Origin of the sequence: Paeniroseomonas aquatica (assembly GCF_030409335.1) — a bacterium.
Taxonomy (GTDB): domain Bacteria; phylum Pseudomonadota; class Alphaproteobacteria; order Acetobacterales; family Acetobacteraceae; genus Belnapia; species Belnapia aquatica.
This window is the reverse complement of sequence record NZ_JAUFPN010000059.1, coordinates 55,007-106,253: the sequence shown is the minus strand read 5'-3', so window position 1 is coordinate 106,253 and position 51,247 is coordinate 55,007. Positions and strand designations below refer to the sequence as shown.

49 protein-coding genes and 1 pseudogene (1 of these 50 only partly in view) are annotated in these 51,247 nt (G+C 72.0%); 20 read left to right on the top strand and 30 right to left on the bottom strand.

The annotated features are described in order from the left end of the window. Both QWZ14_RS06840 and QWZ14_RS06835 read right to left on the bottom strand, forming a co-directional pair. Window positions 1–221, bottom strand: a pseudogene (locus QWZ14_RS06840) (hypothetical protein); the annotation flags it as partial. A gap of 23 nt (window positions 222–244) precedes the next feature. Next, on the bottom strand, window positions 245–556 hold the full coding sequence (locus QWZ14_RS06835) for a DUF6489 family protein (protein ID WP_290315882.1): 312 nt from the start codon (window positions 554–556) through the stop codon (window positions 245–247). A gap of 186 nt (window positions 557–742) precedes the next feature. On the opposite strand from QWZ14_RS06835, the gene QWZ14_RS06830 reads away from it, so the two are divergent. Next, a complete protein-coding gene (locus QWZ14_RS06830; RefSeq protein ID WP_290315881.1) occupies window positions 743–1,807 on the top strand; it encodes an LLM class flavin-dependent oxidoreductase in 1,065 nt (354 codons plus the stop codon). A 66-nt stretch (window positions 1,808–1,873) separates the two neighbouring features. Here QWZ14_RS06830 and QWZ14_RS06825 read toward each other — a convergent pair whose 3' ends face one another. Further along, entirely contained in the window at window positions 1,874–2,362 is a 489-nt protein-coding gene (locus QWZ14_RS06825) for a hypothetical protein (RefSeq protein ID WP_290315880.1), read from the bottom strand. A 170-nt stretch (window positions 2,363–2,532) separates the two neighbouring features. Then, window positions 2,533–2,742: a con-10 family general stress protein gene (locus QWZ14_RS06820; RefSeq protein WP_290315879.1), complete on the bottom strand. Its 210-nt coding sequence runs from the start codon at window positions 2,740–2,742 to the stop codon at window positions 2,533–2,535. Window positions 2,743–2,950: 208 nt separating this feature from the next. Between QWZ14_RS06820 and QWZ14_RS06815 the strand changes: the two genes are divergently transcribed. After that, window positions 2,951–4,360 carry a CoA transferase gene (locus tag QWZ14_RS06815; protein WP_290315878.1) on the top strand — a complete coding sequence of 470 codons (1,410 nt, stop codon included), beginning with the start codon at window positions 2,951–2,953 and terminating at the stop codon, window positions 4,358–4,360. 1 nt (window position 4,361) lies between these two features. Here the strand turns inward: QWZ14_RS06815 and QWZ14_RS06810 are convergent, their stop codons facing one another. From QWZ14_RS06810 to QWZ14_RS06795, 4 genes are all read right to left on the bottom strand, one after another. Continuing rightward, window positions 4,362–6,554, bottom strand: coding sequence for a xanthine dehydrogenase family protein molybdopterin-binding subunit (locus QWZ14_RS06810; RefSeq protein ID WP_290315877.1), 2,193 nt, complete (start codon window positions 6,552–6,554; stop codon window positions 4,362–4,364). Between the two features lie 13 nt (window positions 6,555–6,567). Next, the gene (locus tag QWZ14_RS06805; protein WP_290315876.1) at window positions 6,568–7,035 is read right to left on the bottom strand and encodes a (2Fe-2S)-binding protein; all 468 of its coding nucleotides are present in this window, start codon (window positions 7,033–7,035) and stop codon (window positions 6,568–6,570) included. Window positions 7,036–7,134: 99 nt separating this feature from the next. Further along, window positions 7,135–8,655: a PhoX family protein gene (locus QWZ14_RS06800; protein WP_290315875.1), complete on the bottom strand. Its 1,521-nt coding sequence runs from the start codon at window positions 8,653–8,655 to the stop codon at window positions 7,135–7,137. A 29-nt stretch (window positions 8,656–8,684) separates the two neighbouring features. Then, the gene (locus QWZ14_RS06795; RefSeq protein WP_290315874.1) at window positions 8,685–10,994 is read right to left on the bottom strand and encodes a molybdopterin-dependent oxidoreductase; all 2,310 of its coding nucleotides are present in this window, start codon (window positions 10,992–10,994) and stop codon (window positions 8,685–8,687) included. 151 nt (window positions 10,995–11,145) lie between these two features. Here QWZ14_RS06795 and QWZ14_RS06790 point away from each other — a divergent pair, with 151 nt between their 5' ends. Then, on the top strand, window positions 11,146–11,838 hold the full coding sequence (locus tag QWZ14_RS06790) for an SDR family NAD(P)-dependent oxidoreductase (protein ID WP_290315873.1): 693 nt from the start codon (window positions 11,146–11,148) through the stop codon (window positions 11,836–11,838). A 28-nt stretch (window positions 11,839–11,866) separates the two neighbouring features. On the opposite strand, the gene QWZ14_RS06785 is transcribed toward QWZ14_RS06790, so the two are convergent. After that, window positions 11,867–12,517 (bottom strand): LysE family translocator, encoded by a 651-nt coding sequence (locus tag QWZ14_RS06785; RefSeq protein ID WP_290315872.1) that lies wholly within the window; start codon window positions 12,515–12,517, stop codon window positions 11,867–11,869. 155 nt (window positions 12,518–12,672) lie between these two features. Here QWZ14_RS06785 and QWZ14_RS06780 point away from each other — a divergent pair, with 155 nt between their 5' ends. Further along, on the top strand, window positions 12,673–14,067 hold the full coding sequence (locus QWZ14_RS06780; RefSeq protein ID WP_290315871.1) for an aspartate aminotransferase family protein: 1,395 nt from the start codon (window positions 12,673–12,675) through the stop codon (window positions 14,065–14,067). A gap of 27 nt (window positions 14,068–14,094) precedes the next feature. Beyond that, window positions 14,095–15,354: an O-antigen ligase family protein gene (locus QWZ14_RS06775; protein ID WP_290315870.1), complete on the top strand. Its 1,260-nt coding sequence runs from the start codon at window positions 14,095–14,097 to the stop codon at window positions 15,352–15,354. On the opposite strand, the gene QWZ14_RS06770 is transcribed toward QWZ14_RS06775, so the two are convergent. Next, window positions 15,330–16,028 carry a response regulator gene (locus QWZ14_RS06770; RefSeq protein WP_290315869.1) on the bottom strand — a complete coding sequence of 233 codons (699 nt, stop codon included), beginning with the start codon at window positions 16,026–16,028 and terminating at the stop codon, window positions 15,330–15,332. The two genes, QWZ14_RS06775 and QWZ14_RS06770, sit on opposite strands and share 25 nt — an antisense overlap. Continuing rightward, on the bottom strand, window positions 16,025–18,652 hold the full coding sequence (locus QWZ14_RS06765; protein WP_290315868.1) for a sensor histidine kinase: 2,628 nt from the start codon (window positions 18,650–18,652) through the stop codon (window positions 16,025–16,027). Before QWZ14_RS06765 ends, QWZ14_RS06770 begins: the two co-directional genes overlap by 4 nt. 161 nt (window positions 18,653–18,813) lie before the next feature. Between QWZ14_RS06765 and QWZ14_RS06760 the strand changes: the two genes are divergently transcribed. Next, window positions 18,814–19,716 carry an ABC transporter permease gene (locus tag QWZ14_RS06760; RefSeq protein WP_290315867.1) on the top strand — a complete coding sequence of 301 codons (903 nt, stop codon included), beginning with the start codon at window positions 18,814–18,816 and terminating at the stop codon, window positions 19,714–19,716. Window positions 19,717–19,902: 186 nt separating this feature from the next. Here QWZ14_RS06760 and QWZ14_RS06755 read toward each other — a convergent pair whose 3' ends face one another. After that, window positions 19,903–20,301 (bottom strand): host attachment protein, encoded by a 399-nt coding sequence (locus QWZ14_RS06755; RefSeq protein WP_290315866.1) that lies wholly within the window; start codon window positions 20,299–20,301, stop codon window positions 19,903–19,905. Between the two features lie 186 nt (window positions 20,302–20,487). Beyond that, entirely contained in the window at window positions 20,488–21,651 is a 1,164-nt protein-coding gene (locus QWZ14_RS06750; RefSeq protein WP_290315865.1) for a serine hydrolase domain-containing protein, read from the bottom strand. A gap of 417 nt (window positions 21,652–22,068) precedes the next feature. Here QWZ14_RS06750 and QWZ14_RS06745 point away from each other — a divergent pair, with 417 nt between their 5' ends. After that, on the top strand, window positions 22,069–22,614 hold the full coding sequence (locus tag QWZ14_RS06745; protein WP_290315864.1) for a hypothetical protein: 546 nt from the start codon (window positions 22,069–22,071) through the stop codon (window positions 22,612–22,614). A 143-nt stretch (window positions 22,615–22,757) separates the two neighbouring features. On the opposite strand, the gene QWZ14_RS06740 is transcribed toward QWZ14_RS06745, so the two are convergent. Continuing rightward, window positions 22,758–23,687 (bottom strand): 3-hydroxyacyl-CoA dehydrogenase, encoded by a 930-nt coding sequence (locus QWZ14_RS06740; protein ID WP_290315863.1) that lies wholly within the window; start codon window positions 23,685–23,687, stop codon window positions 22,758–22,760. A gap of 77 nt (window positions 23,688–23,764) precedes the next feature. On the opposite strand from QWZ14_RS06740, the gene QWZ14_RS06735 reads away from it, so the two are divergent. The 5 genes from QWZ14_RS06735 to QWZ14_RS06715 all read left to right on the top strand — a co-directional run bounded on the left by QWZ14_RS06735 (window position 23,765) and on the right by QWZ14_RS06715 (window position 27,989). Next, the gene (locus QWZ14_RS06735; protein ID WP_290315862.1) at window positions 23,765–23,956 is read left to right on the top strand and encodes a hypothetical protein; all 192 of its coding nucleotides are present in this window, start codon (window positions 23,765–23,767) and stop codon (window positions 23,954–23,956) included. After that, entirely contained in the window at window positions 23,956–24,744 is a 789-nt protein-coding gene (locus QWZ14_RS06730; RefSeq protein ID WP_290315861.1) for a hypothetical protein, read from the top strand. Before QWZ14_RS06735 ends, QWZ14_RS06730 begins: the two co-directional genes overlap by 1 nt. After that, complete coding sequence (locus QWZ14_RS06725) at window positions 24,741–25,844, top strand: toxic anion resistance protein (RefSeq protein ID WP_290315860.1); 1,104 nt, start codon at window positions 24,741–24,743, stop codon at window positions 25,842–25,844. The genes QWZ14_RS06730 and QWZ14_RS06725 overlap by 4 nt, the downstream gene beginning before the upstream one ends. Before the next feature lie 78 nt (window positions 25,845–25,922). Then, on the top strand, window positions 25,923–26,885 hold the full coding sequence (locus QWZ14_RS06720; protein ID WP_290315859.1) for a Bug family tripartite tricarboxylate transporter substrate binding protein: 963 nt from the start codon (window positions 25,923–25,925) through the stop codon (window positions 26,883–26,885). A gap of 138 nt (window positions 26,886–27,023) precedes the next feature. Continuing rightward, window positions 27,024–27,989 (top strand): tripartite tricarboxylate transporter substrate-binding protein, encoded by a 966-nt coding sequence (locus tag QWZ14_RS06715; RefSeq protein WP_290315858.1) that lies wholly within the window; start codon window positions 27,024–27,026, stop codon window positions 27,987–27,989. 27 nt (window positions 27,990–28,016) lie between these two features. Here QWZ14_RS06715 and QWZ14_RS06710 read toward each other — a convergent pair whose 3' ends face one another. Continuing rightward, window positions 28,017–28,463 carry a hypothetical protein gene (locus QWZ14_RS06710; RefSeq protein ID WP_290315857.1) on the bottom strand — a complete coding sequence of 149 codons (447 nt, stop codon included), beginning with the start codon at window positions 28,461–28,463 and terminating at the stop codon, window positions 28,017–28,019. A gap of 222 nt (window positions 28,464–28,685) precedes the next feature. Here QWZ14_RS06710 and QWZ14_RS06705 point away from each other — a divergent pair, with 222 nt between their 5' ends. From QWZ14_RS06705 to QWZ14_RS06695, 3 genes are read left to right on the top strand one after another with little or no spacing between them, the layout of a single operon-like run. After that, window positions 28,686–29,747, top strand: coding sequence for an alcohol dehydrogenase (locus QWZ14_RS06705; protein ID WP_290315856.1), 1,062 nt, complete (start codon window positions 28,686–28,688; stop codon window positions 29,745–29,747). Continuing rightward, the gene (locus QWZ14_RS06700; protein ID WP_290315855.1) at window positions 29,744–31,171 is read left to right on the top strand and encodes a cytochrome P450; all 1,428 of its coding nucleotides are present in this window, start codon (window positions 29,744–29,746) and stop codon (window positions 31,169–31,171) included. Before QWZ14_RS06705 ends, QWZ14_RS06700 begins: the two co-directional genes overlap by 4 nt. Beyond that, complete coding sequence (locus tag QWZ14_RS06695) at window positions 31,168–31,971, top strand: glucose 1-dehydrogenase (protein ID WP_290315854.1); 804 nt, start codon at window positions 31,168–31,170, stop codon at window positions 31,969–31,971. The genes QWZ14_RS06700 and QWZ14_RS06695 overlap by 4 nt, the downstream gene beginning before the upstream one ends. 6 nt (window positions 31,972–31,977) lie before the next feature. On the opposite strand, the gene QWZ14_RS06690 is transcribed toward QWZ14_RS06695, so the two are convergent. After that, entirely contained in the window at window positions 31,978–32,619 is a 642-nt protein-coding gene (locus QWZ14_RS06690; RefSeq protein WP_290315853.1) for a nitroreductase family protein, read from the bottom strand. 14 nt (window positions 32,620–32,633) lie between these two features. Continuing rightward, window positions 32,634–33,146, bottom strand: coding sequence for a cupin domain-containing protein (locus QWZ14_RS06685; protein ID WP_290315852.1), 513 nt, complete (start codon window positions 33,144–33,146; stop codon window positions 32,634–32,636). 101 nt (window positions 33,147–33,247) lie between these two features. Between QWZ14_RS06685 and QWZ14_RS06680 the strand changes: the two genes are divergently transcribed. Next, a complete protein-coding gene (locus QWZ14_RS06680; protein ID WP_290315851.1) occupies window positions 33,248–33,847 on the top strand; it encodes a cysteine dioxygenase family protein in 600 nt (199 codons plus the stop codon). Window positions 33,848–33,960: 113 nt separating this feature from the next. On the opposite strand, the gene QWZ14_RS06675 is transcribed toward QWZ14_RS06680, so the two are convergent. Beyond that, window positions 33,961–34,695: a CHRD domain-containing protein gene (locus tag QWZ14_RS06675; RefSeq protein WP_290315850.1), complete on the bottom strand. Its 735-nt coding sequence runs from the start codon at window positions 34,693–34,695 to the stop codon at window positions 33,961–33,963. A gap of 195 nt (window positions 34,696–34,890) precedes the next feature. On the opposite strand from QWZ14_RS06675, the gene QWZ14_RS06670 reads away from it, so the two are divergent. Then, window positions 34,891–35,157 carry a DUF3297 family protein gene (locus QWZ14_RS06670; protein WP_290315849.1) on the top strand — a complete coding sequence of 89 codons (267 nt, stop codon included), beginning with the start codon at window positions 34,891–34,893 and terminating at the stop codon, window positions 35,155–35,157. A 43-nt stretch (window positions 35,158–35,200) separates the two neighbouring features. Here the strand turns inward: QWZ14_RS06670 and QWZ14_RS06665 are convergent, their stop codons facing one another. From QWZ14_RS06665 to QWZ14_RS06610, 12 genes are all read right to left on the bottom strand, one after another. Next, window positions 35,201–36,205 carry a branched-chain amino acid ABC transporter permease gene (locus tag QWZ14_RS06665; protein WP_456307224.1) on the bottom strand — a complete coding sequence of 335 codons (1,005 nt, stop codon included), beginning with the start codon at window positions 36,203–36,205 and terminating at the stop codon, window positions 35,201–35,203. 3 nt (window positions 36,206–36,208) lie between these two features. Continuing rightward, entirely contained in the window at window positions 36,209–37,093 is an 885-nt protein-coding gene (locus tag QWZ14_RS06660) for a branched-chain amino acid ABC transporter permease (protein ID WP_290315848.1), read from the bottom strand. A 35-nt stretch (window positions 37,094–37,128) separates the two neighbouring features. After that, a complete protein-coding gene (locus tag QWZ14_RS06655) occupies window positions 37,129–38,358 on the bottom strand; it encodes an ABC transporter substrate-binding protein (RefSeq protein ID WP_290315847.1) in 1,230 nt (409 codons plus the stop codon). Between the two features lie 21 nt (window positions 38,359–38,379). Next, window positions 38,380–39,609, bottom strand: a complete 1,230-nt coding sequence (locus QWZ14_RS06650; RefSeq protein ID WP_290315846.1) for an ABC transporter substrate-binding protein — start codon at window positions 39,607–39,609, stop codon at window positions 38,380–38,382. Between the two features lie 22 nt (window positions 39,610–39,631). After that, on the bottom strand, window positions 39,632–40,861 hold the full coding sequence (locus tag QWZ14_RS06645) for an ABC transporter substrate-binding protein (RefSeq protein WP_290315845.1): 1,230 nt from the start codon (window positions 40,859–40,861) through the stop codon (window positions 39,632–39,634). A gap of 61 nt (window positions 40,862–40,922) precedes the next feature. After that, window positions 40,923–42,146: an ABC transporter substrate-binding protein gene (locus QWZ14_RS06640; protein WP_290315844.1), complete on the bottom strand. Its 1,224-nt coding sequence runs from the start codon at window positions 42,144–42,146 to the stop codon at window positions 40,923–40,925. A 13-nt stretch (window positions 42,147–42,159) separates the two neighbouring features. Further along, on the bottom strand, window positions 42,160–42,900 hold the full coding sequence (locus QWZ14_RS06635) for an ABC transporter ATP-binding protein (protein ID WP_290315843.1): 741 nt from the start codon (window positions 42,898–42,900) through the stop codon (window positions 42,160–42,162). Then, on the bottom strand, window positions 42,893–43,669 hold the full coding sequence (locus tag QWZ14_RS06630) for an ABC transporter ATP-binding protein (protein ID WP_290315842.1): 777 nt from the start codon (window positions 43,667–43,669) through the stop codon (window positions 42,893–42,895). Before QWZ14_RS06630 ends, QWZ14_RS06635 begins: the two co-directional genes overlap by 8 nt. A 172-nt stretch (window positions 43,670–43,841) precedes the next feature. Next, window positions 43,842–44,426 carry an amino acid synthesis family protein gene (locus tag QWZ14_RS06625; RefSeq protein WP_290315841.1) on the bottom strand — a complete coding sequence of 195 codons (585 nt, stop codon included), beginning with the start codon at window positions 44,424–44,426 and terminating at the stop codon, window positions 43,842–43,844. Between the two features lie 142 nt (window positions 44,427–44,568). Beyond that, entirely contained in the window at window positions 44,569–45,759 is a 1,191-nt protein-coding gene (locus tag QWZ14_RS06620) for a radical SAM protein (protein WP_290315840.1), read from the bottom strand. Between the two features lie 115 nt (window positions 45,760–45,874). Beyond that, a complete protein-coding gene (locus tag QWZ14_RS06615; protein ID WP_290315839.1) occupies window positions 45,875–46,855 on the bottom strand; it encodes a lysylphosphatidylglycerol synthase domain-containing protein in 981 nt (326 codons plus the stop codon). After that, window positions 46,852–48,051 carry an amidohydrolase family protein gene (locus tag QWZ14_RS06610; RefSeq protein ID WP_290315838.1) on the bottom strand — a complete coding sequence of 400 codons (1,200 nt, stop codon included), beginning with the start codon at window positions 48,049–48,051 and terminating at the stop codon, window positions 46,852–46,854. The genes QWZ14_RS06615 and QWZ14_RS06610 overlap by 4 nt, the downstream gene beginning before the upstream one ends. A gap of 83 nt (window positions 48,052–48,134) precedes the next feature. Between QWZ14_RS06610 and QWZ14_RS06605 the strand changes: the two genes are divergently transcribed. The 3 genes from QWZ14_RS06605 to QWZ14_RS06595 all read left to right on the top strand — a co-directional run. Next, window positions 48,135–48,563 carry a MarR family winged helix-turn-helix transcriptional regulator gene (locus QWZ14_RS06605; RefSeq protein WP_290315837.1) on the top strand — a complete coding sequence of 143 codons (429 nt, stop codon included), beginning with the start codon at window positions 48,135–48,137 and terminating at the stop codon, window positions 48,561–48,563. Between the two features lie 66 nt (window positions 48,564–48,629). Beyond that, window positions 48,630–49,502 carry an FAD binding domain-containing protein gene (locus QWZ14_RS06600; protein ID WP_290315836.1) on the top strand — a complete coding sequence of 291 codons (873 nt, stop codon included), beginning with the start codon at window positions 48,630–48,632 and terminating at the stop codon, window positions 49,500–49,502. Continuing rightward, on the top strand, window positions 49,499–51,247 hold the 5' portion of the coding sequence (locus QWZ14_RS06595; protein WP_290315835.1) for a molybdopterin-dependent oxidoreductase. The gene runs 936 nt beyond the window's last position; the window shows 1,749 of its 2,685 coding nt (coding positions 1–1,749); the start codon lies at window positions 49,499–49,501; its stop codon lies off the right edge, out of view. Before QWZ14_RS06600 ends, QWZ14_RS06595 begins: the two co-directional genes overlap by 4 nt.

The window sequence follows — 51,247 nt, the reverse complement described above, 5'->3', positions numbered from 1 at the left end:
GCGCCGTCGCGGTACTCGACCTCGAAGGAGGGCGGCGGCAGCGGCTCCGGCGGCTTCGGCCGGGTCATCACCGCCAGCACCACCAGGGCGACGAAGCCGAGGTGCAGCAGCACCGAGCCGACCAGCCCCGGGCGCAGCCGGCGCCAGGGGCGCTGGCGGCGCGGCACGCGGCGCTGGCCGGGCCGCAGCAAGGGCTCGGCCCGCAGGGTCGGCGGCGGCACGGCGGCGGGGGTCCGGTCGGGGGTCAGCCCTGGCCCGATCCCCTGGAGCCCGGCCCCTTGGGCCCCTGGCCCGGCGGGGTGCCCGGCCCCGGCGTAGCCAGCGGGTTGAACATGCGGAACAGCCCGCCCATCGCGTCGCGCAGCTGGTCCGGGGTCTGCGGCGCCAGCGGCATCCAGGCCTTGAGCAACGCCTCGGGCGCCAGCGCGTCGACGCCGGCCAGCATCTGCTGCTGGATCCGGGCCATCACCGCATCCTGCATCGGCCGCAGATCGGGCAATCCGAGGAACTGGCGGGCCTCCTCCGGCGTGCAATCGATCTCGACGTTGATCTTCATGGAATTCGGGACTCCGCGGGGCTCGCCGCCGATATGGACCCGGGACGGTCCGCCCGCCAGCGTGGTTACGCATTGTTGGCATAGCGTTCTGCGGAGCCGGGCCCGGCCGGCCGCGGTTGCGGCGCGGCGCAAACCGGCTAGGCTGGCCGCGCCGCAGCCGGCCTGAGCCTCGTCACGGAGCCCGCCATGCTGAAATTCAGCAACTTCCTCTTCACCGAGAGCCGCGAGCCGGCGATGGACGCGCGGGTGATCCGCGAATGCCTGGAGGAGGCGAAGCTGTGCGACGACCTCGGCGTCGAGGTGCTCTGGCTGGCCGAGCACCACTTCGACGGCAATTGCGCCTATGTCGACCCGACCACCTTCGCCGCCGCCATCCTGGCCGCGACCAGGCGGATCAAGGTCGGCTTCGCCGTCGCCCAGGTCTCGCTGCACCACCCGGTGCGGCTGGCCGAGCAGATCGCCCTGCTCGACAATATCGGCGAGGGCCGGCTGATCGTCGGCCTCGGCCGCGGCACCGCCTACAACGTCTACGAATACCAGGGCTACGGCATCGACTGGCGGGAGGCGCACGACCGCTACGCCGAGGCCGAGGCGATCATGCTCAAGGCCTGGACCAGCAAGTCCGGCTTCACCCACGCGGGACAATTCTGGGACATCAAGGCGCCCCGGCTGCGCCCGGAATGCTTCACCCAGCCGCATCCGGCGGTGCTGCGCGCCGCGTCTTCGGAGGAAGGCGCCATGCACCTGGCCGAGCGCGGCCTGCCCTTCATGATGAACGTCCAGTCGCTGGAGGCGACCCGCCAGCGCCTCGCCGCCTATCGCGCCAGGCTCGCCGCGGCCGGCCACGACGAGGCGACCATCGCCCGCTGCCTGGACGAGAGCTGGGTCTGGCGCAACGTGGTGGTGGCCGAGACCGATGCCGAGGCCGCCCGCATCGGCATCCCCGCCTTCGAGGCGATGCAGGAGCAGCGCCGGGTGATGCGCGAGCGGGTCTATGCCGAGCAGGGCATCCGCATGGTGCAGGAGACAGTGCCGCCGGCCCGGGTGCAGGTCGAATCCGCGCTGATCCATGGCTCGCCCGCGACCGTCGCGGCGAAGATGGCCGAGATCGACCGCACCGGCGTCGGCGGCGTCATCTGCTCCTTCCGCCTCGGGCCCATGCCGGCGGCGGTCGCCAATGAATCGATCCGCCTGTTCATGACCCGGGTGGCGCCCGAGTTCCAGCCGCGCCAGGCGGTGGCGGCGGAGTAGCCCCGCCGCCCGGACCCGGCGGCTTCGGGTCCGGCCGCAGCCCGGTCCGCTCAGCCGAGGCCCCGTTCAAGCGACGCCGGCGAAGACGGAGCCCGCCAGGATGTGGGTGGTCAGGGCGCCGCGGCCGAGGGGCAGCAGCAGGCGCTCGAACAGCAGCGGGGCGCCCTCGCCGACGTCGAAATGGCCGAACTCGTGGCTCGGCGTGCCGGTGGCGAGGCACCGGCCATAGGCCCAGGCGGCGCCGCCGATCGGATCCTCGCCGGCGGCGGGGGCGACCGCGCCGACGAATTCGCCGAGCAGCGGCCGGCCTGCCCGGCGCACCAGGGCGGCGCCGACGCGGACCAGCTGGAAACCCGTCTCGCCGGGGCCGCGGATGACGGCGGCGAGGCTGAAGTCATCCGGCTCGGGCAGCGCCGCCTCGATCTGCTCGGGCGTCGGCAGGTGCCAGGCGGTGCGGGCTGCCAGCCAGGCCGCATGCGCGGCCTGCAGCGGCGGCGACCGCAGCCGGCCGGCGAGACCCACCGCCCGATGGCGGTCCGAGGGCGCGAGGATCAACGGGGCCGCCGCCGGCGGCCATGACCGGGTGCCGATCCCAAGCTGCTCATGTTCAGTTGATTGATGTCCGGGGCTTGTCAATCAGTACTTATAGATCAACGGCCCGGCCGGAACCAGGGTCCCTGGGAGGCGGCCGGACCGAAGCCGGCCCCTGCCGCCCCCGGGCGCCTCTAGTCCGGGTTCTTGTTGGCGTGGCTGTGCAGGCCGCCCTTGCGGCCGGCCATCGCCGCCTTCTCCCGGTTGTTGGCGAAATTGCCGGGGTTGTTCGCCTTGCCCTGGTTCATGCCGCCGATATGCCCGGCCTCCCGCGCCTTGGCGCGGTCATTGGCGAAATTGCCGGGGTTGCCCTTGCCGCCGCCAGAGGTCTGCTGATTGGCCATGGTTATCCCTGCCTATGCTGTCAGGAGCCGAACGCCCCAAAGCACGAACGCCGGCGGCGGCGGCTGTTTCCCTGTGAATCCCTTTTACGTTGAGAAACTTTCTGATCCACCGCTCCAGGTTGCAAAGTGCGCCGCGGCAAACACTTGCCGCTGGCGGGCGGCGGCCTAGGCTGCCCGGCAGCGCCGCCGCCCGCCGCAGGAGACCGCCATGGCCGATCCCACCCCCGACCGGATCATCCGCGACCTCTGGTCCCTGGCCGGGCTGGCACCCGGCCGGCTCGGCGCGCTGGAGCTGACCGGCGCCGAACCCGCCCTGCCCTCCTCCTTCCGGATCGGCGCCGCCGCCCAAGCCAGCATCGCCGCGACCACCGCGGCGGTCGCCGCCCTGCATGCGGTGCGTGGCGGCCCGGCCCAGGCGGCGCGGGTGGACATGCGGCATGCCAGCGTCGAGTTCCACTCGGAGCACTACCGCGCGCTCGCCGGCCGCGACCGCGGCGAGACCTGGGACAGCATCGCCGGCACCTACCGCTGCGGCGACGGCCGCTGGGTGCGGCTGCACACCAACTTCCCGCACCACCGCAGCGGCATGCTGACCCTGCTCGGCTGCGACGGCACCCGGGGAGCGGTGGCCGCGGCGCTGGCGGCGCGCGAGGCCTTCGCCTTCGAGGATGCCGCCGCCGCGGCGGGGCTCTGTGCCTCGGCCATGCGGAGCTTCGCCGAATGGGACGCGCACCCCCAGGGCCAGGCGGTGAATACCCTGCCGGCGCTGCGGATCGAGCGCATCGGCGATGCCCCGCCGACGCCGCTTCCCCCACTGGGCGCGCGGCCGCTCGAGGGACTGCGGGTGCTCGACCTCACCCGGGTCATCGCCGGCCCGGTCTGCGGCCGCACCCTGGCGGCGCATGGCGCCGAGGTGCTGCACATCAATGCCGCCCACCTGCCTTCCTTCGACGAGCTCGTGGTCGATACCGGCCGGGGCAAGCGCAGCGCCACGCTCGACCTGCGCAGCCTCGCCGGGCGCGACGGGCTGCGGGGGCTGGCGGCGCAGGCGGATGTCTTCCTCCAGGGCTACCGCCCCGGCGCCATCGCCGGCCACGGCTTCTCCCCGGAGGAGTTGGCGGCGCTGCGCCCCGGCATCGTCTGCACCTCGCTCTCGGCCTATGGCGAGGTCGGGCCCTGGGGCGGCCGGCGCGGCTTCGATTCCCTGGTGCAGACAGCCAGCGGCTTCAACCATGCCGAGGCGGTCGCCGCCGGCGCCGATCCGGCCCATGCCGATCCCAGGGTGCTGCCCTGCCAGGCGCTCGACCATGCCTCCGGCTACCTGCTCGCCTTCGGCACGCTCGCGGCGCTGCTGCGCCGGGCGGAGGAAGGCGGCTCCTGGCTGGTCCGCGTCTCGCTCGCCGGCACCGGCCGCTGGCTGCGCGGGCTCGGCCGGCTGCCGGACGGCTTCGCCGCCTCGGTGCCGACGATGGCCGATCTGGGTCCGCTGCTGGAGACCACCGACAGCGGCTTCGGCCGGCTGACCGCGCTGCGGCATTCCGGCCAGCTGGCCGAAACGCCGCCGCGCTGGGCGCTGCCGTCGGTCCCCCTCGGCACCCACCAGGCCGCGTGGTGCTGACCTAGGTCCCCTGCAGCGCCGCCAGGAATTTCGCCGGGGTGAAGGGCACGCTCCGCAGCCGCACCCCGGTCGCGTCGAAGATGGCATTGGTGACGGCGCTGGGGACGATCGCCGCGGTCGGCTCCCCCGCCCCCCAGGGCCGCTCGGCCGGGCGGTCGACCAGTTCCACCACGATCTCGGGCACCTCGGGGAAGGTGATGCTCGGGTAGCTCGCCCAGTCGAGCGAGGTCACGGCGGAGCGGTCGAAGGTCAGCTCCTCCTTCAGCACCCGGCTGACCGTGGCGACGATGTTGCCCTCGATCTGCGCGGTGACCGCATCCGGGTTGATGATCTGGCCGCAGTCATGGGTGACGAAGAACCTGATCACCCGGATGGCGCCGCTGCGGCGGTTGACCTCGACCTCGGCGACGCCCGCGACATAGGTCCGCACCAGCTCGTACTTCACGTAGGAGACGCCGCGGCCGCGCAGTACCTCGCCCCCTTGGTCCCGCACCGGCGAGGGCCGCGCCTGCCAGCCCGAGAGCTTCGCCACCCGCTCCAGCATCTCCCGCCCGCGCGGGTCCTCCAGCACCGAGAGCCGGTAGGCGATGGGATCGGCCCCGGCGGCGGCGGCCAGCTCGTCGAGGAAGGCCTCCCCGGCGAAGGTGTTCTGCATCCGCCCCGGGGTGCGGATCCAGCTGGGACGGAAGGGCGTGCTCTCCAGCCGCAGGCAGGTGGTGCGCACCGCCGGGAAGCCATAGGGCTGCGCCAGGTTGTGCACGATGTTGCCGGGGCTGCTGAGGCTCTCGCGCGGCAGCCCGCCGAGCTCGGCGGCAACCAAGTCGACGTTGCCGCCGGCGCCCTTGGCGATGAAGGCCTCGCTCTCCCAGCCCACCACCTTGCCCGCGGCATCGAGCCCGGCGCGCAGGTCGATCAGCGTCGGCGGGCCCTTGGGGTCCCAGCCATGCTCCTCGTGCCGCATCCACTGCACCCGCACCGGCCGACCCACGGCTTTCGCCAGCAGCGCCGCATCGACCGCGGCATCCTCATGCCCGTTGCGGCCGTAGCAGCCGGCGCCCTCGAGGTAGACGCAGCGCACCTGCTCGACCGGCATGGCCAGCATCATCGCCAGCTGCTTGCGCAGGTTGTGCGTCGCCTGGCTGGCCGACCAGCTGGTCAGCTTGCCGTCGCGGAACTCCGCCACCGCGCAGGAGGGGCCCATGGAGCCATGGGTATGGATGGCGAAGTCGTAGCTGGCCGAGAGCTGCTTCGCCGCGCCGCGGATCGCCGCGGCCGGGTCGCCGGTCTCGCTGGTCACCTGGCGCTGCGCGACGGGCGTCGCCCGCACATGCTCCCAGAGCTTCGCCTGCTCCGGCAGCCCGGCCCAGGCGGACCAGCGCACCTTCAGCGCGCGCTGCGCCCGGATCGCGGCCCATTCGGTCTCGGCCACCACTCCGACGAAGCCGCGCTCGTGCACCACCTTGAGCAGCCCGGGAATGCCGGCGACCGAGGCCTCGTCGACCGCCTCGGCGATGGCCCCCATCGCCGGCGGCCGCACCGCCCGGCCATGCGCCATGCCCGGGATCTTCAGGTCATGCACGTAGCGGAACCGGCCGAAGACCTTCTCCGGGATGTCGACACGCGGGGCGGAGCGGCCGACCACCCGCCGCGCCTCCGGCGGCTTGATCGGCGCGTTGGCATCGACCGCCAGCGAGAAGGCGCGGCCGCCGACCAGCGTCGCGAAGGCGAGCCGCCGGCCGTCAGGCGCGATCACCGCCGCATCCTCGCAGCGCAGCCCCTCCGGCGGCAGGCCGAAGCGCGACGCCGCCTCCGCCAGCAGCGCCCGCCGCGCCGTCGCCGCCGCCTGGCGCAGCTGCACCCCGCCGACCTGGATCGACAGCGAGCCATAGGTCGCGCCCTGGTCCGGGGTCAGCGCGGTGTCGCCCTCGACGACGGCGACGCTCGCCATCGGCACGTCCAGCTCCTCGGCGACGATCTGGGTGAAGCCGGTCCGCACCCCGGTGCCGAGGTCGACCTTGCCGACATAGGCGGTGACGCGGCCGGCGGCGTCGATCGCCAGGAAGCTGTCGACCTGGTCGAGGGCCACCGGCTTGTCGGTCCAGGCCGCCGCCGGCCGGGCGCCGAGCACGAAGCCCACCACCAGCGCCCCGCCGGCGCCGAACAACCCGCGGCGCCGCATCTGCATGCCGTCCATGGTCCGGCCCCCCTCAGGCATTCGCCGCGGCGCGCAGCACCGCGCGCACGACGCGGGGCTGGGTGCCGCAGCGGCAGATGTTGGCGACGAGGGCCTCCTTCACCTGCTCGGCGCTCGGCTTCGGCGTGGCGGCGAGCAGGGCGGCGCCCTGCATGATCATGCCATTGGCGCAGTAGCCGCATTGCACCGCCTGCTCGGCGATGAACGCGGCCTGCAGCGGATGCGGCCGCTCCGGCGTGCCCAGGCCCTCGAGCGTCGTCACCTGCCGGCCCTCGGCCGCGCCGACGGGAAGCTGGCAGCTCCGGGTCGCGGCGCCATCCAGATGCACCGTGCAGGCGCCGCACTGGCCGAGGCCGCAGCCGAAATGCGGCCCGGTCAGGCCGAGGTCGTTGCGCAGCGCATAGAGCAGCGGCATCTCCGGGTCATCGACGGTCACGCTGGCGGCGCGGCCGTTGACGGTCATTGTCACGGTCTGGCTCATCGGCCGGATCCTCCCTCGATGTCTGCCGGCCAGGGAAGCGCAAAGCCCCCGCAACGTCCATGGAGAAGCGGCGCTGAACCGCCGGCGGAGAAGCGGCGCTCAGCCGCCGACCGGCCCCCCGGCCAGCCGCGACAGCCCGAGCAGCGTGCTGCGCGGCGGGACGCCCGCCTGGAATTCCGGCCAGCGGGTGCCCGGCCGGTCGAAGCTGGCGCCGGGCTCGGCGCCGGGATGGCGGACGGCGGTGAACAGCGCCTCGCCATCCGGGGTGAAGGCGGCGCCACCGACCGAGGCGCCGCGCGGCGCGCCATAGATGGGCAGCGGCACCCCGCGCCCCGGCCCGGCCAGGTCGCAGGCGAAGAGCCCCTCCGCCTGGGCGCCGATCCGGCCGCCGCGGTCGGTGCCGATCCAGGCCCGGCCGCGGGCGTCCACCGTGACGGTGTCGGGGTTCTCCGGCCAGGCGCTGCCCGGCGGCAGCCCGGCCCCGCCGTAGCGCGCCTGCGGGCTGCGCGGGTCGCCGGCGGCGAAGAGCAGCCGCGCGGTGGCGCCGGCGGCGGTATCGTCGCCGCCATCGGGCGAGAGCTCGATCACGTGCCCGGCCGGCCGGCCCGGGCTGCCGTGGCAGGCCAGCAGCAGCCGCGGCCCCATCGGGTCGAGCCCGAGGCCCGACGGCGTGTCGAACGGGGTGCCGCCGGCCTGCTGCGCCGCCACGACCGGCCCGGCCGCGGCACCCGGCGGCAGCAGCACCCAGCTCAGCCGGTCGTCCTGCAGCCGGGCGACGAAGAGCGAGCCCGCCGCCAGCCCCTCCTCAGGCGTGGCCGGGCCGGAGGAGACGTAGCGGAACAGGAAGCCGCCGACCCGCCGGTCGGTCAGGTAGACCACCGCCCGGCCATCCCGCCCGAGCGTCGCCGCCACGTCGCCATGGGCGAAGCGGCCGAGCGCGCCGCGCTTCACCGGCACCGCCTGCGGGTCGAAGGGGTTGAGCTCGGCGACGTAGCCGAAGCCGCTGCCATCGGCGAAGGCCGGGTCGAGCGCGCCGAGCCGGGCCTGCCAGAAGGCCGGGTCGCCCTCGGCCAGCAGCAGCGTGCCCCAGGGGGTGACGCAGCCGCCGGCGAGGCCGAGCAGCCCGCGCACCGCCCCGCCGCCGGCGCCCTGGAGCCGGCACAGGGTGGAGCCGCCCAGACGGCGGCTCTGGTAGCCGCCGTCGACCACCACCCAGCGGCCGCGCTGGCGCTCGAGGTTCAGCAGCGAGGCGCCCTGCATGGCCGCCGCCGCCGCCGGCTGGTCCTGCCCGCCGGGGAAGGCCATGCGCGGGTCGACGCCCGGGTGCAGCACCGCGAGGATCGCCCGGGCGACGCCATCGGCCGCCGGCTGCTGCGGCACCGCGATGCCGGCGACGCGGGCGTCCCAGCCGAATTGCGCGGCGACCGCGTCGGGGTCCGGGGTGCGCGGCGTCCAGCGCGGCGCGTCGAAGGTGACGCGGTCGCCCCAGCGGACCAGCACGTCGCGCCGGTAGCCGCGCGCCACGCTGTCGTCCTGCTTCACCGGCAGGGCCAGCGGCTCCAGCTCATGCGGCTGGCCCTGCGCCCGGGCCGGCCGGCCGGCCGCCAGCGGCGCGGCCATCCCGGCCGCCAGTACTGCCCGGCGCCGCATCATTCGCTGGCCACCGGCGGCGGGACATGCACGGTCACCGGCGGCAGCGGACCCTCCCAGCGTTCGATCTGCACCAGGCAGGATTGCGCCGAGGGGCCCTGGCCGAGCCGCGAGGTGCCGATGTCGGCGGTCAGCACGTTCGGGTTGCCGTGGACGCACATCGCATCGGGGTCGCCCGGCACCTGCGGGTCGTACCAGGCCCCCGTCGCCATCGCCACCACGCCGGGCAGCATCCCCTCCTTCAGCCGCACCCCGCCGAGGCAGGCACCGCGGGCGTTGAAGATGCGCACGATGTCGCCCTCGGCCAGGCCCCGCGCCGCGGCATCGGCCGGGTTCATGTTGATCGGCTCGCGCCCCCGGATCTTGTCGGCGGCGGCGACCCGGCCGGGGTCGAGCTGGCCGTGCAGCCGGGTCGCCGGCTGGAAGGACAGCAGGTGCAGCGGATGCTCGGCCGCCGCCGCCGCGCCGAGCCATTCCCGTGGGGCGATCCAGATCGGATGGCCGGGGCAGTCGTCGTAGCCGAAGCTGGCGATGGTCTCGCTGAACAGCTCGACCTTGCCGGAAGGCGTGTTCAGCGGCTCGTCCTCCGGACGGGCGGCGAATTCGGCGAATTGGGTGTATTCCTCGCCGACCGGGACTGGAGGCACCTCGATATGCCCCTCGGCCCAGAAGCGGTCGAAGTCCGGCGCCTCGTAGCCGAGCCGGCCGCAGGTCAGGCGCCACTGCTCGTAGATGTGGCGCAGCCAGGCGCCCTCGTCGCGCTGCTCGGTGAAGCGGTCGCGGAAGCCCAGCGCCTCGGCGACGTCGGCCAGCATGTCGACGTCGTTGCGCGCCTCGGCGACCGGCGGGATCGCCTGGTGCATGGCGCGGAGGAAGCGGTCGCGGCTGCTGCTGGCGATGTCGTTCCGCTCCAGCGTCGTCGTCGCCGGCAGCACGATGTCGGCCTGGCGGGCGACCGCGGTCCACCAGGGCTCCTGCACCACGATGGTCTCGGCGCGCGACCAGGCCCGCTGCAGCCGCGGCAGGTCCTGGTGGTGGTGGAAGGGATTGCCGCCGGCCCACCAGATCATGCGGATGTCCGGCAGGGTGATGTCGCGGCCGTTGTACTGCAGGATCCCGCCCGGCCGCTCCAGCATCTCGGTGACCCGCGCCACCGGGATGTACAGCCCGACCGGGTTGCGGATGCCCGGCGAATGCACCGCCGGCAGCTCCCGCCGCGGCGTGCCCATGCCGTTGATGCTGCCGTAGCCGAAGGCGACCCCCTGCCCCGGCTTGCCGATGCTGCCGAGCATGGCGGCAAGCGCGATCAGCAGCCAGTAGGGCTGCTCGCCGTAGTCGGCCCGCTGGATCGACCAGGCGGCGGTCAGCATGGTCGGCTTGGCCGCGCATTCCAGCGCCAGCCGGCGGATGGTCGCGGCCGGGATGCCGGTGATCGGCGCCGCCCAGTCCGGCGTCTTGGCGAGGCCATCCGCCTCCCCGGTGATGTAGGGCCGCAGCCGGTCCCAGCCGGTGCAGTGGCTGGCCAGGAAGCCGCGGTCCTCGAGCCCGCCCTCGACCAGCACCTGCGCCATGGCCAGCAGCAGCGCCGCATCGGTGCCCGGCCGGATCGGCACCCATTCGGCCTCGAGCTCGGCCTCGGTGTCGCCGCGGAAGGGCGAGATGTTGACGAAGCGGACGCCGGCGGCGCGGGCGTCGCGCATCAGCACGCCGTAGTCGTGCTTCCCGGCGCCGCCCGAGTTCACCAGTCCGTTCTTCGCCGCCAGCCCGCCGAGGCAGATCATCAGCTTCGCGTTGCGGGCGATCGCCTGCCAGTCGGTGGTGCGGCCGAGCAGCACCTCGTTGGTGCCGAGGATGTGCGGCAGCAGGGTCTGCGCCGTCGCATAGGAATAGGCGGTGACCGAGGAGGTGAAGCCGCCGCCGAGGCCGAGGAAGCGCTGCAGCTGCGTCTTCGCATGATGGTAGCGCCCGGCCGAGGACCAGCCGTAGGAGCCGCCGAAGATCGAGGTGGCGCCGTGCTCGGCCCGGACCCGCGTGGTCTCCTCCGCCAGCAGCCGCGTCGCGCGGTCCCAGGAGATGGGGACGAAGGGATCGGCCCCGCGTAGGTGGCCGCGCCGGCGGCCCTCCAGCCAGCCGCGGCGGACATAGGGGCGGTCGATGCGCGAGGGCGCATGGACCACGTCCGGCACGCTCTCGATCAGGCTGCCGGGAAAGGGGTCGGGGCCGAAGGGGCGCACGCCGGTGACCCGGCCATTCTCCACCACGGCATCGAAATAGCCCCAGTGGGCCGCATGCGGCTTTATTTCGGTCATGGTCCCATCCTCGCTCCGGCGGCCGGACCTTGCCACCCGGGCAGGCCGAAAGTCCACCGGGGGCCGAATTCGCGCTGTCGCGGACGTGGCATCGCCGGCTACATCGTCGCCCGATTCGCCCCCTGCCGGGGACGCGCGGAGGAGGACCGGCATGACCGAATTCACCGCCTGCATCATCGGCGCCTCGCGCGGCCTCGGCCTCGGCCTCGCGCGGGAGTACCTGGCCCGCGGCTGGCGGGTGATCGGCACGGTGCGCGGCGACGCCCGAGGCGGCCTGCACGCGCTGCAGGCCGGGGCGGGGGACCGGCTGGCGATCGAGCGGCTCGACATCAACGACCCGGGACAGCTCGCGGCGCTGCGCGGCCGCCTCGCCGGGGCGCGGCTCGACGTGCTCTTCGTCAATGCCGGCGTCTCGAACGGCCCGGCCGAGCGGATCGGCGACGTCAGCACCGAGGATTTCACCCGGGTGATGGTCACCAACGCGCTCAGCCCGATGCGGGTGGTCGAGGCGCTGCAGGAGCGGGTGCCGCCGCAGGGGCTGATCGCGCTGATGTCCTCCGGCCTCGGCAGCGTCGCCGGCAACGAGAGCGGCGGCTGGGAGGTCTACCGCGCCAGCAAGGCGGCGCTGAACACGCTGATGCGCAGCTTCGCCGCCCGCCGCGCCGGCGACCCCCGCAGCTTCGCCCTGGTCGCGCCGGGCTGGGTGCGGACCGACATGGGCGGGCCGCAGGCCAGCCTCGATGTCGGGACCAGCACCGCCGGCATCCTCGACAGCCTCGCCGGGCTGGCCGGGCGGCCGGGGCTGCACTACCTCGACTACCGGGGGCAGCGGGTGGCCTGGTAGCGGCCGGGCCCGGCGCCGGGCGCCGCGGTCAGCCGGCCGGGCGCCGCGCCAGGGTCAGGCCAAGGCCGAGCGCGATCATCGCCGCCCCCGAGGCCTCGCGCAGGCGGCGGATCAGCCCGGGCCGCGCCATCGCGCCCTGGCGAAGGCGGCCCGCGGCGAAGGCCACCCCGAGGTCGGCCAGGGTGTTGAGCGCCACCGAGACGAAGCCGAGCACCAGGAATTGCAGCGCCACGCCGCCCGCCGCCGGGTCGACGAACTGCGGCACGAAGGCCAGGAAGAAGGCGGCGGTCTTCGGGTTCAGCGCCTCGACCAGGACGCCTTCGCGGAAGGCCCGCCGCGCCCCGACCGAGGGCGCCGGATCGTGGCCGGCCAGGGCGGCCGCCGGCTCCCGCCGGGCGGCCCGGATGGTGCGGACGCCGAGCCAGATGAGGTAGGCAGCCCCGGCCAGCTTCAGCCCGGTGAAGACCTCGGCGCTGGCGAGAACGATGGCGGAGACGCCGAGGCTGCCGGCCAGTACATGGACCATGCCGCCAAGGCCGGTGCCGAAGCTGGAGGCCACCCCCTCGGGCCGCCCGCCCGCCAGGGTGCGCGCCGCGACATAGAAGAGGCCGGGGCCCGGGGTGACCGCGAGCAGCAGGGCGGCAGCGGTATAGAGGGCAAGCTGCAGGGGGTCGATCATGGTGCCCGCGCATAGCGGATATCGCCGCCGCAGCCCAGGCCCGGCCGCGCGGCGCCCCCCCCGGGAAAGCGCGCCGCGGCGGAACGATGCCGGCAGGTCTTGGGTTGCCCGGCCTTCCGGGCCTAGGATGCGGCATCCGTCAGGAAGGCCCTGCCATGACCCCGCCCCGCAATTCCAATGCCGCCCGTGACATCGCCTATGCGCTGCACCCCTATACCGACCACAAGGCGCATCTCGAGACCGGCCCGGTCGTCATCAGCCGCGGCAAGGGCGTCCGGGTCTATGACGACCAGGGCAAGGAATACATCGAGAGCGTCGCCGGGCTGTGGTGCGCCAGCCTCGGCTTCGACAACGAGCGCCTGGTCCAGGCCGCCGCGACGCAGATGCGCAAGCTCCCGTTCTACCACGCCTTCACCGCCAAGTCGCACGAGCCGCTGATCGACCTCAGCGAGATGCTGATCGAGCGTGCGCCGGCGAAGATGAGCAAGGTCTTCTTCGCCAACTCCGGGTCGGAGGCGAACGACAGCGCCATCAAGATGATCTGGTACATGAACAACGCGATCGGCCGGCCCGAGAAGAAGAAGCTGATCGCCCGGATCAAGGGCTACCACGGCATCACCCTCGCCGCCGCCTCGCTCACCGGCCTGCCGGTGAACCACAAGCTGTTCGACCTGCCGCTGCCGGGCTTCCACCACGTCTCGACGCCGCACCACTACCACAACGCCCTGCCCGGCGAATCCGAGGAGGCCTTCGCCACCCGCCTCGCCGAGGAGCTGGACGCCAAGATCATCGCCGAGGGGCCGGAGACGGTCGCCGCCTTCTGGGCCGAGCCGATCATGGGCGCCGGCGGCGTCATCCTGCCGCCCGCCACCTACTTCCCGAAGATCCAGGCGGTGCTGAAGAAGCACGACGTGCTGATGGTGGTCGACGAGGTGATCTGCGGCTTCTGGCGCACCGGCAGCTACTGGGGCAGCCAGACGCTCGGCATCGAGCCGGACATCCTGGTCTGCGCCAAGGCGCTCAGCGCCTCCTACCTGCCGATCTCGGCGGTGATGGTGAACGAGAAGGTCTTCCAGGGCATCGCCGAGGGGTCGTCGACCATCGGCACCTGGGGCCATGGCTTCACCTATTCCGGCCATCCGGTGCCGGCCGCGGTCGCCATCGAGACGCTGAAGATCTACGACGAAATGAACATGGGCGACCATGTGGCGAAGGTCGGTGCCTATCTCCAGGCGCAGCTCCGCGCCCGCTTCGCCGACCACCCGCTGGTCGGCGAGGTCCGCGGCACCGGCATGATCGGCGCCGTCGAGCTGGTGGCCGACAAGGCGACCAAGCGCAACTTCGACCCAGCGCAGAAGGTCGGCATCCGCCTGACCAAGGTCGGCGAGCAGAACGGCGTCATCCTGCGCTCCATGGCCAATGACAGCCTCGGCTTCTCCCCGCCGCTGATCATCACCGAGGAGGAGGTCGACGAGATGCTGAACCGCTTCGGCAAGTCGCTGGACGAGATCATGGTGACGGTCCGCCGCGAAAGCCTCGCCGCGGTCTGACCTGGCCGAGCTGAAAGAGTCCATGGCTTGAACACGATGGATGCGGCGCGGCCCTGGTGGGCCGCGCCGAGCTTCCCCCTGGCCGTCGCGCTGGCGATCGCGCCGGCGGCCGGGGTGCTGCAGTCGAAGGCACTGGCCCCCATCGCGGTTGTCGCGCTGGCGGGCTGCGTGCTGGCGCATCGGCGGGCGCTGGGCGGCTGGTCCTGGCCGGTGGATTTCCCCCGCAATATCCTGGCCGGGCTGGCCCTGGCGACCTTCGGCTGGGCGGCGCTGACCGCCGCCTGGGCGCCGGAGCCCTGGCGGGCGCTCGGCACCGCGCTGCAGCTCGGCGGCTTCGTCGCCCTCGGCATCGCCGCCGCAAGGGCGGTGGCGGCCGATGCCGTGGCGGCGCAGCGCCGGCTGCTGCGGCTGGCGACCGCCGGGCTGGTCGGCGGGCTGGCGCTGGCCGGGCTGGATGCCGCCAGCGGCAATGCCATCCGCGCCGCGGTGCGCGGGCTCGAGACCATCCCGCCCGGCCTCGCCTTCGGCCTCAAGCCGGCGGCCTCGGCCATGGCGCTGTGGCTGCCGCTGGTGGCGGCGGCGCCGCTGCCGCGCTGGCTGCGGGCGCTGGTCCTGCTCGGCGGCGCGGCGGTGCTGGTGGCGCTGCCGGGGGAAGCGGCCAAGCTGGCGGTCGGCGCGGCGCTGGTCACCGGCGCGGTGGCGCTGCTGCTGCCGCGGCGGACCGCCGTCACCCTCGGCGCGGCACTGGCGCTGGCGATCATCGCCATGCCGCTGGCGCTCGGCCCGGTGCTGACCCGCGGGGTGCCGGCGGCGGGGATCCCTCCCTCGGCGGCGCACCGGCTGCTGATCTGGGATTTCGTCATCCACCGCATCGACGACCGGCCGCTGCTGGGCTGGGGCATGGAGGCGAGCCGCAGCATCCCCGGCCGGTCGGACCATCCGGGGCCGGCGGCGCTCGGCCGCTTCGGGCTCGACGGCGGCTCGGCGAGCCATGGCTGGCTGGCCACCGCCCAGCTGCTGCCGCTGCATCCGCACAATGGCGCGCTGCAGCTCCGGCTGGAGCTCGGCTGGCCGGGCGTGGTGCTGGCGGCGCTGCTGGCGGCGGGGCTGGCGCTGGCCTGCGGCAATGCGGTCGCGCTGGCCATGCTGGCGGCCGGCGCGGTGACGGCGATGCTGAGCTTCGGCATCTGGCAGGAATGGTGGGTCGGCGCGGAGCTGCTCGCGCTGGCCGCCGCCGCCGGGGTGCCGCGGCGCGAGGCCGATCAGGCCTCGTCCGAGAGCCGGTAGCCCACCGCCGGCTCGGTCCGCAGCAGCCCGGCGGCGGGGCCGAGCTTCTGCCGCAGCTGGCCGACATAGACCCGCAGGTACTGCGCATCCTCGGCATGCGCCGGGCCCCAGATGGCGGTCAGCAATTGCCGCTGCGTCACCACCCGGCCGCTGGCCCGCAGCAGCGCCACCAGTAGCGACCATTCGCGCGGGGTCAGCTTCAGCGGCTGGCCTTCCACCCGGGCCTGGCGGCGGCCGAGGTCGACCTCGAGCCCGGCCAGCCGCACCACCCCGGCCGGGTCGGGCGCCCCAGCGGCGGCGGCGGCCCGGCGCAGCGCCGCCCGCACCCGGGCCAGCAGCTCGCCGAGGGCGAAGGGCTTCTCGACGTAGTCGTCCGCCCCGGCGTCCAGCGCCGCGACCTTCTCCGCCTCCCGCTCCCGCGCCGAGACGATGATGACCGGCGCGGCGCAGAAGCCGCGCAGCCGGGCCAGCACCTGCTGCCCGTCGAGGTCGGGCAGGCCGAGGTCGAGCAGCACCAGCGCCGGGCTGCGGGTGGCGGCCAGCCGCAGGCCTTCCGCCGCGGTCTCGGCGCGCAGCGGGGCATAGCCGGCCGCCTCCAGCGCCGGGCCGAGGAAGCGGTGGATCTGCGGCTCGTCGTCGATGACCAGGATGCGGGGGCCCTCGGGCTGGCTCATGCCGGGAAGCGCAGGATCAGCCGGGTGCCGCGGCCGCCGGGCAGGATGGGGCTCTCGGCGCCGATCCGCCCGCCCATGGCCTGGGTCAGGCCGCGGCCGATGGCGAGGCCGAGGCCGCTGCCGGCGGCGATCCGGTCGGCCCGGCTGGCGCGGAAGAAGGGGGCGAAGATCCGCCCCAGCTCGCCCGAGGGGATGCCCGGGCCGTCGTCCTCCACCAGCATCGCCACTTCCATGCCCTCCCGCCGCGCCGCGACCGTGACCGCGCCCTCCGGGCCGGAGAATTTGAGGGCGTTGTCGAGCAGATTGCCCAGCACCTGGTCAAGCAGCGCCGGATCGAGCCGCGGCTCCGGCAGCCCCGGCTCGATGCGGCGGCGGATGCGGCGGCCGGTGGCGCGTTCCAGCCGGGCGGCGGCGGCCTCCAGCGCCTCGGCGACGTCGACCGGCTCGCGGCGGGGCTCGACCTGGCCATTCTCCAGCCGGACGATGTCGAGGATGTTGCCGATGGTCCGGGTCAGCCGCACCGTCTCCTCCTCGGCGGCGGTCAGCAGATCCTCGCGCACCGCCGCCGGCAGGTTGGCGGCCCGCAGGGTGCCGAGGGCGCCGCGGATGGCGGTCAGCGGCGTCCGCAGGTCGTGGCCGAGCGAAGTCAGGAGCGCGACCCGGAGCTGCTCGGTCTCGGCCCGGGCGGCGGCGCGGGCGCCGGCCTCCATCAGCTCGGCGCGCTCGATCGCGACCGCCGCCTGGTCGAGCAGCGCATCCAGCGTCCGGTCGGCCTCGGCCTCCAGCGCCGCCGCGTCGCCGAGCCGCAGCCCGAGCAGCCCGACCGTGCCGCGGGCGGTGCGCATCGGGCGGAATTGCCAGGCGGTGCCGGCCGGCAGGGTATCGGTGCCGCGACCGGTCGGGCGGCCATGCGCCAGGGCCCAGCGCGCCGCGGCCATGGCCGCCGCGTCCGGCTCGGCCTCCTGCGGCACGGCGGCGCGGAGCACCGGTTCGGCGTCCGTCTGGCCCGGTGGCGGGGGCAGCGGCATGAGCACGCAGGCGGGGCGGCCGGCGATGCGCTCGGCCTGGCGCGCCACCGCCTCCAGCAGGTCGCCCGGGGTGCCGGCGGCACCGAGCAGCCGGCTGAACTCGACCAGCCGCCGCAGCCCGTGCAGCCGCGCCTGGGCCGCCCGCACCGAGCGGCCGAGCCCGCCGGTGGTGCCGGCCAGCAGCAGCGCCACCAGGGCGAAGACCACGACGCCCACCACGTCCTGCGGTCCGGCGATCGCCAGCGTGTAGCGCGGCGGCAGGAACAGGAAATTCCAGGCGAGGAAGGCCAGCGCCGCCGCCGCCAGCCCCTGTGCCGGGCCGAAGCCCACCGCCGCGGCGACGATGGCGACGAGGTAGATCATGCCCATCGCGCCTTCCGGCACGGTGCCGTCGGTGGCGAAGGCGACCAGCGTCGCGCCGGCGACCAGCGCCGGCACCGCCGCCCAGCCGAACCAGCGCGGCAGGGCGGGCCGGGGCCGCGGGGCGCGCAGCGGCGCGGCCGGCTCGGGCACCAGGTGCAGGGTGTAACCGGCGCCCTGGCGCAGCAGCGCCGTCGCCAGGCCGCGCCGCCACCAGGCCGGGCGGCCGCGGCCGAGCACGAGGTGGGTGGGGTTGCGGGCCCGCGCCTCGGCCAGGCTGGCGCGCGGCAGGTCGGCCGCCACCACCGTCTCGGCCTCGGCGCCGAGTCCCTCGGCGAGGCGGAGCGCGGCCGCGGCGACGCCGCCGGCCGCGAGCGCCGCCGGCCGCTCGACATGCAGCGCCAGCAGCGGCGCCCGCAGCGCATCGGCAATCCGCCGGGCGTGGTGGACCACCGCCGCGGCACCGGCATCGCCGCCGAGCAGCGCCAGCACCCGGTCGCCGCTCGGCCAGGGACCGGCGATGGCGTGGCTGCGCATGTAGCCGGTGACGTCGGCATCGACCCGGTCGGCGGTGCGGCGGAGCGCGAGTTCGCGGAGCGCCGCCAGGTTGCCCTCGCGGAAGAAGCCGCGCAGGGCGCGGGCCGCCTGGTCGGGGCGGTAGACCTTGCCCTGGCGCAGCCGCTCCAGCAGCTCGGCCGGGGGGAGGTCGATCAGCTCGACCGCATCGGCCTCGGCCAGCACCCGGTCGGGCACGGTCTCCGCCACGCGGATGCCGGTGATGCGGGCGACCGGCTCCGACAGGCTTTCCAGGTGCTGGATGTTCATGGTGGTCCAGACCTCGATGCCGGCGGCGCGCAGCTCCGCCACGTCCTGCCAGCGCTTGGGGTGGCGGCTGCCGGGGGCGTTGCTATGGGCCAGCTCGTCCAGCAGCAGCACCGCGGGGCGGCGGGCGAGCGCGGCGTCGAGGTCGAATTCGGCGAGGCGGGGGTCGCCGGGGGCGATGCGGGGCAGCACGGGCAGGGTGCCGAGCTGGGCTTCCGTCTCCGCCCGGCCGTGGGTCTCGATGAGGCCGGCCAGGACATCGGTGCCGCCGGCCTGACGGCGGCGGGCCTCCTCCAGCATGGCGTAGGTCTTGCCGACGCCGGGGGCGGCGCCGAGGAAGACCTTCAGCCGGCCCCTGCCCTCCCGGGCCGCGACGGCGAGCAGGGCATCGGGGTCGGGCCTGGATTGGGACATGCGGCCAGCATAGCGCAGCCGGGTGGGGCGGCGAATTTGCCGGGGCGGGCGGCAGGCCGGTAGAAGCGGGCTTCAGCCGCGCCCGCTGCGGCCCCTCGGCGCGGGGGCCGCGCGGGTCCACTTCAAGCCCAGGCCGCCGCGGCCTGCGGAGGGATCGCCGCATGCAGCGCCAGGGGCTCGACGGGACCATGACCGCGGCGGCGCCGCGCCCGAGCGCGGCCGAGAGCCCCGCCCGGCGGGCGCTGCGGCGCTTCCTGCGGCATCGGCTGGCGGTGTTCGGGCTGGTGGTGGTGGTCGCCTTCCTCCTGGCGGCGCTGCTGGCGCCCTGGATCTCCCCGGCAGATCCGCTGCAGACCTCCTGGACCGCGATCCGCAAGCCGCCCTCCGCCGAACATTGGTTCGGCACGGACGAGAACGGGCGGGACGTGCTCTCCCGGGTGCTCTGGGGGGCGCGGGCCTCGATGGCGGCGGGGGTGATCTCGGTGACGGTGGCGCTGCTGATCGGGGTGCCGGTCGGGCTGCTGGCGGGGCTGGCGGGGGGCTGGACGGATACGCTGGTCTCCCGCGTCGCGGATGCGATGCTCTCGGTGCCCTTCCTGATCCTGGCCATCGCCCTGGCCGCCTTCCTCGGGCCGGCGCTGGAGAATGCCATGCTGGCGATCGCCATCACGGCCTCGCCGGTCTTCGTCCGGTTGGCGCGGGGCATGACGCTCGAGGTCAAGGCGACGGATTGGGTGGAGGCGGCCCGCGCCCTGGGCAACCCGCCCTGGCGGCTCGGGCTGCTGCACGTGCTGCCGAACATCGTGCCGCCGCTGCTGGTGCAGGCGACGCTCTCCATCGCCGAGGCGATCATCGCCGAGGCCTCGCTCAGCTTCCTCGGGCTCGGGCAGCAGCCGCCGGCGCCGAGCTGGGGGTCGATGCTGAATTCGGCGCAGCGCTTCCTGACCCAGGCGCCCTGGCTGGCGGTCTTCCCGGGGCTGGCGATCTTCCTGGTGGTGCTGGCCTTCAACCTGATGGGCGACGGGCTGCGGGATGCGCTCGACCCGCGCAGCGAGCGGAAATAAATTCCGCTCAAATTCGCTCAATTCGGCTCAATGCCGCTCAAGCGTCGCCGGCCAGTCCGTTGATCCTGCAGAATTTTGCCGGGGAAATTTTAGAATTGAGCGTTTTAGGGGCCAGGGCCGCCAGCCGGGCGCGAAGGCCCGGCTGACGCTAGGCTTATAATCCTGTTCCGCGGACGGATGCAAGGCTCAGGCGAAGTGGGAGGCGAGCTCGGCGTCGGGCAGGTTGGTGTAGTCCTTGCTCATCGTCGTCTCGACCTTGGCGGCGGCCTCCTTGCTCAGGCCCTCGCGGATGCCGTGCAGGACCTGCGGGGCGGCGGCGATCACCAGGTTGTCGGTCTGGTGGCGGCGGATGGCCTCGTTCAGGTGGTCGGCGATGGCCTTGGCGAAGTGAGACTCGGCCTGGTCCTTGGGATCGGCCTTGGGGGCCTTGAGCTGGCTGGTGCCGCTGTCGGCGTTCTCGACGTCGTTCGCCTTGCCGGAGGCGTCGAAGCTGCGGAGCGTGCGCATGCCGTCGTCGGTCTTGGTGAGGATGCGGGCCTTGCCGCCATCGGCGACGACGTACCAGGTATTGGTGGGCTTGCTCATGCGGGGGTTGCTCCGGTTGGCCGGCCCGGGGCGGGCCGGCAGATGGGGTGCAACGCCGCAGCCGGCGGTTCGGGTGCAGCCTGGCGCGATCCCCGGCGGGGCCACGGCACCGGCCGGGCATTAATTATTTTAAGATCAATGGTTTGTCGCCGCCTGCTGAAGTCCCGGCGCAAGCCAGTTCCCGGGCTAGAGCGCGTAGGCGGCGCGTTCGAAGGCGTCGAGCAGCGCCAGCACCTTGGGGTCGGCGAAGGGCAGGCTCTGGGTCACCAGCACCCCGGCGAGGTCGCGGGCCGGGTCGATCCAGTAATAGGTATTGCCGAGGCCGGCCCAGGCCATGCTGCCGGGGCCGCGGCCGCCCTCCGGGTGGGCCTGCTCGTTCAGCATGAAGGCGCAGGACCAGGACTTGGGCTGGCCGGGGAAGAACTCGGCATCGTGCGAGGCGCCCGGCAGGACGCTGACCAGGCGGGAGACCTTCAGCGCGCCCATCTGGCTGCGGCCGAGCGCGGCGGTGGTCTCGGGCGCTAGGATGCGGGCGCCGTCCAGCGTGCCGCCGGCCAGGACCATGCGGCAGAAGCGCAGGTAGTCCGGCGCGGTGGAGTAGAGGCCGCCGCCGCCCATGTGGAATTCGGGGTCCTGCGGGATCTCGAAGGGGATGGGCTTGAGGGTGCCCTCGGCGGTGCGGACATGCATGGCGGCGAGGCGGCCGCGCATGGCGGGCGTGAGGCGGAAGCCGGTATCGGCCATGCCGAGGGGGCCGGTGATGCCCTCGGCTATGGCCTCGGCCAGGGTCCGGCCGGTGACGGCCTCCACCGCCAGCCCGGCCCAGTCGATGCCGATGCCGTAGTTCCAGGCGGTGCCGGGGTCGGCGACGAGGGGGGTGCGGAGGGCGGCGCGGCGGCAGGTGGCGATGGCGGGGGTGCCCGCCTGCTGCATGTAGCGGAGGATATCCCCGTTCCAGGTGTTGTAGCTGAAGCCCGAGGTATGGGTGAGGAGCTGGCGGAGGGTGATGCGGCCGCGGGCAGGGCGGAGGATGGGCTCGCCCCCGGGGGTGAAGCCTTCCAGCACCTCGGGCGCGGCGAGCTCGGGGAGGATGTCGGCGATCGGGCCGTCGAGGCTGAGGCGGCCGGCCTCGACCTGCTGCAGGGCGGCGATGCTGGTGATCGCCTTGGTCATGGAGGCGATCCAGACCACGGTGTCGGGGGTGAAGGGCACCGCGGGCTCGGCGGCGGAGCGGAGGCCGAAGGCGCCGGTGTAGAGGGTGCGGGTGGAGGTCCCGATCGTGGCGGCGAGGCCGGTGGTGGTGCCGGAGGTGATGGCGGCGGCGAGGAGGGTGGAGAGGGTTTGGGACATATGACGCCTCGTACTAATTTTTTGTTATTTGAAACAAATCATGGATTGCACTCAGCGATTTCACACAAAATCCATAAATTTAGGGCGGCACAACACTCATGCATCCAAGCAAAATGCTGGCACCAACGCACTGTAACAATAGCAACTCTCCAAACGCGGAATTTTGTTCTGATAAAATAACTTGTTGCCGCGAAAATTTTTCTGATAGATTGATGCTGTAGCAGTTTGGTTCAGCAACCAGGGTCATTAACAATGATTACAGACGCTTTCGAGGGACTGGCGCAGTCATTGCGAATTTTTTTCGAAGCACACTTTCAATCACAGCGACTTCTCTTCATTGACCCACACGAAGCTTCAGGAAACATCGAGCAAGCGCTTAGTGGGGTCCTAAACTCATTTCACAGCATCTACGATATAATGTCCAAAACCCACAAGGAGATTTTTAATTGGAATGAATTCCCAGAAACAGCAACTATTCTTGCCATAAGAAATGCTAGACATCACAATCTCGCCAATCGAATTCGCGGAATTTATACGTATCATTTACAGCAAGCCCACCCTGAAGATTTTAAAGAATACCTTTTGGTGGACTACCCTGAATCGGACGACGGAGGTGACACCTTTGACACTCCCGTAAGCTGGTATGACTTGGAAACATTACTTTCGATGCCACCCACTAAGACTAGGCTTCGCCCCAATGTAAATAGCTTGATTTCGGAATATATGATGAGAGATATATTTAACAAGTACCCGTCTAAATACTCTATTGAAAAGCAGGTGATATTTTTCAATATAATCCCTATAGTAGTAAATGCCGCGATAAAGATTTCTCCTTTGATAAAATCTTTTGTGAAAGCCAGATCTCTCGAAGCTAAAACATACCTCGATCTCTTTTCGTTTATGGATTCCATAAATACAAAAAAACATATCATCGATAAAATTCAAATATCCCTTCCCTCTTAGTTGAAATCTGTGTTTTTATTGCAGTCGCTTTCCCACAATTGTTGAATTTGTTTTGATTCGTGCACTGCTTCAAATACCGGTCCAGGCCGGGTTCCGGCCTGGTGGGTGGGTCCGGGAGGGCGACGCCCTCCCGGCCTTGGCTGCTACCCCCCCTGCCCCTTCTTATGCGCCGCCAGCGCCATCAACCGCCGGTCCCGCCAGCCGCTCCGCCCCGCGATCCTCTCCAGCGGCAGCGCCGCCCGCCGGGCCTCCGTCACCCGCTCCACCGTCGCCGCGTCGTAGTCGTAGGGGGTCTGTTCCTCGGTGATGCCGCCCATCAGCGGGCCGAAGCGCTCGACGTAGTCGGCCACGCCGCCGGGGGCGTTGAGGTCGATGGTCTCGAAGGGCCCCATGAAGGACCAGCGCAGGCCGAGCCCGTCCTTCACGCAGGCATCGACGTCGGCCGGGGACATCACCCCGTCCCGCACCATGCGGAAGGCCTCGGCCACCAGCGCCGCCTGGAGGCGGTTGAGGACGAAGCCGCGGGTCTCCTTCAGCGCCACCACCGGCACCTGGCCGACCCGGTCCATCAGGGCGCGGGTGCGGGCGATGACGGCCGGGTCGGTCCAGGGGGCGCCGACCAGCTCGACCAGGGGGATGAGGTAGGGCGGGTTCACCGGGTGGGCGACCAGGCAGCGGCCGCGGCCGCGCAGGTTGCCGGTGAAGTCGCTGGCCGGGATGCCGCTGGTCGAGGAGGCGAGCACCACCTCCGGGCCGCAGAGCCGGTCGAGCTCGGCGAAGAGCTCCTGCTTCGGGAGGAGGCGTTCGGGCCCGTTCTCCTGCACGTGGGTGGCGCCGGCGACGCAGTCGGCCAGGGTTTCCGCGGCGGCGATGCGGGCGGCGATGGCGGCGGGGGCCTCGGTGACCAGGCCGGCGGCGTGCAGGTCGGCCAGGCTCTCGGCGATGAGGCCGAGCGCCGCCTCGGCCACGCCCGGGGCCTTGTCCCAGAGGGTGACGGGCAGGCCGGCGCGGGCGAAGACCATGGCCCAGGCGCGGCCGATGAGGCCGGCGCCAACAATTGCTATTTTATCCATGGCACGTTTCCCGTCACGATCCGTTGCATGCGGCGCGCTTGATAGTGGCGCCGGCGCGGGCGATGTAACGGCCTGCCATGATGGAACGCAACGTGACGATGGATGCCCGCCAACCCGCACCCGGTCCCGTGCTCCGCCCGGCCGGTGGCAGCCCCCTGCCGCTGACGACGCCGCTGGTCTGGGCCTGGGGCGGCGTGCTGCTGACCGCCTCGACCTGGCTGGTCGGCGTGATCGCGCTGGTCCGCAGCGTCGGCGGGCTGTTCGACTGATGGTGGCCGAGGTCGCGCGCGGCGCCCTGGGCGCCTGGGTGGGGTTGCGGACGCGCTGGCGGGGGCTGGCGCTGCCGGTCTTCGCCTCGCCGCTGCTGCCGGCGGCGCTGCTGTTTGCGATCGGCGACGACGACCGGGCGGCGCTGGGCGCGGTGCTGGGCTTCGGCGCCAGCCTGCTGGCCGCGCGGGTGCTGCGGCGCGGGCGGACGGGGGATGCCAGGCGGGCCTCCTTCCTGATGGCGGCGGGCACCGGGCTGGCGGCGAGCCTGGCCGGCGACATGGGCAGCGTGATGCCCTTCGTCTTCGGCGCCGGGGCGCTGTTCGGCACCCGCATGATGTACCAGGCGCTGCCCGAGGTGGCGCCGCCCCCGCCGCCGCCGAAGCCCGAGCCGGTTGCAGTTCCGGCGGCGCCCGACCGGGCGGCGGGCGTGGTGGCCGAGAGCCGGGCGCGGCTGGCGCGGATCGAGGCGGTGGCCGAGCGCCGGGCCGACCCGAGGCTGCGGGGCGTGGCCTCCGCGATGGAGGGGGTGCTGGACGACCTGACCCAGCATCCGGACCGGCTGCCGCAGGCGCGCCGCTTCCTGGCCGTGCACCTCGACGGGCTGGAGCGCATCACCGCCCGGCTCGAGGCCGGGGCGGCGGCGCCGGAGGGCCTGCCGCCGCTGCTCGACGAGTTGACCCGGACCGCCGGGGAGTTGCGGGAGAGGCTGTCGCGCGAGGAGAGCGCGGCGCTCGAGATCCAGGTGAAGGTGCTGTCAGACCGGCTGCGCGAGGAAGGCTACCGATGAGCAACACGATCCAGACCACGCCCGAAGTGGCACTCGAGCCGGTGCTGCCGCCGCGCGAGGCCGAGGTGGCGAAGCTGGCGGCGCGGCTCGACATCGCCGACCCCGCCAGCATCCTGCGCTTCGGCCAGGAGGCGCAGAACCGCGCGACGGTCGCCGCCGACGCCATGCTGGAAGGCGCCAAGAACCGCGAGGCGGGCGAGGCCGGGGTCACGCTCTCGACCCTGATCGGCACGCTGCGCGGCTTCGACATGCGCGGCCTGGGCGACAAGGTCGGCTTCTTCGCCCGGCTGTTTGGTAAGGCGCGGGCGGAGACGGCCAAGGTCCTGCAGCGCTACGAGACAATCAAGGGCCAGGTGGAGGCGGTGGGCGACAAGCTCGACACCCACCGCACCCGGCTGCTCGAGGACGTGGAGAAGCTGGAGCGGCTCTATGCCGCGACGCTCGAGTGGTTCCATGCGCTCGGCGACCACATCGCCGCCGGCGACACGGTGCTGAAGCGGGTGGATGGAGAAGCGATCCCGGCCATGGCGCGGGAGGTCGAGGGCGGCGATTCGACCGCGGCGCAGAAGCTGCGCGACCTCCGCACCGCGCGGGACGAGCTGGAGCGGCGGGTGCACGACCTGCGGCTGACCCGGCAGGTGGCGATGCAGGCGCTGCCCTCAATCCGGCTGATCCAGGAGAACGACAAGGCGCTCGCCGCCAAGATCCAGAGCGTCATCGCCAATACCGTGCCGCTGTGGCGCCAGCAGCTGGCCCAGGCGCTGGCGATCCAGAACATGCGGGAGGCCGGGCGCAGCCTGAAGGACGCGACCGACCTGACCAACGAGCTGCTGACCGGCAATGCCGAGCGGCTGCGCCAGGGCAATGCCGAGGCGCGGGTGCAGATCGAGCGCGGCGTCTTCGACATCGAGGCGGTGAAGAAGGCCAATGCCTCGCTCGTCGCCACCATCGAGGACAGCCTGCGGATCGCCAACGACGCCCAGGCGCAGCGGGCGAGCGCGACCAAGGAGCTGGAGAAGGCGGAGGGCGAGATCCGCCGGGTGCTGGTGGCGGCCCGGGCCAGCGGCGGGCGCGGGCAGGAGCCGTCCAAGCCCTTCTGACCGGTGCTCTCGGCATCGGGCCTTGACGGCGGCGCGGGCGTCGCCTCCTAGGGCGGGAAAACCGGGAGCTTCCGCATCATGTTCACCCGTCGCGCCGCGCTGGCCAGCGGCCTCGTCCTCGCCGCCCCCGCCATCGCCCAGCCGGCCTGGCCGGCCGGGCCGATCCGCCTGGTGGCGCCCTTCCCGCCCGGCGGCAGCGTCGATGCCATCTCGCGCCTGCTGCAGCCGCATCTGAGCGCGGCGCTCGGCGTGCCGGTGGTGGTCGACAACAAGGGCGGCGCCTCCGGCTCGATCGGCACGCGGGAGGTCGCCCGCGCGGCGCCCGACGGGAATACCTGGGTGCTGGTCTTCGACACCCATGCGGTGAACCCGGCGCTGATCCCGAACATGGGCTTCGACACCCAGAAGGACCTGGCGCCGGTGCTGCTGATCGGCACCGCGGCCATGCTGGTCACCGCCCACAAGTCGCGGCCCTGGCAGGATTTCAAGCAGCTTCTGGCAGCGGCCAAGGCGAAGCCGGATACCATCAGCTACGGCACCATCGGCAACGGCTCGCTGGCGCATCTGACCATGAAGCTGATCGAGCGCGAGACCGGCACCAGCTTCGTGCACGTCCCCTATCGCGGCGGCGGGCCGCTGGTGACCGCCTCGGCGACCGGCGAGGTCGATCTGCCGACCGCGACCGGCACCGTGCTCGCCTCGCAGATCGAGGCGGAGGCGATCCGGCCGCTGGTCAGCACCGGCTCCCGCCGGGCGCGGGTCGCGCCGGGCGTGCCGACGCTGACCGAACTCGGCGTGCCGGTGACCGCCGATGCCTTCTGGGGCGTGCTGGCCCCGGCGGCGACTCCGGCGCCGATCCGCGCCCGCTTCGAGGCGGCGCTGCGCACGGCGCTGGCGGTGCCGATGGTGCAGGAGCGGCTGACCGCCACGCTCGGCGTCGACCTGGACCCGAAGGGCGGCCCGGAATTCGGCGCCTTCCTGGCCAAGGCGATCGAAACCTGGGGCAAGGTGGTGCGGGACAACGGCATCCGGCCGGATTGAGCGGCGCGGCCGGGTCCCGCCGGGCGGGGAATGCGTCCCGCGCGGGAATACTCGGCGGTTTTTATTGAAGAGTGACCGGTTTTCCGCGCGCTGGACTGAACCGTTTCTGGTCCGCGCGCCCGAGGGAGGTTTGCGCCGATGCCCACCCGCCGCGCCGTGCTTGCCGCGAGCCTTGCCCTCGGCGCCGGCGCCGCCCGCGCCCAGCCCGCCTGGCCCGCCGGGCCGATCCGCATCATCGCCCCCTTCCCGCCCGGCGGCAGCGTCGACACCATCGCCCGGCTGCTGGTGCCGGCGCTGCAGGTCAGCCTCGGCGTGCCTGTCGTGGTCGAGAACCGCTCCGGCGCGGCGGGGGCGCTCGGCACCCAGGCGGCGGCGCGGGCGGCGCCCGACGGCAATACCTGGGTGCTGGTCTTCGACAGCCATGCGACGGCCAATGCACTGAACCCGAATGCCGGCTTCGATGCGAAGCGCGACTTCGCCCCGGTGATGCTGCTGGCGACCGCGCCGATGCTGCTGACGACGCCGGCGGGCCGGCCCTGGACCAGCCTGGCCGAGGTGGCGGCGGCGGCGAAGGCGAGGCCGGACACCATCACCTACGGCACCGTCGGCGCCGGCAGCCTGGCGCATCTGACGATGGAGGTGCTGCAGCAGCGCGGCGGCTTCAGCCTGGTGCACGTGCCCTACCGCGGCGGCGGGCCGCTGGCGACGGCGGCGGTCTCGGGCGAGGTCGACCTCGCCATCGCCTCCCGCGTCGGGCTCGGCGGCCAGGTGGGGACGCGGCTGCGGGCGCTGGTGCAGACCGGGGCGGCGCGTTCGGCCTCCCTCCCCGACCTGCCGACGGTCGCCGAATCGGGCTTCCCCGGCGTCGACGCCGAGGCCTTCTGGGGCGTGCTGGGCCCGGCCGGGGTGCCGGCGGCGGTGCTGGCGCGCTTCGCCGCGGCGCTGGCCGCGGCGCTGGCCGAGCCGGTGGTGCGGCAGCGGCTGGTCGAGGGCCAGGGGGTGGACATCGTCGGCGGCACACCGGGCGAATTCGCCGCCTTCCTCGACCGGCAGATGGCGGCCTGGGGACAGGTGGTGCGGGAGCGGGGCATCAAGGCGGAGTGAGCCGCCGCAGGCCCCCGCCCGCCGGGATCAGGCGTCGCGGGTGGCCTTGCGGCCCTCGCCGGCGCCGGGCTTGCCCTCGGCGCGGCGGTCCTGGCCCGGCCCGCTGAGGTCGGTGAGCGCCCGGGCCAGCATCGCCGCCCCGACCCGCGGCACGAAGAGCGAGGTCGTCTTGGCCGCGGCATGGCGGAACTGCAGCAGGATGCGGCCGTCGCGGGCCATGGTCGCCATGCAGCCGGCGGTGTCGAGCGGCGGCTTGTCGGCCGAGGTGACGGCGCGGCCGAGCGGGTTGCCCTGCTCGATCCGGATGCGGTGGGCGTCGTCGGCGGCGGCGCGCAGGTTGAGCAGCAGCTTCTCGGCCAGCAGTAGGGGCAGCTCGACCGACAGCGGGCCTTCCTCGGTGACCAGCGTGATCCGCAGGCCTTCCGGGCTGACGACGATGTCGTCCGAGAGGCCGATTACATTGCGCTGGGTCATCGAAATGTCCTGAAATACTGCGGCATCTATACTGCACGAATATTGTATACTTTCTGTCGGCCAGGACCAGTTGAAATCTGGCGGAAAAAAGGCAGGCCCGCCCCGGAGCGACCCGGGTGTGGCCCGGGCGCCGCAAGCGGCAGCGGCGGCCATGCCGCCTTGACCGCGCGGCGCGTCCGCGGTCCCATCGCGCCGACATCCGCTACATAGGGAGAATACGTCATGCGCGCCTGGGCCGTGGTCGAAACGGGCAAGCCGTTGCAGGAAATCGAGATGCCGACGCCGGAGCCGAAAGGTGCCGAGGTGCTGCTGGAAGTGACGCATGCCGGCGTCTGCCATTCCGACCTGCATATCTGGGAAGGCGAATACGACCTCGGCAGCCGGGGCAAGATGCGGCTGACCGACCGTGGGGTGAAGCTGCCGCTGGCCATGGGCCACGAGATCGTCGGCCGCGTGGCCAAGCTCGGGCCGGATGCGGCCAACCAGGGCAGCAAGGTCGGCGACATCCGCGTCGTCTACCCCTGGGTCGGCTGCGGCAAATGCGCCGTCTGCCAGCGCGACGAGGAGAACATGTGCCTGAACGGGCGCAGCCTCGGCGTCTACCAGAACGGCGGCTACGCGACGCATGTGCTGGCCACCCACGTGAAGCACCTGATCGACATCGAGGGCGTCGATCCCTCGCTGGCCGCGACCTATGCCTGCTCGGGCGTCACGGTCTATTCCGCCATCAACAAGCTGCTGCCGATGGAGCCGGACGAGCCGATCGTGGTCGTCGGCGCCGGCGGCCTCGGGCTGAATGCCATCGCCATCCTGAAGGCGCTCGGCCACAAGCGGATCTGCGTGGTGGACGTCAGCGAGGAGAAGCTGGCGGCGGCCAAGGCGCAGGGCGCGACGGATGCCGTGCTGGCGGGCGCCGAGGGCACCACCGACCGGATCATCAAGGCCTGCGGCGGCGCGGTCGCCGGCGTGGTCGACCTGGTGAACGGCACGCAAACGGCGCGCTATGCCTTCGATGCGCTGCGCAAGGGCGGCAAGCTGGTGCAGGTCGGGCTCTTCGGCGGCGAGCTCGGGATCCCGCTGCCGCTGATGCCGATCAAGGCGCTGACCATCCAGGGCAGCTACGTCGGCAACGTCAAGGAGCTGCGGGCGCTGATCGACATCGCCAAGAAGGGGCTGATCCCCGCCATCCCGGTGGAGAACACGCCGCAGCGCAATGCCGATGCGGTGCTGCACCGGCTGAAGGACGGCAAGATCACCGGCCGCGTGGTGCTCGTCGCGGAGTGAGCGAGGGCGGCCCCCCCGGCTACGGGGGCCTGCCCTTTGTCCCACCCTTCGTCCCGCCATACCCGCCCCGGCCGGAGCGGCTGCCGCCCTGGCGGGCGCTGATCCGGGAGGGGCGGCGGAACAGCCTCGCGGTCCTGCCCCGCATCGCCTATGAGCGGGACCTGCTGACGACGCGGGTGCTGAGCCGCGACATCGTGCTCGTCAACAGCCCGGCGACGGTGCAGGAAGCCTTCGTCGACAAGCACGAGGTCTTCCAGCGGAAAAGCCCGCAATTCCGCTTCGCCCTGGTGCCGCTGGTCGGCGACAGCATGTTTGCCAGCGACGGCGCGCTGTGGCGCGAGCGGCGGCGGCTGATGGCGCCGGTGACGCATGCCTCCCGCATGGCCGAGCTGCTGCCGCCGGTGACCGAGACCGTCGCGGAATGCCGGGCGGAGTGGGCGCGGCTGCCCTCGGGCACGCTGGTCGACGTGCTGGCGGCGATGGGCCAGCTGGCGGCGGCGATCATCTGCCGCAGCCTGTTCGGCCGGGCGCTGGGGCGGCAGGCGGCGGGCGCCATCGTCGCCGGCTTCGCCGAGTACCAGGCGGTGGTCGACTTCGCCGACCCGATGTCGCTGCTCGGCCTGCCGGACTGGCTGCCGCGCTGGCGCGGCGGCCGGGCGCGGGCGGCGATCCGGCGCATGCATGCGGTGGTCGATGAGCTGATCGCCGGGGTGCTGGACGCCGCGCCGGAGGAGCCCTCGCTGATCCGGGCGATGCGGCTGGCCGGCGAGGGCAGCATGGACCGGGCGGCCTTCCGCAACGAGGCCATCGTGCTCTTCATCGCCGGCCACGAGACCACGGCGAACCTGCTGGCCTGGGCCTGGTACCTGCTGTCGCAGGACCCGGCCAGCGAGGCGCGGCTGCGGGCGGAGGCGGCGGCGGTGCTGGGCGGGCGGACGGCGGAGCTCGCCGACGTGCCGAAGCTGGTCTTCACCCGGGCGGTGGCGGAGGAGACGCTGCGGCTCTATCCGCCGGTGCCGATCCTGTCGCGGCAGGCGCTGGCGGACAGCAGCATCGGCGGGCGGCCGGTGCGGCGCGGCGCGGTGGTGGTGGCGATCCCCTGGCTGCTGCACCGGCGGCCGGCGCTCTGGGCGCAGCCGGATGCCTTCGTGCCGGCGCGCTTCCTGCCGGGGCAGCCGCGGCCGCCGCGGCATGGCTACATTCCCTTCAGCACCGGGCCGCGCATCTGCACCGGCCAGCAATTCGGCCTGGCCGAGGCGGTGATCGCGCTGGCGAGCCTCTCGCAGGATGTGCGGCTGCGGCTGGCGCCGGGCACGGCTGTCATGCCGGTGGCGAAGCTGACCTTGCGGCCGGGCGACAGCCTGCCGATGCTGCTGGAACGCGATGCGGGGACGCGCATCCCGGGGGAAGGAACCACGACATGAACAGGCTGGATGGCAAGGTCGCGCTGATCTCGGGCGCGGCGCGCGGCATCGGCGGCGAGACCGCGCTGCGCATGGCCGAGGCCGGCGCCAGGGTGGTGGTCGGCGACCTGCTGGACGAGGCGGGGCAGGCCACCGTGGCGGCGATCCGCAAGGCCGGGGGACAGGCGGAGTACGTCCACCTCGACGTGACCAAGGAGGCCGACTGGACCGCGGCGATCGAACTCGCCACCGGGCGGTTCGGCAAGCTCGACGTGCTGGTGAACAACGCGGGCGTCTTCATCGGCAAGTCGATCGAGGAGATCAGCCTCGAGGAATGGGACCGGCTGGTGGCGGTGAACATGACCGGCGTCTTCCTCGGCACCCGCATGGCGGTGCCGGCGCTGCGGGAGGCGGCCCGAGGCGCCGAGCATGGCAGCGCCATCGTCAACCTGGCCTCGATCGCCGGGCTGGTCGGCTCGCAGCTCGACCCGCTGTATTCGATGACCAAGGGCGGGGTGACGCTCTTCACCAAGTCGGCGGCGCTGGAATTCGGGCGGAAGGGCTACCGGATCCGGGTGAACTCGATCCATCCCGGCGTCATCGAGACCGACATGGGCGAGCAGACCTTCGCGGCGCGGGCCCGGCGCGCGGGCCACAACGACACCGCGCCGCTGCGCCAGGGCGTGGCGGAGAGCGTGCCCTGGGGCCGGCTGGGCGTGGCCCTCGACATCGCCAAGGGCATCGTCTTCCTGGCCTCCGACGATGCCGGCTACATGAACGGCGCCGGGCTGGTGGTGGACGGCGGCTTCACCGCCGCCTGAACGGGCCTAGCCTTCGAGGGCATCCCAATTCTCGCCCCAGCGGTCGAGGTAGGTGATGTCGCGCAGCGGGCCGCGGCCGACCGGGCCGAACTTCCCCATCGGCCAGCCGATGGGGAGGATGGCGTAGGAATGCACGCCGGGAGGCAGGCCGAGCGCCGCCTCCGATTCCGCCTCGAACAGCAGGTGGCGCGTGGTCAGCGTGGCGCCGAGGCCGAGCGCCCGGGCGGCGAGCAGCATGTTCTGCACCGCCGGATAGACCGAGGCGCCGGACCAGCGGCTGGGCTTCGCCTCCTCGAGGCAGGCGACGATCCAGACGGGTGCCTCGTGGAAGTGCTCGGTGAGGTATTCGACCGCGCCGTGCTGGCGGTGGTAGCGCTCGGCGGTGCTGCCGGGCGGCGGCGCGCTGGCGGCATAGCGTGGCCCGACCACCTCGTCGAAGGCCCGTCTGTACCAGCGCTGGACGGCCTGCTTGATGGCCATGTCCTTGACCACCAGGAAGCGCCACTTCTGGGTGTTGCCGCCATTGGCCGCCGAGGCGCCGGCGCGGAGGATCCTGGCGATCAGCTCATCCGGCACCGGGTCCGGCTTCAGCCGCCGCATGGCGCGGGTGCCGTGCAGGATCTCGAAGATGTCGGTCGGCTCGGCCATGGGACGCCCCCTCGTTACGCCGAGAAGTCTCCCACGGAGGGGGGCGGTTCGGAAGGCCAGGGGCCGCCGGTGACCGGGTCGGTGACGGGGTCCTCGACCATGTCGATGGCCGAGAGGGCCTCGGCGTGCTGCTCCTCGCTGCCGGTGAACTGCTCCGGCACCGCGCCGGGGGGATAGGCGCCGACCACCAGCAGGTCCGCGCTGGCGCCGAGGTTGCGGTGGCCGACGCCGGCGGGCAGCACCACCACGTCGCCGGCGGCGAGCGACAGCGTCGGGCCCGCGGCGCCGCCGAGCTGCACGCTGACCTGGCCGCGGGCGATGGCCAGGGCCTCATGCGCGTTCGGGTGGTAGTGGTGGAAGGGGTGGATGCCGTTGCGCCAGGCGGGCGGCCAGCCGTTGCGGGCAAACAGGGCCTCGGCGGTGGCGGGATCCCCGGGCGGCAGGGCGGCGCGGTAGAGCAGCGCCGGCAGCCGGGGGTTGTTCGGGATCCGGCCGTCATCGGCGAAGCGCAGCACTTCCGGTGTCATCCGCGGCCTCCTGGTCATGTCCCTGACAAGGCCGGAGCATGAAGGATCGTTCCAAATGGCGCCACCCCATGTAGTCTGGGAGGCCTGAGGGAGGGACTGACATGTCAGGGCTGATCAGGCTGCGCGGCTTCATCCAGGGCATGACCCGGCTGGCCGACCAGGGGGCGGACGAGCGCCGCTGGCTGACCGAGGGCGCCGGGCTGCTGGCCGGGCTGGTCGCGGTGGACGACTGGCTGCCGGAGGAGATGGCCGAGGCCGGCCCGAGCTACCGGCAGAACCTGCTGCATTGCGACCCGGCCGAGCGCTTCTGCGTCGTCAGCTTCGTCTGGGGCCCGGGGCAGCGGACGCCGGTGCACAACCACTCCATCTGGGGCCTGGTCGGCATGCTGCGGGGCGAGGAGATCTCGACCGAGATGCGGCCGGGGGCGCCGGGCCAGCCGATGCAGCCGGGCCAGGTGGACCGGCTCTCCCCGGGCCAGGTCGTGGCGGTCGGCGCCGATACCTACGACATCCACGTGGTCGAGAACGCCTACGCCGACCGCACCAGCATCAGCATCCACTGCTACGGCGGCAACATCGGCGCGGTCGCCCGCAGCGTCTTCGACCCGGCGACCGGTGCCACGAAGCGCTTCATCTCCGGCTACCACAATGCGCGGGTGCCGAATGTCTGGGACCGCAGCCGGGAGCTGGCCTCGGCCTGAGGGGAAAGTCCCGGCGGGCCGAGGCCCGCCGGTCTGGACGAAGAACCCGGCGGGTCGAGGCCCGCCGGTCTGGACGAAGAAACCGGCGGGCCGAGGCCCGCCGGAGGGCTGGCTCAGATGAACCAGTGGCCGGTCGCTTCGAAATTCGCGGTCACCTGGGCGCCGATGGCATCCCAGTCGACGATCCCGTTGGCATCGAGGCCGAGCGCGTCGACCGCGGCCAGCACGTCCGCCGCCGGGGCGACGGCCATGAGCTCGCCGGAGGCGACCGGCAGCGCCAGCTTGAAGCCGGCGGTGCCGTCCACCTCGCCGGCGGTGCCGGCGCCCTGGACGGCGTTCGTGGTCAGGCCGTGCAGCACGACCTCCTTGGCCTCGAGCGGGCTCAGGCTGGCCAGCACCGCCTGGGCGTTCGGGTCCTCCGCCGAGAAGCGGAAGACCTCGTGATAGGCGAGCACCCCATCGGCGCCGACGGTCGGGAAGACCGCGGCATCGGAGTGGTCGTGGCCGGCGGTGCCGTGGTCATGCGTCGCCGAGGCGGGGTCGAGCGTCAGGTTGAGCTGGATCGGGCCGTAGCTGACCAAGCCCTCGCCGAGTTCGACGAAGCCGTCGCCATCGGCGTCGAGCCGGATGGTGGGCGACTTGGAATCGGTGCCGTCCTCGAAGCCATGGATATGCTGGATGTGCATGCCCCCGGGCTCGAGGCCGGTCGCCTGGATGTCGACCGTCAGCGTGCTGGTGTTCTGGTCGAGCAGCAGCACGGCGTGCCCTGCGATGCCGGAATTGTTCAGGGCGGTGAAGTCGGTGGAATAGAGGGTGAAACCGTCTTGGACGAATGCTTCGTGTGCCATCTGCGTCTCCACGGGCCATCGAGGACCCATGGCGCTACGGCCCCCGGCGGATGCCGGATGCGTGACGATAATGCTTTTTCATGGGGTTCCGTCCGGGCGACGTTCCAGCCCCGTCGCGCCGAGGGTGATTGGCCTGCCGGCCCTGGCTGGCTATGACAGCGCCACGCCACCCACCCAGCCGGAAGGCCAAAGCCGATGCCCATGGACGAGACCGCGACCGAGAGCCCCGCCGCCCTGCCCGACCGGCTGGCGACCAACCCGAAGAGCCCCTTCCACAACCCGGAGCTGCTCGCGCGCGGGGTCGGCATCCGCTTCAACGGGGCGGAGAAGACCAACGTGGACGAGTATTGCGTCAGCGAGGGCTGGGTGCGGCTGACCGTCGGCAAGAGCGTCGACCGCCACGGCAACCCGATGACCATCAAGCTGAACGGGAAGGTCGAGCCCTACTTCCGCCAGGACTGAACGCCGGGGGCCGCGGCACGCCGCGGCCCCCGGCCTAGCCGGGTCAGAGCTTGACCTTCAGCAGGTTGCCGATCTCGCCGACGATGCCGCGGCGGAAGGCGAGCACGCAGACCACGAAGATGACGCCCTGGATCACCGTCACCCAGGCGCCGAGCTCCGCCAGGTAGTTCTGCATGGCGACGATGACCGCGGCGCCGATCACCGGGCCGAAGACGGTCCCGAGCCCGCCGACCAGGGTCATCAGCACCACCTCGCCCGACATCGACCAGTGGACGTCGGTCAGGGTGGCGATGCCGAAGACCAGCGACTTGGTGGCGCCCGCGACGCCGGCCAGCGAAGCCGAGAGGATGAAGGCCATCAGCTTGTAGTCGTCGGTCCGGTAGCCGAGCGAGGTGGAGCGCGGCTCGTTCTCCTTGATCGACTTCAGCACCATGCCGTAGGGCGAATGGATGATCCGGTGGATCAGCAGGAAGCCGAGCAGGAAGACCGCGGCCACCACCCAGTACATGGTCAGGTCGGTGTCGAGCGAGACCAACCCGAAGAGCTTGCCCCGCGGGATGGCCTGGATGCCGTCCTCGCCGCCGGTGAAGGGCGCCTGGACGCAGAAGAAGTAGATCATCTGCGCCAGCGCCAGCGTGATCATGGCGAAGTAGATGCCCTGGCGGCGAATGGCGACCCAGCCGGCGATGGCGCCGAGCCCGGCGGCGACCAGCCCGCCGGTGATGATCGCCAGCTCCGGGGTCATCCCCCAGGCCTTGGCGACATGGCCGGCGATGTAGCCGCCCATGCCGAAATAGGCGGCATGGCCGAAGCTGAGCAGCCCGACGTAGCCGATCAGCAGGTTGAAGGCGCAGGCAAACAGGGCGAAGCAGAGCAGCTTCATCAGGAAGACGGGGTAGAGGAAGAAGGGCGAGATCGCCAGGAAGGCGATCATGAGCCCGAGCGCGCCGAACTGCGCCCGGGAGAAGCCCCAGATCCCGTGATCGTCCTTCACCGGGGCGGGGATGGCGCCGGCCGCGGCGCCGGCGGCGATGCTGGTGTCAGGCATGGATCAGGCCCTCCCGAAGAGGCCGGCGGGGCGTGCGACGAGCACGATCGCCATGATGACGAAGACGACGGTGGCGGAGGCCTCCGGCCAGAAGACCTTGGTCAGGCCCTCGACGATGCCGAGGCCGAAGCCGGTGACGATCGAGCCGATGATCGAGCCCATGCCACCGATGACCACCACCGCGAAGACCACGATGATGAGGTTGGTGCCCATCTGCGGATTGACCGAGTAGATCGGCGCGGCGAGCACGCCGCCGATGGCGGCCAGCGCCACGCCGAAGCCGTAGGTCAGCGTGACCATGCGGGGCACGTTGACGCCGAAGGCCTGGACCAGCGGCGCGTTCTCGGTCGCGGCGCGGAGGTAGGCGCCGAGCCGGGTCTTCTCGATCAGCAGCCAAGTGGCGAGGCACAGCACGAGCGCCGCGACCACGACCCAGCCGCGGTAGATCGGCATGTACATGAAGCCGAGGTCCCAGGCGCCCTGCAGCTCCGGCGGGATGCGGTAGGGCAGGCCCGAGGAGCCGAACTGATTGCGGAAGATGCCCTCGATGATGAGGCCGACGCCGAAGGTCAGCAGCAGGCCGTAGATGTGGTCGAGCTTGTACAATCGGCTGATCATCAATCGCTCGAGCACCACGCCGGTGAAGCCGATGATGATCGGCACCAGCACCAGCGCCCACCAGTAGTTGAGCCCGAGCCACTCCAGCAGCATCCAGGCGGCGAAGGCGCCCATCATGAACTGGGCGCCATGGGTGAAGTTGATGATGTTGAGCAGGCCGAAGATCACCGCCAGCCCGAGCGACATCATCGCGTAGAAGGCGCCGTTGATCAGCCCGAGCAGCAGTTGCCCGAACAGCAAGGGCGCGGGGATGCCGAAGATTTCGTCCATGCGGGTCAGCGGTCCTTAGAGTTCATGGAGAGCGGTCAGCTGCGGACCAGCGGGCACTGGCCTTCCGCGAGGGGGCGGAAGGCTTCGTCACCCGGCGTGGTGGCCACCAGCTTGTACAGGTCCCAGGGGTTGGTCGAGGCGCCCGGCGCCTTGACCTCGAAGAGATAGCCGGGATGGATCTTGCGGCCGTCGGCGCGGATGGTGCCGGGGCCGAAGGCGTCGTCGTCGCAGGGCATCGCCTTCATGCGGCCCACGGCATCGACGCCGCTGGCCCTGGCGGCGGCCACGCCCATGTCGGCGACCGCCTTCAGGTAGTGCAGCACGGCGCCGTAGCAGCCGGCCGGCACCATGGCGGGCGGGCGGTCCTGGTTCTTGGCCCGCACCCGCTGGGTCAGCGCCCGGGTGCGCTCGTTCAGGTCCCAGTAGAATGCCTCGGTCAGCAGCAGCCCCTGCCCGCTCTCGAGGCCAAGCGACTTGATGTCGACCACGCCCATCAGCAGGGCGGCCAGCTTCATCTGCCGGTGCAGGCCGAATTCGCGGGCGCCCTTGATGCAGTTGACCGTATCGGTCGAGGCATTGGCGAAGCCCAGCACCTTGGCCCGGCTGGACTGCGCCTGCAGCAGGAAGGCGGAGAAGTCGGTGGTCGCCGGGAAGGGGTAGCGGGCCGAGCCGACGATGCGGCCGCCCTGGGCCCTGACGAAATTCGAGGTGTCGCGCTCGAGCGCATGGCCGAAGGCGTAGTCGGCGGTGATGAAGTACCAGCTGTTGCCGCCCTGCTTGACGATGGCGGCGCCGGTCGACTTCGCCAGCATGTAGGTGTCGTAGGTCCAGTGGACCGTGTTCGGGCTGCACTGCGGCCCGGTCAGGTCGCTGGTCGCGGCACCCGAGTTCAGGTGGACCTTGTTCTTCTCCCGGGCGATCTGGTTCACCGCCAGCGCGACCGAGGAGGTCGGCAGGTCGACCACGGCATCGACGCCCTGGTCGAACCATTGGCGGGCGATGTTGGCGCCGACGTCGGGGCGGTTCTGGTGGTCGGCCTGCAGCACCTCCACCGCGAAGCCGCGGGCGCCGAAATCCTGCACCGCCTGCTGGGTGAGCACGACGCTGCCCGGCCCCGTCGTGTCCCGGTAGGGGCCGGACATGTCGGAGATGACGCCGATCCGGATGGTGTTCGCCGCCTGGGCGCGCGCCGATCGGGGTCCAGCCAGAGACGCGGTGGCGGCAGCAGCCCCCGCGGCGAGCAGATCACGTCTCTGGATGGCCATCGTCTCTCTCCCTGTCTTGTCCTAGCTGCGGATCAGGCTGCACCCACCCTCGTTCATGGGACGGAAGGCCTCCTCCGCCGGGGTGGTCTGCAGCAGCTTGTAGTAGTCCCACGGCGCCTTGCTCTCGGCCGGGGTCTTCACCTCGAAGAGGTAGCTGGGGCAGAGCTTGCGGCCATCCTCGCGGATGCGCCCCGGCCCGAAGGCGTCGTCGTCGCAGGGCATCGCCTTCATGCGGTTGACCACCTCGAGGCCCGAGGCCTTGGAGGCCGGGACGCCCATGTCGGCGATGGCCTTCAGGTAGTGCAGCGCCGCCGAGTAATTGGCGATCGAGGCCATGTTCGGCTTGATGTCCTTCAGCCGCGGCTTGAGCCGCTCGGTCACCGCCCGGGTGCGGTCGTTGAGGTCCCAGTAGAAGCTCTCGGTCAGCACCAGCCCCTGCGCGGTGTTGAGGCCGAGGGCATGCACGTCGGGCAGGAACATCAGCAGCGCCGCGAGCTTCACGCCGCGCCGCGTCACGCCGAATTCGGCCGCCTGCTTGATGGAGTTGATGGTATCCGCCCCGGCATTGGCCAGGCCGATGACCTTGGCGCGGGAGGATTGCGCCTGCACCAGGAAGGAGGAGAAGTCCGAGGTCGAGGGGAAGGGATAGCGCACCGCGCCGTTCACCTTGCCGCCGGCCGCCTTGATGAAGGCGGTCGCGTCACGCTCCAGCGCATGGCCGAAGGCATAGTCGGCGGTGATGAAGAACCAGGAATCCCCGCCGGCCTTCACCATGGCGCCGCCGGTCGACTTGGCCAGCATGTAGGTGTCGTACATCCAGTGCACCGTGTTCGGGCTGCACTGGGCGCCGGTGAGGTCCGAGGTGGCCGAGCCGGTGTTGATATAGGCCTTGTTCTTCTCCCGGGCGACGTTGTTCACCGCGAGGCCGACCGAGGAGGTCGGCACGTCGAGGATGAGGTCGACGCCCTGGTCGTACCATTGCCGGGCGATGTTCACCCCGACATCGGGCTTGTTCTGGTGGTCGGCCGAGATGACCTCCACCGTGAAGCCCTTGTTGCCGAACTCCGCCACCGCCTGGCGGGTGCATTCCACGCCATAGGGGCCGCTGATGTCCCGGTAGGTGCCGGACTGGTCGTTCAACACGCCGATGCGGATGGTATTGGCGGCCTGCGCCCGGCCGAGCCGCGGCAGGGCGGGCATCATGGTGGCCCCGAGGGAGGCGGCCAGCAAGCTACGGCGGGTTGCACTCATCGGCGATCTCCGGGGCGATGGATCAGGTGCGGGCCAGGGCGCAGCCGCCCTCGCTGAGCGGGCGGAAGGCGTCCTCGGCGGCGGTGGTCTGCAGAACCTTGTAGTAGTCCCAGGGCTTCTTCGATTCCGCCGGGGTCTTCACCTCGAGCAGGTAGCTCGGGCAGATCTTGCGGCCGTCGACGCGGATGGCGCCCGGCCCGAAGCAGTCGTCGTCGGTCGGCATGGCCTTCATGCGGTTCACCGCCTCGGTGCCGGAGGCCTTGGCCGCGGCGACGCCCATGGCCTGCACCGCCTTCAGGTAGTGCAAGGTGCCGGAGTAGCAGCCGGCATGGATCTGGTTGGGGTAGAGGTTCGGCATCTTCGGCAGCACGCGCTGGGTGAAGGCGCGGGTGCGGTCGTTGAGGTCCCAGTAGAAGCTCTCGGTGCAGACCAGCCCCTGCCCGGTCTCGAGCCCGATCGAGTGCACGTCGGTGATGAACATCAGCAGCGCGGCCAGCTTGGTGCCGCGCTTGGTGATGCCGAACTCGGCCGCCTGCTTGACGCAGTTGATGGTGTCGGAGCCCGCATTGGCGAAGCCGATGACCTTGGCGCGGGAGGATTGCGCCTGCACCAGGAAGGAGGAGAAGTCCGAGGTCGCCGGGAAGGGCGTGCGCACCTGGCCAAGGACGCGGCCGCCCGAGGCCTTGACGAAATTCCCCGTGTCGCGCTCCAGCGCATGGCCGAAGGCGTAGTCGGCGGTGATGAAGAACCAGGTATCGCCGCCCGCCTTCACCATGGCGCCGCCGGTCGACCGCGACAGCATGTAGGTGTCGTAGGACCAGTGCACCATGGTCGGGCTGCATTGCGCGCCGGTGAGGTCCGAGGTGGCGGAGCCGGTGTTGATGTAGGCCTTGTTCTTCTCGCGCGAGACGTTGTTGACCGCGAGGCCGACCGAGGAGGTCGGCACGTCCATGATCATGTCGACGCCCTGGTCGTACCATTGCCGGGCGAGGTTCACGCCGACGTCGGGGCGGTTCTGGTGGTCGGCGAAGATCAGCTCGACGTTGAAGCCCTGCTGGCCGAACTCGCTGATCGCCTGCTGGGTGCAGGCGACGGAGCCGGGGCCGGTATTGTCCTTGTAGGTCCCGGACATGTCGTTCATCACGCCGATGCGGATGGTATTCGCCGCCTGGGCGCGCGTCAGCCGCGGCAGGCTGGTCACCGCGGCGGCGGTGGCTCCGGTGCCCAACAGGGCGCGGCGGGTCATCTGCATCTTGGTTCTTCCCCTGTTGGCGCCGCGCGGTTCTTGTGCCGCGCGGTTCGGCCTTGGTCTGTCAGCTCCGGACGAGTGGGCAGCCACCTTCGGCCAGCGGGCGGAAGGCCTCGTCGATCGGCGTGGTCTGCAGCAGCTTGTAGTAGTCCCAGGCACCCTTCGATTCGCCCGGGGCCTTCACCTCGAACAGGTAGGCCGGGTGGATCTTGCGGCCATCGGCACGGACCGAGCCCGCCCCGAAGCAGTCGTCGTCGGTCGGCATCGCCTTCATCCGGGCGACCGCCGCGGCGCCGTCGGCCTTGGCCGCCGCCGGGCCCATGTCGGCCGCGGCCTTCAGGTAGTGCAGCACCGCGCTGTAGCAGCCGGCATGCGACATCGACGGCATGTTGCCGGCCATGTGCGGCTTCACCCGGTTGGTGAATGCACGGGTGCGGTCATTCAGGTCCCAGTAGAAGGTCTCGGTCAGCACCAGCCCCTGCGCCGCCGCCAAGCCGAGGGCATGGACGTCGTTGATGAACATCAGCAGCACCGCGATCTTGGTGCCGCGCCGGGTGATGCCGAACTCGGCCGCCTGCTTCACCGCGTTGACCGTATCGGCGCCGGCATTGGCCAGGCCGATGATCTTGGCGCGGGAGGATTGCGCCTGCACCAGGAAGGAGGAGAAGTCGGTGTTGCCGAGCGGCGCCCGGACGTTGCCGAGCACCCGGCCGCCGGAGGCCTTGACGAAATTGCCGGTGTCGCGCTCGAGCGCATGGCCGAAGGCGTAGTCGGCGGTGACGAAGAACCAGCTGTCGCCCCCGGCCTTGACCATGGCGCCGCCGGTCGACTTCGCCAGCATCCAGGTGTCGTAGGTCCAGTGGATGGTGTTCGGCGTGCACTGCGCCCCGGTGAGGTCGGCGGTGGCCGCGCCGGAGTTCAGGAAGACCTTGTTCTTCTCCCGCACCACGCCGTTCACCGCGAGGGCGACGGCGCTGTTGGGGACGTCGACGATGACGTCGACGCCGTCGCGGTCGAGCCATTGCCGGGCGATGTTGCTGCCGACGTCGGGCTTGTTCTGGTGGTCGCCGGCGACGACCTCGACCGTGAGGCCGGAGCGGGCGCCGAAGTCCTGGATCGCCTGGCGGACCGCGGCGACCGAGGTCGGGCCCGAGATGTCCTTGTAGACGCCGGACTGGTCGTTCAGCACGCCGATCTTCAAGGTGGCGGCTTGCGCCCGGGCACCACGGCCCAGCAGCAGGGGAGAGGCGGCGGCAGCGGAGAGGAGGCTGCGGCGGGCGAACGACATGCGGGGACTACTCCTAGACGCCGAGGTATTCGTGCAGGCGGCCGAGCGAGGCGGTGAGCTCGTCGTTGCGGACCATGTCGACGACGCGGCCATGCTCCATGACGTAGTGGCGGTCGGCGACCGTCTGGGCGAAGCGGAAGTTCTGCTCGACCAGCAGCACGGTGAAGCCGCGCGCCTTGATCTCGCGGATCATCCGGCCGATCTGCTGGACGATGACCGGGGCGAGGCCCTCGGTCGGCTCGTCCAGCAGCAGCAGCTTGGCCCCGGTGCGCAGGATGCGGGCGATGGCCAGCATCTGCTGCTCGCCGCCCGAGAGCTTGGTGCCCTGGCTGGAGGCCCGCTCCTTCAGGTTGGGAAACAGCGTGTAGATGGTGTCGAGGTCGAGCCCGCCCGGCAGCACCACGGGGGGCAGCAGCAGGTTCTCGGTGACGTTGAGGCTGGCGAAGATGCCGCGCTCCTCCGGGCAGTAGCCGATGCCGGCGCGGGCGATGAGGTCGGAGCGCTGGCCGATGGTCTCGACCCCGGCGTAGCGGATGCTGCCGGTGCGACGGCCGACCAGGCCCATGATGGCGCGGAGCGTGCTGGTCTTGCCGGCGCCGTTGCGGCCGAGCAGGGTGACCACCTCGCCGGGGTGGACGTCGACGTCGACGCCGTGCAGGACATGGCTCTCGCCGTACCAGGCCTGGAGGTCGCGGATCTCGAGCAGGGCGGCGCCGGTCTGGGCGGGGCGCGCCGGGGCGATGGCTTCAGACATGCGCCGGGGCTCCTTCGGCGGTGGCTTCGGTGCCGAGGTAGGCGGCGATGACATCCGGGTTGCGCGAGACGGCGGCGTAGTCGCCCTCGGCCAGGACGCTGCCGCGGGCCAGCACGGTGATGGTGTCGCAGAGGCCGGAGACCACCTTCAGGTTGTGCTCCACCAGCAGCACGGTGCGGCCGACCGAGACGCGCTTCACCAGCGCGACGATGCGGTCCACGTCCTCATGCGTCATGCCGGCGGTGGGCTCGTCCAGCAGCATCATGGTGGGGTCGAGCGCCAGGGTGGTGGCGATCTCCAGCGCGCGCTTGCGGCCATAGGGCAGCTCGCCGGCATTGGCGCGCGCATAGGAGGTGAGGCCCACGTCCTCCAGCAGCTCCATGGCGCGGTCGTCGAAGGCCCGCAGCAGGCTGTCGGAGCGCCAGAAGTCGAAGCTGCCGCCGCGCTGGCGCTGCAGCGCGACGCGCACGTTCTCCAGCACCGTCAGGTGGGGGAAGACCGCCGAGATCTGGAAGCTGCGGACCAGGCCGAGCCGGGCCACCTCGGCCGGCTTCATGCCGGTGATGTCGCGGCCGTCGTATTTGATCTGGCCGCGCGTCGGCGCCAGGAACTTGGTCAGCAGGTTGAAGCAGGTGGTCTTGCCGGCACCGTTCGGGCCGATCAGACCATGGATGCTGCCCCGCCGGACCTTGAGGGACACGTCGCTCACCGCGACGAAGCCCCGGAATTCCTTGGTCAGCCCGATTGTTTCCAGGATGGAATCAGTCACCCGGATCGCTCTCCCCGAAGCGGTCACCCCAGGAAGTCCCTGGGGGCCGTCATTGCGGCTAGGTATGGCCGGGCGGGCGGCCGGATGCAAGCTGTGCTGCGGCTTTCCCCCGCGGAACGGGCGGCCCTGCCGGTCACAAGCGCGGTTGCCGCGCCCGGGGCGGGCGGGCGGCCTAGCGCAGCCCGTCCTGGCCGATCATTTCGGCCGTGGTCAGGCCGCCGATGCGCGGGCTGGGGCGGCCGCCGTCGGTCAGCGCCAGGCAGACCAGGATCTCGTTCGCCCGCGGGGCATCGGGCAGCCGCGCCTCGATCGCGTCGAAGTGGCTGCGGACCAAGGCGGCGTCCTTGTGGCCGAGCGGCACGTCGATGCCGGTGCCCGGCCCGCCCGACTTCTTGGCCGAGGGGATCAGCGCCGGCCCCTTCCCCAGCGCAGCCCGCACCGGGGCGCCCATCTTCGGGTGCAGCAGGGCGGCGGCATGCTCGAGTTCTCCCCCCTCCCCCACGATGGCGGCCTTGCCGAAGCTCTCGACCTGCCCGCCCGGGATGCCGAGGGCGGCGATGGCCCGCGCCGCGAGCAGCGCGCCCAGCTCCTCGCCCTGGGCGACCAGCTCGGAAAGGTCCTCCACGTAGCGGCCGGCGAAGGGGTTCTCGATGACGGCGCAGGCGACGACGCGGCGGATGGGGCGGGCGAGGTCGCGGCCCATCTCGCGGTGAGTCTCGTCGAGGATGGTGCTGAGCTTGCGGATGATGGCGGGCATGGTTGGGTCCTCAAGGAAGGTCGGGGAGGAAAAGTACTTCCTCCCCGAACCCCTCCTTTCCTTTTTATTAGTAAGAATTCTTAACTAATAGAAACAGATGAGGGGCTTGGGGAGAATACCTTCTCCCCAACCTTGGCTTGCTTCAGCTCCGCCCCGCCAGCTTCGCCAGCCGCGCCCCATGCCCGATCACCGCGCCCAGCGAGCCGAGGTTCCGCCCATCCGCCAAGGCCGCCAGCCCGGCGCCGATCTTGCCTTCCTTGAAGCGGGCGAAGGCGTCGCCGATCGAGATGCTGAAGTGCAGCATGATGCTGGCGTCGCGGTAGCAGTCGGTGGTGCAGGCCTGGCAGGGGTCGCGCATGACCTTCTCGGGCGTGAAGTCCCAGACCTTGGAGATCGGCGCCTTCCAGTCCTCGCAGCGCCAGAGGTCGTAGTTCCAGTCGAGGTAGAAATACTTGTAGCCGGCATGGCAGGTGAAGCGCTCGCCCTCGCCGGTCAGGCGGCGGCGCATGTCGGCGATGGCGGCGCGCGGGTTGTGCACGGGGATGACGGCGCGGGCGCGCTCGACGCCCGCGAAGGCGGTCAGCAGCTCGTCCCGGGACATGTCGACGAGGTCGCTGTCCTCGGAATAGACCAGGGAGGAGGAGCCGAGGGCTGCCTTGCGCGGATAGGAGAAGGTGACGGCGGCGAAGCCGAGCTCCTTCAGGAAGTGGCCGAGGGCTTCGTAGTCCTTGACCAGCCGGGTCATGGCGACGCTGGCGATCGGGGTGACGCCCTTGGCGGACAGGCGGGTATTGGCGTCCTTGATGCGGGCGCAGACGCCCTTCAGGCCGCGGTTTTCCTCGTGGAGGTGGGCGTGCTCGCTGTCGATCGAGATGAAGATGGTGGTGATGCCGCTGGCGGCGATGGCATCCACCTTGGGCGGCAGCAGCCAGCCGTTGGTGACCATGGTGGGCTGCACGCCCTGGGCGGTGGCCTCGCGCACCATCTCGATGATGCGGGGGTGCAGCAGCGGCTCGCCGCCCATGAAGGTGGCGAAGCGGACGTTGCCCTTCTCCCGCATATGGGCGAGGGCCTTGGGGAAGAGGTCGGCGCCGAGCCAGCTGCGGTGCTTCACGAAACCCTTGTTGTGGGCGAAATTGCAGAAGTCGCAGGTGGCGTTGCACATGTTGGTGACGGAGAAATTGCAGATCGCCGGGCCGCCCTGGGGGATCAGCCGCAGCAGGTCCATCACGCCGGCGGTCCTGGGGTCGCGCGCCTTGGCCGGGGCGGTCGCCGTATCCATGACGAGAGGCGCCAGGTCGGCGGTCATTGCGTCGGTTGCCTTGCTGGCCATCAACTATCCCCTTGCGGCCCGGCGGCAGCGCCACCCGGTCGATCCGGGGCGGCGCGGCAGTCCACGGGGCCAGTGCGGTGGTTCGGGACCCATGTGGGGAGGCCCGGCGGTTTCCCTAGCGCATAGCCCTGGTTTCGGCCCGCTGCCAAGCGATAAGGCCGGGCAGGCTGAGGCAGACCTCGCGGGTGCGGCGGACCAGGGCGACGGCCAGCGCCGCGCCGGGCGGGACCCCGACCAGGGCGGCGGCGCCGATGATGGCGCCCTCCTGCACGGCCAGCGCCCCCGGCAGCATGAAGCCGACGTTCCGCAGCGCCTGGGCGAGGCTCTCGATCACCAGCGCATCGGCCAGCGAGACGGGGTGGCCGAGCAGGGCCAGCACGCCGGCGATCTCGACCGCGCCGAGCAGCCAGGAGCCGGTATGCCACAGCGTCGCCAGGGCGAGCCGCGGCCAGTCGGCGTGGAGGTCGAGGATGGATTGCTGCAGCCCGTGGATCCAGGCCGGGTCGATCGCCGGCCAGCGGCGCGAGAGCCGCACCATGCCGCGCTCCAGCAGGGCCAGCGGCAGGTTGCGCTGGAAGGCCAGCATGGCCGCGGCGCCGGCCAGCGCGATGCCGAAGCCGGCGGCGGCGAAGCCGAGCAGGCCCGGGCCATCCCCCACGCCCAGCAGCAGCGCGACGCCGGCCAGGGTGAAGAACAACTGGGAGACCGCCTCGAGCGTCAGGTCCACCGTCGCGGTGGCGCCGGCCAGCCGCCCCGGGACGCCGCGCCGGGTGAGCAGCCGGGCGGCGGCGGCCTGGCCGACTAGGGCGCCGGCCGGCAGCAGCGCATTGGCCGATTCGCGGAACCAGCGGAGCATGGCCATGGTGCCGAAGGCGGGACGCCGGTCGGGCGGCAGCAGGGCGCGCCAGGCGGCCGCGGTCAGCAGGATCTGCGGGATATGGACCGCGGCGGAGATGGCGACGGCGGCCGGCAGGTCGGCCAGGATGGCGCCGAGCCCGGGCAGCTCGCTGTAATTCAGCGCGACGACGGCGGCCAGCGCCAGCGCGCCCAGCAGCACCCCGTTGCGGATGCCGCTGTTCCAGCCGGGCAAACTCAATGCCCGAGGACTTCCGGCACCCGCTCGGCGGGCGGGGTGTTGCGGCTGCGGCCGCAGCGCATCGTGCCGTCGATCATCACCCCGCCGATGCCGGGGATGTCGCCCAGTTCGATGCTGTGCAGCAGGCCCCGGCCGGCGGAGTGCTGGGCACGGTCGAGGAAGACCAGGTCGGCGGCGCGGCCCGGCTCGATCAGGCCACTGTCGAGATTGCGGATGCGGGCGGTATTGCCCGTCGCCAGCGCGATGGCCTGGGCCGCCGGGATGCCGCCGATCGAGGAGAGCAGCGAGATCATGCGGAGGATGCCGAGCGGCTGGACGCCGGAGCCGGCCGGGCTGTCGGTGCCGAGGATGACCCGGTGCAGCACGTCGAGGTCGCGCGCCGCCTGCACCGCGGCGATGGCGACGCGTTCGTTGCCGTTGTGGACGATCTCGATGGCGCGGGTCGAGCGTTCGCAGAGCTCGCAGACATGCGCCTCGGAGAGCGAGGTATGGCCGCCGTTGATGTGGCCGATGATGTCGGCATCGGCCTCGAGCACCGTGTCGCGGTCGATGTAGCCGCTGCCGGGGACCGAGGGGCCGCCGGTGTGGATGGTGGACTGGATGCCGTATTTGCGGGCCCAGGCGACCATCTCCCGCGCCTCGTAGCCGGCCTTGACGGTGCCGAGGCCGACCTCGCCGAGCAGGGTCACGCCGGCGGCGGCGAGTTCGGCGAAGTCGCTCTCGACCATGCCCTTCTCGAGCACCGGGGCGCCGGCCAGCACCTTCACCCCGGCCGGGCGAAGGTTGTGGAAGCTGCGCTGGGCGAAGATCGCATGCGCCTTCAGCCCGATGATGTCGCGCGGCCGGCCGGGGGAATGAACCTCGCCGGCCGAGATCATGGTGGTGATGCCGCCATTGAGGCAGCTTTCGACCCAGCCCATCTGGTTCTGCCGCGGCGTCCAGTCGCCCAGCACCGGATGGACGTGGCTGTCGACCAGTCCGGGAGAGACCGCGCCACCATGCGCGTCGATGGTGGAATCGACCGGGCCGCGGGCGGCCAGCTCGGCCCCGCGGCCGATGGCCAGGATGCGGCCATCCTCGATCAGGATGGCGTCGGCCTCCAGGATCGGTGCCGCCAGGTCGCCCGAGAGCAGCAGGCCGATGTTGCGCACCAGGATGCGGCCCTTCGCCGGGCCGGAAATCGCCTCCATCGCCATCGCTCGGTCCCCTCTGTCCGCGCCGGAGTCTAGCGGCCGGTCGGTCGTAAGCCTAGAAACGAAAGCGGGGTGCGGAGGCGCCGATGGACCAGGAGCCGGAAGACTACGTGCTGGAGGAGCAGGTCGGCCACCTGCTGCGCCGCGCCTACCAGCGGCACCTGGCGCTGTTCCAGGGCATCATGGGCGAGGACGGGCCGACCTCCATGCAATTCGCCGCGCTGCACGTGCTCTGGCGGCGCGGGCCGCTGTCGCAGAACCTGCTCGGCCGGGCGCTGGCGATGGACCCGCCGACGGTCAAGGGCGTGGTGACGCGGCTGATGGCGCGCGGGCTGGTGGTGCGCGACCGGGACGCGGCGGATGCCCGGCGGCTGCGGGTGGCGCTCACCCCGGCGGCGCTGGCGGCGCTGCCGGCCTGGGTCGGCAAGGCCCGGGCGGTGACGGCGGCGACGCTCGCGCCGCTGTCGCGCGAGGACCAGGCGCGACTCGGGACGATCCTCGGAAAGCTCGGGTGAATTCGGTTGTGACCCCGGCATGACGCTCGCTAGACTTGTTAGTGTGCACATGATCGGGGCGCCAGCATGACCGCCTATCACCGACCCGGAACGCTGGCGGAGGCCCTGGCGCTGCTGGCGGCGGCCCCCGCGCCGCCGCTGCTGCTGGCGGGGGGCACGGATGTCTATCCGGCGCGGGCGGGGGCGGCGGCCTGGGGGCGGGCGCCGGATGCGCGGGCGGTGCTCGACCTCTCGGCCATCGCCGGACTCGCCAGCATCGAGGATCGCGGCGACCACCACCGGATCGGCGCCGGGGTGACCTGGGCGGGGTTGCGGGATGCCGCCCTGCCCGCTTGGTTCGACGGGCTGCGTGCGGCGGCGGGCAAGGTCGGCGGGGCGCAGGTGCAGAACCGCGGCACCCTGCTGGGCAATCTCTGCAACGCCTCCCCCGCCGCGGACGGGGTGCCGCCGCTGCTGGCGCTGGATGCGACGGTGGAGCTGGCCGGCGTGCGCGGGGTGCGGCGGCTGTCGCTGGGCGCGTTCATCCTGGGCAACCGGCGGACGGCGCTGGCGGCGGATGAGCTGGCGGTCGCGCTGCTGGTGCCGAAGGCGAGCGCGGAGGCGGTCGCGGGCTTCGAGAAGCTGGGGGCGCGGGCCTACCTCGTGATCTCCATCGTCATGGTGGCGGCGGTGCTCGAGGCGCCGGGCGGGCGGATCGCCCGGGCGCGGCTGGCCGTCGGCGCCTGTTCGGAGGTGGCGCAGCGGCTGCCGGCGCTGGAGGCGGCGCTGGAGGGCGTGGCGCCGGCCGAGGCGGCGCAGGTGGTGCAGCCGGCGCATCTGGCCGGGCTGGCGCCGATCGGCGACGTGCGGGCAACCGCGGATTATCGGCAGGAGGCGGCGGTGGTGCTGCTGCGGCGGCTGCTGGCGCGGCTGGCGGCGCCGCTGCGGGTGGCGGCATGAGGATGCTGGTGAATGGCACGGCGCGGGATGTCGCCGCGGCGCCGGAGACGCGGCTGAGCCTGGTGCTGCGCGATGCGCTCGGGCTGGTCGGGACCAAGTCCGGCTGCGACGCCGGGGATTGCGGCGCCTGCACGGTGCTGCTGGATGGCAAGCAGGTCTGTGCCTGCCTGGTGCCGCTGGCCCAGGCCGAGGGCGGCGCGGTGCTGACGGTGGAGGGGCTGGCGGCGCTGTCGCTGGGCGCGGCGCTGCAGCGGGCCTTCCTCGCGCATGGCGCGGCGCAATGCGGCTTCTGCACGCCGGGGATGCTGCTGGCGGCGATGGAGTTGCTGGCCGTGGAGCCGCGGCCGGCGGTGGCGGCGGTCGAGGTGGCGCTGGGTGGCGTGCTCTGCCGCTGCACCGGCTATCGCAAGATCATCGATGCGGTCTGCGCAGCGCATTCCTTCCTGGACGCGCCCGCGGTGGTGCTGCCGGCGGCGGGCGCGGCGGTGGGGGCGCGGATGCCGCGCGCCGATGGCCAGCCCAAGGTGGATGGCGCGGAGGTCTATGGCGCGGATGCGGCGCCGGCGGATGCGCTCTGGCTGCGGCCGGTGCGGAGCCCGCATGCGCATGCGCGCTTCACCCTGGGCGATTGCGCGCCGCTCTACGCGCGGCATCCCGGGCTGGTGAGGGTCCTCACCGCAGCGGACGTGCCGGGGCGGAACGGTTTCGGCATCTACCCGGATATCAAGGACCAAGCGGTGTTTGCCGCGGGGCTGGTGCGCTACCGCGGCGACACGGTCTGCGCCCTGGTCGGGGAGCGGGCGGCGGTGGAGGCCATCGCGGTGGCGGAGCTGCCGATCGTCTGGGAGGTGCTGCCGGCCCTGGCGGATCCCGGGGCGGCGCTGGCCCCGGGCGCCCCGGCGCTGCACGACCGCTGGCCGGACAATGTGCTGACCACCGGGCGGCTGGCCTGCGGCGATGTCGATGCGGCGCTGGCCGGGGCGGCGCATGTCGCCGAGGGCGCGTGGCAGACCGGCTTCGTCGAGCATGCCTATATCGAGCCCGAGGCGGGCTGGGCCCGGCGCGTCGGCGACCGGATCGAGGTCCATGCCTCCACCCAGGCACCGTACATGGATCTGGAAGAGGTGGCGGGGGTGCTGGGCATTCCGCAGTCCGCGGTGCGGATCGTGCCGACCGCCTGCGGCGGCGGCTTCGGCGGCAAGCTCGACGTGGCGGTGCAGCCGATGATCGCGGTGGCCGCCTGGGTGCTGCGGCGGCCGGTGCGGGCGGTCTGGACCCGCGGCGAGAGCATGGCGAGCAGCACCAAGCGGCATCCCGCACGCATCACCGCGCGCGCCGGCTGCGATGCCGCGGGGCGGCTGGTCGGCTTCGAGTTCGAGGGCGTCTACGACACCGGCGCCTATGCCAGCTGGGGGCCGACCGTCGCCGGGCGGGTGCCGGCGCATTCGACCGGGCCCTACCGCATGCCCCATGCGCGGAGCCGGGCGCGGGCGGTGCTGACCAACAACCCGCCCTCCGGTGCCTTCCGCGGCTTCGGCGTGCCGCAGGCGGCCATCGCGCAGGAGGCGCTGTGGGACAAGCTGGCCGATGCGGCGGGGCTGGACCGGCTGGAATTCCGGGTGCTCAACGCGCTCCGCCGGGGCGATGCGACGGCGACGGGCCAGGTCATCGCCCATTCGGTCGGGCTGGTGGAGTGCCTGGAGGCGCTGCGGCCGCGCTGGCGGGAATTGCGGGCGGAAGCCGCG

Bases quoted from the DNA above. Each gene is read 5' to 3' on its own strand.
- QWZ14_RS06800 (WP_290315875.1), bottom strand. From the start codon at position 8,655: ATGGCCGCGCCGCTGGCGGCCGGCCGGCCGGCCCGGGCGCAGGGCCAG.
- QWZ14_RS06685 (WP_290315852.1), bottom strand. From the start codon at position 33,146: ATGACACCGGAAGTGCTGCGCTTCGCCGATGACGGCCGGATCCCGAAC.
- QWZ14_RS06770 (WP_290315869.1), bottom strand. From the start codon at position 16,028: ATGAGCCAGCCCGAGGGCCCCCGCATCCTGGTCATCGACGACGAGCCG.
- QWZ14_RS06695 (WP_290315854.1), top strand. From the start codon at position 31,168: ATGAACAGGCTGGATGGCAAGGTCGCGCTGATCTCGGGCGCGGCGCGC.
- QWZ14_RS06830 (WP_290315881.1), top strand. From the start codon at position 743: ATGCTGAAATTCAGCAACTTCCTCTTCACCGAGAGCCGCGAGCCGGCG.
- QWZ14_RS06710 (WP_290315857.1), bottom strand. From the start codon at position 28,463: ATGACCCAGCGCAATGTAATCGGCCTCTCGGACGACATCGTCGTCAGC.
- QWZ14_RS06715 (WP_290315858.1), top strand. From the start codon at position 27,024: ATGCCCACCCGCCGCGCCGTGCTTGCCGCGAGCCTTGCCCTCGGCGCC.
- QWZ14_RS06810 (WP_290315877.1), bottom strand. From the start codon at position 6,554: ATGGACGGCATGCAGATGCGGCGCCGCGGGTTGTTCGGCGCCGGCGGG.
- QWZ14_RS06805 (WP_290315876.1), bottom strand. From the start codon at position 7,035: ATGAGCCAGACCGTGACAATGACCGTCAACGGCCGCGCCGCCAGCGTG.
- QWZ14_RS06820 (WP_290315879.1), bottom strand. From the start codon at position 2,742: ATGGCCAATCAGCAGACCTCTGGCGGCGGCAAGGGCAACCCCGGCAAT.
- QWZ14_RS06740 (WP_290315863.1), bottom strand. From the start codon at position 23,687: ATGGATAAAATAGCAATTGTTGGCGCCGGCCTCATCGGCCGCGCCTGG.
- QWZ14_RS06610 (WP_290315838.1), bottom strand. From the start codon at position 48,051: ATGGCGATGGAGGCGATTTCCGGCCCGGCGAAGGGCCGCATCCTGGTG.
- QWZ14_RS06835 (WP_290315882.1), bottom strand. From the start codon at position 556: ATGAAGATCAACGTCGAGATCGATTGCACGCCGGAGGAGGCCCGCCAG.
- QWZ14_RS06745 (WP_290315864.1), top strand. From the start codon at position 22,069: ATGTCCAAAACCCACAAGGAGATTTTTAATTGGAATGAATTCCCAGAA.
- QWZ14_RS06605 (WP_290315837.1), top strand. From the start codon at position 48,135: ATGGACCAGGAGCCGGAAGACTACGTGCTGGAGGAGCAGGTCGGCCAC.
- QWZ14_RS06680 (WP_290315851.1), top strand. From the start codon at position 33,248: ATGTCAGGGCTGATCAGGCTGCGCGGCTTCATCCAGGGCATGACCCGG.
- QWZ14_RS06645 (WP_290315845.1), bottom strand. From the start codon at position 40,861: ATGCAGATGACCCGCCGCGCCCTGTTGGGCACCGGAGCCACCGCCGCC.
- QWZ14_RS06665 (WP_456307224.1), bottom strand. From the start codon at position 36,205: ATGCCTGACACCAGCATCGCCGCCGGCGCCGCGGCCGGCGCCATCCCC.
- QWZ14_RS06750 (WP_290315865.1), bottom strand. From the start codon at position 21,651: ATGTCCCAAACCCTCTCCACCCTCCTCGCCGCCGCCATCACCTCCGGC.
- QWZ14_RS06650 (WP_290315846.1), bottom strand. From the start codon at position 39,609: ATGAGTGCAACCCGCCGTAGCTTGCTGGCCGCCTCCCTCGGGGCCACC.
- QWZ14_RS06635 (WP_290315843.1), bottom strand. From the start codon at position 42,900: ATGTCTGAAGCCATCGCCCCGGCGCGCCCCGCCCAGACCGGCGCCGCC.
- QWZ14_RS06690 (WP_290315853.1), bottom strand. From the start codon at position 32,619: ATGGCCGAGCCGACCGACATCTTCGAGATCCTGCACGGCACCCGCGCC.
- QWZ14_RS06760 (WP_290315867.1), top strand. From the start codon at position 18,814: ATGCAGCGCCAGGGGCTCGACGGGACCATGACCGCGGCGGCGCCGCGC.
- QWZ14_RS06725 (WP_290315860.1), top strand. From the start codon at position 24,741: ATGAGCAACACGATCCAGACCACGCCCGAAGTGGCACTCGAGCCGGTG.
- QWZ14_RS06660 (WP_290315848.1), bottom strand. From the start codon at position 37,093: ATGGACGAAATCTTCGGCATCCCCGCGCCCTTGCTGTTCGGGCAACTG.
- QWZ14_RS06765 (WP_290315868.1), bottom strand. From the start codon at position 18,652: ATGTCCCAATCCAGGCCCGACCCCGATGCCCTGCTCGCCGTCGCGGCC.
- QWZ14_RS06705 (WP_290315856.1), top strand. From the start codon at position 28,686: ATGCGCGCCTGGGCCGTGGTCGAAACGGGCAAGCCGTTGCAGGAAATC.
- QWZ14_RS06720 (WP_290315859.1), top strand. From the start codon at position 25,923: ATGTTCACCCGTCGCGCCGCGCTGGCCAGCGGCCTCGTCCTCGCCGCC.
- QWZ14_RS06625 (WP_290315841.1), bottom strand. From the start codon at position 44,426: ATGCCCGCCATCATCCGCAAGCTCAGCACCATCCTCGACGAGACTCAC.
- QWZ14_RS06790 (WP_290315873.1), top strand. From the start codon at position 11,146: ATGACCGAATTCACCGCCTGCATCATCGGCGCCTCGCGCGGCCTCGGC.
- QWZ14_RS06795 (WP_290315874.1), bottom strand. From the start codon at position 10,994: ATGACCGAAATAAAGCCGCATGCGGCCCACTGGGGCTATTTCGATGCC.
- QWZ14_RS06655 (WP_290315847.1), bottom strand. From the start codon at position 38,358: ATGGCCATCCAGAGACGTGATCTGCTCGCCGCGGGGGCTGCTGCCGCC.
- QWZ14_RS06675 (WP_290315850.1), bottom strand. From the start codon at position 34,695: ATGGCACACGAAGCATTCGTCCAAGACGGTTTCACCCTCTATTCCACC.
- QWZ14_RS06620 (WP_290315840.1), bottom strand. From the start codon at position 45,759: ATGGCCAGCAAGGCAACCGACGCAATGACCGCCGACCTGGCGCCTCTC.
- QWZ14_RS06640 (WP_290315844.1), bottom strand. From the start codon at position 42,146: ATGTCGTTCGCCCGCCGCAGCCTCCTCTCCGCTGCCGCCGCCTCTCCC.
- QWZ14_RS06600 (WP_290315836.1), top strand. From the start codon at position 48,630: ATGACCGCCTATCACCGACCCGGAACGCTGGCGGAGGCCCTGGCGCTG.
- QWZ14_RS06815 (WP_290315878.1), top strand. From the start codon at position 2,951: ATGGCCGATCCCACCCCCGACCGGATCATCCGCGACCTCTGGTCCCTG.
- QWZ14_RS06785 (WP_290315872.1), bottom strand. From the start codon at position 12,517: ATGATCGACCCCCTGCAGCTTGCCCTCTATACCGCTGCCGCCCTGCTG.
- QWZ14_RS06755 (WP_290315866.1), bottom strand. From the start codon at position 20,301: ATGAGCAAGCCCACCAATACCTGGTACGTCGTCGCCGATGGCGGCAAG.
- QWZ14_RS06670 (WP_290315849.1), top strand. From the start codon at position 34,891: ATGCCCATGGACGAGACCGCGACCGAGAGCCCCGCCGCCCTGCCCGAC.
- QWZ14_RS06735 (WP_290315862.1), top strand. From the start codon at position 23,765: ATGATGGAACGCAACGTGACGATGGATGCCCGCCAACCCGCACCCGGT.
- QWZ14_RS06780 (WP_290315871.1), top strand. From the start codon at position 12,673: ATGACCCCGCCCCGCAATTCCAATGCCGCCCGTGACATCGCCTATGCG.
- QWZ14_RS06730 (WP_290315861.1), top strand. From the start codon at position 23,956: ATGGTGGCCGAGGTCGCGCGCGGCGCCCTGGGCGCCTGGGTGGGGTTG.